Below are 57073 nucleotides of genomic sequence, written 5' to 3'. Positions count from 1 at the left end.
ACGCCTCCGAAGTTGGTGCGCGTACGATTGCGCTTACCTGCAATCCAAACTCCGTCATGTCCCGGCACGCAGAGATTTCCATCGCGCCGGTCGTCGGCCCGGAAGTCGTCACCGGTTCGACCCGTCTGAAGTCCGGCACTGCCCAGAAGATGGTGTTGAACATGCTGACGACTGCGGCGATGATCCGCATCGGAAAGACGTATCAGAACCTGATGGTCGATCTGTCGATATCAAACTCCAAACTGAAGACCCGCGCAGTCGGCATCCTGTCCGAAATAACAGGCGTCGAGCCCGAAGAGGCTGCCGATCTGCTGGCCGAGGCCGACAATGACGTAAAACTCGCAATTTGTATGAAACTTACCGGATTGAAACGGGATGTTGCCGCTGAAATCCTTAGGGAAAACGGCGGCGTATTGAGAAAAGCAATAGACAAGACGCGGGGAACAATCCGCGCAGGACTGACGGATTAGATTGCCTAATCCTTCCATTTAGGGAGATCGCATTATGTCTAAGATGATTACCAGGTCGCTCAAGACGATCGGCTTGGCTGTTGCATTGAGCACCACTGCGCTGGGCGGTGCGGCAATGGCTGAAAACCTCAAGGTTGCGTGGTCGCAGGACGCCACAGGCCTTGATCCGCACAAGCAAACGGCCTTCTCGTCGATCCGTTTCCTTGAGTTGATGTATGAACCGCTGGTGCGCCTGGACAAGGATGCGAAAATCGTTCCGGCGCTCGCCAGCTCGTGGGACTTCAACGACGAAGCCACGGTTCTGACAATGAAACTCGATGATGGCGCGAAGTTTCATGATGGATCGGCTGTCACCTCGGCCGACGTCAAGGCCAGCTTCGAACGTATTCTTGATGAGGAAATCGGTTCGGCGGCCCGCGCGAACTTCACCGCGATTACGTCAATCGACACGCCGGATGAAAAGACGGTCGTCTTCAATCTGGATGGCCCGAACGTACCGTTTCTGACCGCACTCGCTTCTGTGAACGCCGCTGTTGTGCAGGCCAGCGCTATTGATGCCGGAACCATCGGCACCGAAGTCGTCGGATCCGGTCCCTTCAAGTATGAAAGCTGGACACCGAACTCGAACGCCAAGCTCGTTGCCAATGAAGATTGGCATGGAGGAAAGGTGGCCATTGACGGGCTCGATATATCCGTGCTTCCCGACGAAACGGCAATCCTTGCTGCCTTGCGTTCAAAGCAAGTGGACTTTGCCCTGATCAACGATCCGTTTGTTGCAACCTTGATCCCGCAGGCGTCCGGTCTCAAGCTCGCAAAGGCACCGGTACTTTCCTACCACGTGCTGCAGCTGAACCCGTCACGTGGCCCGCTGACAGAGCAGAAAGTCCGCCAGGCGATTTCCTGTGCCGTGGATCGGCAGGATGTTCTCGATACCGCCCTTCTGGGTGAAGGCGCGGTGACCGGACCTCTGACCATGGCAGCTTACGCGACCCCGGTTGATGAGCTCTTCTGCTACACGCAGGATTTGGGCAAGGCCAAGGAACTGATGGCAGAAGCCGGGTATGCCGACGGTTTTGACATGAACATCATGGCGGCAACCGGAGAGCCGCCAACTGCTGCTTCCGAAGCACAGGTTCTGCAGTCACAACTCTCTGAGATCGGTATCAATCTGACGATTGAGATGAAGGAACTGAATGTCTATGTCGACCATTGGCTGAAGGCTGATTTCGACATGGCCGTGGCGTTGAACGGCGGTAAGCCGGATCCTTACACCATGTATAATCGGTACTGGACCAAGGACGGCAACCTGCAGCACGTTGCCAACTACATCGATGACGACCTCGATAGCCTGATGGCCCAGGGCCGTGAGGAAACCGATCCGGAAAAGCGGAAAGAGATCTTCCAGTCCTTCGAAAAACACCTCGCGGAAGTCTCGCCCTGGGTCTGGCTCTATACCGGATACTCCTATGCCGGGGCGCAGGACTATGTTGACGGTTTCGTTCCGACACCAACAGGTTCGCTGTTCGGCCTCGCTGATGTGAGCCTGAACAAGTAGGCCTCAAGTCGGAGATCAACATGTCCTACCCGATCAAGCGCCTACTGGTGTTCCCACTGGTGATGCTGGGCGTGTCGATCTTCGTCTTCATTGCTATCCGGTTGGTGCCGGGCGACGCGATCACCGCGATGCTCGGCACCGAGTCCGGCCTGCTGACACCGAAACAGCGAGAGGCCCTGACCGCTTATTTCGGCCTCGATCAGAACTGGTTTGTTCAATTCTGGCGTTGGTTCGCCGGTGTGCTGCAAGGCGATTTCGGAATTTCAACGACTTACGGCAAACCGGTCATGACGGTCATCCTGGAACACTTTCCCTTGACCCTCGAGCTGGCCGTCCTGTCGATGTTGATCGCGTTGGCGATTGGAATACCGGCCGGTATCTATGCCGCTACGCACAAGGACCGTCCGTCGGACCTGATCGTGCGTATGGTCGCTATGATCGGTCAGTCGACACCAAGTTTTGTCGTCGGATTGCTGCTGGTCTACATGCTCTCGGTCGGCTTCGGCGTTCTTCCCGAAATGGGGACCTTTGTTCCGATCACCGAAGATCCGATTGCCAATCTTGCTCAAATGATCCTGCCGGCGATTACGCTGGGAACAGCCTTCGCTGCCGCTGTCATTCGCATGTCCCGTTCCGCAATGCTGGACATCCTTCAGGAGGACTATGTCCGGACTGCACGTTCCAAGGGAATTCCGCGCCGCCGTGTGATCTGGCGTCACGCACTTCCCAATGCCTTGATCCCGGTGGTCACTCTTTCAGGGGTTGAGTTTGGATATCTGCTCGGGGGTGCTGTTCTGGTCGAACAGATATTCGCGCTGCCAGGCCTCGGCCGTACGGTGCTCGATGCAATCCTGCAGCGTGACTACGCACTGGTGCAGGGAGCCGTTCTTTTCATCGCCTTCAACTTCATGGTCGTGAACCTGATGGTGGATCTCGCCTACGCAGCTCTCGATCCGCGCATTCGGTTCGAAACCAAATGACAGCACTCCTAAAAGATGTCCTCCGGCACCCTTCCGGACGGATCGGCCTCACCCTGCTGACCGTTTTTCTGATTGCCGGAATTCTGGGCAAGGCCGGGATTACTCCTTACGACCCGCTCATGCAGGACCGTATCGCCCGTCTGCAGGGCCCCTCAAGCGCGCATTGGTTCGGCACCGACCTCTTCGGCCGCGATGTTCTCTCCCGTCTGATGGTGGGGATCGGCCAGAGTTTCATCATCTCGTTCTTTTCGGTGGGCATTGCTTCGCTTCTCGGCAGCGTGCTCGGTTTGACGGCGGCCTGGTTCTCCGGCCTGTGGGACGGGACCGTCATGCGTTTCATGGATGTGCTGCTGGCGTTCCCGGCAATTCTTCTGGCTCTTCTTATCATTACGATTTTCGGGCCTGGCACCTGGACATCGGTTCTGGCGATCGCGATCGTCTATACGCCTATCTTCACGCGGGTGACGCGCGGTCCCGCTCTGTCGCTCCGCCGCCGTGATTTTGTCGATGCCGCCCGCACTTTCGGCACGTCGCGCAGCTACATCATGACACGGCACTTGGCCTTGAACCTCGTTGCACCGTTGACGGTGCAGATTACGCTTGCGCTTGCCTGGGCGCTGGTGACCGAAGCCGGACTGAGCTTCCTGGGTCTTGGCACCCAACCGCCCAACGCATCGCTTGGTCTCATGCTGTCCGATGCCCGGAACCTCATGGAAATGGCTCCCTGGCTTCTTTGGGTGCCCGCCATTGCCCTCATGCTGGCCGTACTCAGCTTCAATCTTCTGGGGGATGCCTTGCGCGATATCCTTGATCCGAAGACCCGAAGGAGGTTGGCATGAACCTGCTTTCCGTTCGCGATCTCAAGGTAGGCTTCGGTCCGCGCCCTGAAGAAAATGAAGTCGTTCATGGGGTCAGTTTCGATCTTGCTCCAGGCGAAACGCTTGCCATCGTCGGAGAAACGGGATCTGGCAAATCGGTCACTTCCATGGCCGTAAACCGCCTCGTTGACTTTGGCGGCGGGAAAATCACCAACGGTTCTGTCAGCTACACCCGTTCCGACGGATCAAGTCTGGACCTTGCTGCTGCTGCCGAGAGCGAACTGGAACAGATCCGCGGCCGTGAGATCGGCATGATCTTTCAAGAGCCGATGACGTCGCTCAACCCGGTGATGACCGTTGGCGCACAGATCGAAGAGATCTTCCGTATCCAGCATGGCATGTCGAAATCAGCGGCCAGAGAAGCGGCGCGTGAGGCACTTGAGCGCGTGCGCATTCCGGATGCCGCCAGGCGTTTGGGGTATGCGCCGCATCAGTTATCCGGCGGCATGCTCCAGCGGGTGATGATCGCAATAGCGCTTGCCTCCAACCCACGTCTCCTGATCGCCGACGAGCCGACCACGGCACTCGACGTGACGATACAGGCCCAGATCATGGGACTGCTTTCCGAAATGAAGCTGGAAACCGGAACGGGGATGATCTTCATCACCCATGACATCGGTCTTGTCGCCGGGTTCGCAGATCGTGTGATGGTCATGCAGCATGGAAAAGTCGTGGAACAAGGACCCCTTGACGCTGTCCTGGATGATCCGCAGCACGCCTATACCAAGCATCTGCTGAGTGCGGTGCCGCATTTCTCGGATGGCAAGTCGGTGAGAGGAGACAAAGCTTTGGCACATCCGGCGCTAAAGGTTGAGAATCTGACCGTTCGCTTTCCGGTTCGCTCCGGCCTGTTCCGCAAACACACCGGCAATATCCATGCCGTGGAGGGGGTGTCATTTGAATTGAAGGCAGGCGAGACATTGGGAATTGTCGGCGAATCCGGATCCGGAAAGTCGACGACGGCCCGCGCGATTCTCGATCTGGTAACTCCCGCGGGCGGCACGATAAAGGCTGATCAAACGCAGTTGGGGGGGACCGACAAGCCGGTGCAAATGGTGTTTCAGAACCCCAACGCTTCTTTGAACCCGCGCCTTACCGTTCACAGCATCCTGGCAGAACCCCTGACCGCAGTCGGACAGAGCATTGATGCCGACGCCATTGTGCGAATGGAGATGCTGCTGAGCCGGGTCGGCTTGCCAACCGACAGCCTCACCCGGTACCCGCATGAATTTTCTGGTGGTCAACGGCAACGGATCTGCATTGCCAGGGCACTCATGCTGAAGCCTTCGGTGCTGGTTCTGGATGAGGCGGTTTCGGCGCTTGATGTATCGGTGCAGGCGAAGGTTCTCGACCTGCTGATTGACCTGCAGCAGGAATTCGGTCTGGCATACCTCTTCGTGACTCATGACATGGCGGTGGTCGAGCGCATCGCACACCGGATTGCCGTGGTCTATGCGGGCCGGATAGTCGAAATCGGCAATGCCCGCGACTTGCTGGCAAACCCCCGCCACAGCTACACCAGACAACTCATCGAGGCAGTGCCGTCGCTTGAACGCCGCCGTGCAGACTACAGCATCGACACGCGCGCGATACCTTCCCTGGTGCGTCCTATCGGCTTTGTGCCCGAGCAAGAGCCATGGTTGGCTGCGGGTGAGGATCACTCCTATCGGCAGGAGGGATGATCAGTGGATAGACACGCGAAATTTGATGCCGCATTCGCTCACCTCGAGACAGCCGTCGCCAATGGCAACATTCCGGGTGGCGTGCTCGGCCTGGTGTCGCAAGACGGCGGGACGATTGTCCGTGCTGCCGGTGAGGCTCAGAAGGTGCCGGTTACCCGACCAATGACGACAGACACCTGGTTTGATCTTGCTTCGGTTTCCAAGGTTGCCTTCACCACCGAGCGGATAATGGCTCATGCAAGGGACGGCCGCATCGAGCTTGACGCGCCGCTCACCGTTCTGATCCCGGATCTGCGCCAATATCACCCGGAGACGGCCTGGGAGCGGCAGCTGACGGTACGCCAGTGTCTTGGCCATCAGACGGGATTGCCAGCCGTTTTCCCGATCTACACCTATGGCGATGATCCCGACCGGCTTCGCGCCTTCGTGTTGCAACATGAATGGCCGCGTGGTGCCGCAGTCTATTCCTGCATCAACTTCATTCTTCTGGGCATCGCGTTGGAGCGGCTTGAAGGAAATCGGCTGCGCGACATTGATCCGGGTTTTGGCTTTGCATTTTCTGGCGACAGGGGCCTCACGGCAGCGACTGAACATTGCAACTGGCGCGACCGGATGCTGGTGGGCGAAGTTCATGACGAGAATTGTTTCGCCCTTGAAGGAGCAGGCAATGCGGGTCTCTTTGGCAATGTGAATTCGGTTCTTGGCTTCGCACAACATCTGCTGGAACTGGAAGCAGCTGGAGACAGTCACACGCGCCTGTTGCGCACGCAGATCGGCCCGACACGCGGTCATGGCTGGGAGCTGCCACATCCGGACTGGTCGGGCAGCATCTACTGTTCGGATCAGACAATCGGCCATACCGGATTTACCGGAACGGGGCTTTGGATCGACTTTGCCGAAGGGCATGCCTGGACTCTGCTGACTAATCGGGTGCACCCGAGCCGGTTCAGGGAAAGTGAAATCATCCCGCTGCGCCAGGCTGTTGCTGCGGCGCTTTACGGAAAGGATTGACGATGGAACCGATCTGGGCCGTTGGGCTGATGACCGGCACAGTTCTCGACGGCTATATTGATGTCGCCTTGCTCAAAACCGATGGTGAAACCGTTATCGAGTTTGGGGCCTACGAACTGGTGCCTTATCCGGATGAGACCAACCGGCTCCTGGAAAGAACGCTTTCTGAAGCTCGCGACTGGGCTTTTGAGGGACCGGAGCCGGACATCTTTGCCGAAGCGGAAGCGGCGATTTCACACGCCCAGTCCAACGCGGTGCGTAGTGTGGTTGAAGCTACGGGTCTTCAGATGGCTGACATCGGCATCGTCGGCTTCCATGGCCAGACTGTTCTGCACCGCGCTCCCGTGCCCGGTCGAATTGGCGCGACGCGCCAGCTGGGCGACGGTCGATTGATGGCCCGTCTTCTCGGGACGGATGTCGCCTATGACTTCCGCTCCGCAGATATTGCGGCCGGCGGCCAGGGCGCGCCACTATCAGCGATCTACCACAAGGCGCTGCTGGCAAGTGCGGGTTTTCCGAAAGACACTGCCGTCTTGAATCTCGGCGGTGTTGCCAACGTCACCTGGATTTCAGACGCCGACGAAATCGCAGCCTTCGACACTGGTCCTGCCAATGCACCAATCAACGACTTCGTCAAGTCGATGGGGGCAGGGGATATGGACCGCGACGGTGCATATGCCCTGGCTGGAAAGGTGGATGAGGAACGTTTGGCCCATCGACTGAAAATGGCATATCTCAGCCAGCCTTATCCAAAGTCCCTTGACCGGTTTGATTTCGGCTTCGACTGGGTGGACGGACTGTCGTTGGAGGACGGTGCGGCAACCCTGACGGCTTTTTCGGCCGCTGCGGTTGGTGCTGGTCTCAATATCCTTCCAAGCAGGCCAAAACGCCTTGTGGTTTGCGGTGGCGGTCGTTGGAACCCGGCGCTGATGCAGATGCTCGCAACCTACGCAAAGGTAGAGGTCGTCGCAGCAGACGATCATGGCTGGAGGGCAGATGCGGTGGAAGCCGAGTGTTTTGCACTGCTCGCCGTCAGAAGCTTGCGGGGACTTCCGATCTCCTTTCCGACAACCACGGACGTTGAGGCTCCCCTTTGTGGAGGGAGAATTGCGCGGGCAAAGCAGACTGGTGGTGTGAGCCTGACAATCACCGATGCACCGGTAAATCCTGAAGAGGAGATCCTCGGAGAACTTGCTGCTTTCAATGCAGCTTTTGTCGGCGAGCCCAACCGGTCCGAATTGCAGGTCACGCTGCATGATTCAGAGGGAAAGCTGATCGCAGGGGCTTTCGGCTTTACCATCTGGAACTATCTCTACATTCAATGGCTGTGGGTTGCCGAAAGCCATCGGAGGCAGGGTATGGCAAACCAACTGCTTTTGGCGGCAGAAGAACGCGCGCTGGAGCGTGGCTGTATAGGTGCCTGGATCGACACGTTCAGCGACGCCGGACTGGGGGCATATCTCAAATCCGGTTACGAAGTTTTTGGTGAATTGCCGAACTTTGCAGCCGGGCAGTCGCGGACCTTTCTTAGAAAGTCGCTGGATCCGGCAAAAAAAGGTTGAGAACGCATGGACAGGTTGCTCATCAGAGGAGGCAACAGACTGCGCGGAGTGGTCGATGTATCGGGCGCGAAGAACGCCGCGCTGCCTCAGATCGCTGCTGCGCTGTTGAGCCCTTATCCGGTTGAACTCACCAATTTGCCCGCGGTTCAGGACGTCGACACGATGTTGACGCTGGCTTCCTTTCACAATGCCGAGGTGGAGCGCAGCAGTGCAGGCGCGGTAATCACGACAAGGGACCTGTCACAGCAGGAAACCCCTTACGACACTGTGCGCAGAATGCGCGCGACCGTCCTGGTGCTGGCGCCGCTTCTTGCGCGCTGCGGTCAGGCCAGGGTTTCCCTGCCGGGGGGGTGTGCCATCGGAGCCCGGCCGGTCGACATGCATATTCGAGCGCTGGAAACCCTCGGGGCTGATATCGCGCTTGAGCGCGGAGCAATTGTAGCTTCTGCACCAAAGGGATTGCAGGGCGCGCGTATCGTGCTTCCGGGACCTTCGGTCGGTGCAACGGCGGCGACCATGATGGCCGGGACAACGGCAAGAGGCGAAACCGAGATCCTCAACGCCGCCCGGGAACCGGAGATTGCCGACCTTGCAGCGTGTCTGCGAGCCATGGGCGCGCGCATCGAAGGGGAAGGGACACATCGCATTCTCGTCAGTGGCGATACGAGCTGGCGGCCCGCTCGGCACCAGTGCATTCCTGACCGCATCGAGGCCGGTACTTATGCGGTGGCGGCGGCGATCACCGGTGGTGAACTGGAATTGCTCAACGCAAGGCTGGAGCATCTTGCCTCCGTCGTGCAGGTCCTGGAAAGCATGGGGGTCGACGTGTGGCCGAGCGATCGCGGCATGGTGGTTGCCCGCCGCGGTCCACTTACTGGCTCCGACATAACAACCGAGCCCTATCCGGGTTTTCCCACTGACCTTCAGGCGCAGTTCATGGTTCTGGCGGCATGCGCGGACGGCGCTTCCCTCATTCGCGAAACTGTGTTTGAGAACCGGTTTATGCATCTGCCGGAATTGTGTCGGCTGGGCGCCGAGATAAAGCTTCAGGGACCAAGTGCACTGGTTCGGGGCAAGCCGGAGCTGTTCGGAACGAGCGTCATGGCAACGGACCTGCGGGCCTCGGTTTCCCTGGTTCTGGCCGGTCTGGTCGCCGAAGGGGAAACTGTGGTCAACCGGATCTATCATCTGGATCGCGGCTACGAGCGTCTTGATGACAAGTTGAGGCGCTGCGGCGCCGACATCGAGCGGTTGTCGGCATGAGCAGTAGCCCTTTTTTCCTTGGTGTCGACGGTGGTGGAACCGGCTGTCGCGCGAGGGTTGAAGACGCTGATGGACAGGTTCTCGGGCAGGGCCTCGCCGGACCGGCAGCAACGCGGCTCGGGATTGAAAAAACGTGGGCGGCGATCTTGGCGGCGAGCGAGAGTGCTCTGAAAGAGGCCGGTCTCGGACAAGAGAGCCTTGAGCACATCAGGGTCGGAGTTGCGCTGGCCGGACTTGGTCGGAAAGGAGCGCTGGAGGCGCTCTCAGACTGCCCGCATGACTTTGCGAAGGTCGTATTCGTCAATGATGGAATGGGAGCGTGTCTTGGGGCCCATTCCGGCCAGGATGGGGCAATTGTCATTGCTGGAACGGGGTCGGTTGGCATCGGCATTGTCGGTACGACAGAGCTTCGAGTCGGCGGCTATGGTTTCCCGATCTCAGACGAAGGCAGTGGTGCCTCCCTCGGTTTGAACACCGTGCGTGCTGCCTTGCGCGCCCATGATGGCCGGGAGGACAAGACACCGCTTTTGACCGAAGTGATGAAAAAATTCGCGCATGACCCGATGGAAATCGTCAGATGGATGGATCGGGCGTCCGCGACGGATTATGCGGTTTTCGCCCCCGCTGTATTACGCCATGCGGAGCAAGGGGATCCGGCTGCCCGACAGATCGTCCAGGCAGCGGCAGGTGAGATTGATACCCTTGTGCGCGCACTGCTTGCCCAGGGCGCTCCCAAAGTCTCTCTACTCGGCGGGTTGGCGAGCCCGTTGGAGCCATGGCTAGCCCACGACGTGCGCATACGTCTGAAACCGGCGGACGGAGATGCGGTTTCAGGAGCGATCCTCCTCGCACGGCGAGCCTCCGAAACGTAGCAAAGAGGTGAAGTCGCGAGGTGACCTCACAGACGTGCTTCTGGCAACAGAAAGGCAGGTTCCCCGTTGGGTCACACCTCGTTTGGAATTATGTCCACTGGGCTTGAATATTCCCCGTTCTTGAAAAGTTCGTTCAGTCGCTGGCGTGCGAAATTTTCCGGGACAAAGGCAAGACCAGGCGGGAACTGCCTGTTGGTTTTGACCTGCAATGTCGTTTCCCCATGTGGCGATCGCAGAGTGACCAATTCACCTGTCTTCAACCCTAGCTCCTGACAAACCGTGTCTGCTATTTCGACATACGCTTGGGACGAGATCGAGCTTAGCGTGGCAGAATGTTCCGTGACATAACTTGCATGAAACCTGCTTTCGCCAGTTACCAGCGTCAGCTTGCCGTTGCTGTTCCAAGACCTGTCGACGCGGCTCGGCAGCGGTAATTCCTTGAATTGACCATCCTCGGTTTGCCCCTGTGACGTACAGAGGAGACCTTCATCGCCAATATCGGCCAGCGACATTCCCTCGAGCGAGGGAACCAGCTGTGCGATTTCGGCGAATGTGTCTTCGAGTTTTGATCCCGATAGCTTGTGTCCGAGAACTTCGGCGATCTGATTGAGAATGTCTGAATTTCGACGCGCGTTGCCAATGGGGGGACGGAACTCCCGGCTTAGCTGCATCCGGCCTTCATTGTTCGTCATCGTGCCGGTCTCTTCGCCGAAGGCAGCTCCTGGCAGAATGATATCGGCAAGTTGTGTCGTTTCAGAATGATGCGATGCCTGGGCAATCACGAACCCGGCAGACGACATTGCCTTTTCGACGAGAGACCGGTCCGGATAGGTCGAGACCGGGTCACTGCCCAGAAGATAGAGGCAGCTCGTGGTGCCATTGGCGCAGCGTTGCAGCATTTCGTGAACATCGACACCTGGCTCTGGCGGAAGCTGAGCCTGCCAAACCTCACTGACACGAACGTCTCCCGGTCTCCGCCAGCCAGGAAGGTGGTTCGGTTGGACGCCCATTTCCCAGGCACCAAATTGGTTGCAGCGATCAAACAGGAATTGCAATGAGACTTGCTTGCCTGCTTGTTGCAGGTTCCTGAGCAGCCGTTCGAGCCATTGCAGGGCCTGCCCGGCATTGGTCGCGCGCAATATTTCCATTCCGACCAACACGGAGACAGATGACGTATTGCTGGCCTTGAGTGTACTTGCGATTTTCCGGGTAAACTCGGCAAACGGTGCAGCTGCCGGGGGAGGTTCTTTCTCCGGTGAGGAGGAAACCATTTCGGCGACCGCCGAGATCATGATGGCTTCGTCGCCTGGAAGCAAACGCAAATGCGCCTGTGCGTCCGCGTCGAGCCGCGATGGCCGAACAGATGCCAGGAACAACTTGTTTCCATGTTGCCTGACCTTACTACGGAGCAGATAATCGGTGACCGGGTTGTCGTCGGTGATGTTGCTGCCGATCGCGAAGATCGCGTCTGCCGAAACGGTGTTTTCCAGAGATTGTCTGGTGTAAAGATCACCCACAAGGCCGGGCAAAACATCATAGACGCCGCTGACCCAGCGACTTGAACTGTCGATGTTGTTGGTTCGGAACACCGTGCGAAGCATCTTCTGGAACAGATAAAGTGTCTCGTTGGTCAAATGGGCGGACGCCAGACCGCCGATGCGATGGCCTTCGATTTGGTCAGGTTGGCCCAGTCGGTGACGCATCAACTCATAGGCTTCGTCCCATGAGACCGGCTCCAGTGCTCCGCTCCGGCGTGCCCATGGGGTTTCAATTCGGTTTTCGCTGTTGATGAAGTCGATGCCGAAACGTCCCTTGACGCACAGGGTCTCACCATTGACGCCGGTCTCGTACTTGGATTTCACGCGGGCCAGTTGACCTTCGCGCGTGCTGACCGTCAACTGGCAGCCGGTTCCGCAGAACGAGCAGGTGGTTTCGGTTTCCACAAGGTCCCAGGGACGTGCCTTGTAGCGGTAGGGCTGGCTCATGAGAGCGCCTACTGGACACACTTCGATGCAATTTCCGCAATGATCGCAACCGGTCAGGCTGTTCTCAAATCCGGTGATTTCGCTGTCCATTCCCTTCTCGATGGTTCCGAGGGCGACAGCACCGACCACATCCTCGCACATGCGTACGCAGCGCTGGCACTGGATGCAGCGATTGGCATTGAAGATGATCACCTGGTTGAGTGACAGGTCGCGGCTTCGGAACACGCGCTTCTCGTCGCGGAAGCGGCTTGTGCCTGCACCGTACTTGAAAACCATGTCCTGCAATTCGCATTCACCGCCCTTGTCACAGACAGGGCAGTCAAGCGGGTGATTGGCCAACAACAGCTCAAGCATGCTCTGACGGGTCTGGGCGACCTGTTCGCTCGCCGTGTGCACGACCATGCCGTCGGCGACCGGGGTTGCGCAGGCCGGTTGCATCTTGGGGCTGTTTTCGACTGATACCAGGCACATGCGGCAAGATGCGAGTGGCGCAAACCGCTTCTGATAGCAGAATGTCGGCACGTCGATATCCAGCGATCGTGCCGCTTCCAGGATCAACGTGCCATCCGGCACTTCAAGCTCGATACCATCGATCGTGATGTTGGCCATGTCGGTGTGGCCCTCCATTTCAGGCACGAATTAGTGGTACGGGCATTTCCCGTCATTTATGTGCCGCTCGAATTCATCGCGGAAATGTTTCAGAGCAGCCCCCAGCGACCAGGCTGCTGCATCTCCAAGTGCACAGAAGGAGTTGCCGAAAATTCCATCACAAAGGAAAGCAAGCTGATCGAGGTCTTCCCGTTGACCGCGACCGGCCTCCAATCTGCGAAGGACCTTCGCAGCCCAGGCGTTGCCTTCTCGGCAGGGCGTGCACTTGCCGCAGGATTCGTGGTTGAAAAATTCCATGATCCGCAATGCAACCCGCACGATGCAGGCCGTGTCATCGAGTACGATCACACCCGCGGACCCTAGCATGCTTCCGGCCGCGGCAAGGGAGTCGAAATCCATACCTATATCGATGTCGTTCGCCGGGATCATCGGAGCCGAAACACCTCCGGGAATGACGGCCTTCAATCGCCCCGAACGTGGACCGCCGGCGTGCTCGTCAAGCAACTCTCGCAGTGACGTTCCCATCGGCAATTCGTAGAGGCCCGGTTTCCTGACCAAACCGCTGACGCAGTAAAGTTTCGGACCGGGGCTGCGTTCCGGTCCGATGCTGTTGAACCAGTCGGCACCTCGCTCGACGATGTGTGGCAGACAACTGAGAGTTTCCACGTTGTTGATGACGGTCGGAAAACCATAAAGTCCGGACACGGCAGGAAAGGGTGGTTTGAACTTCGGCTGTGCTCTGCGCCCCTCGATGGACTCCAGAAGTGCGGTTTCCTCTCCGCAAATATACGCGCCCGCGCCGCGATGCACATGGACGTCGTGACTGAAACCGCTGTTCAGGATGTTCTCGCCAAGAAGGCCGTTCGAATAAGCTTCCGCGATTGCGGCTTCCATACGCTCGATGCTGACGGTGTACTCTCCGCGTATATAGACATAGGTCGTCGTTGCCCCGATTGCGTAGGCTGCGATCAAAATGCCCTCGATCACCATGTGGGGATCGTTTTCCATCAGCGCCCGGTCCTTGAATGTTCCGGGCTCTGCTTCGTCGGCATTGCAACACAGATAGACGGGTTTGCCGGAATCCCTGGGTACAAAGCCCCATTTGACACCGGTCGGAAACCCGGCGCCGCCGCGGCCTCTCAATCCGGCGGTTTTTACGAGTTCGATCAGTTCACCGGGAGTGAAATCGGCAAGTGCGGACGCAACAGAGCGGTAGCCTCCGGCAGTCTGATAGGCCGCCAGGTTATGTGATCCCGGGGTGTCGATGTTGCGCAGCAATACCTTTTCATTCATGGCGGCCTGTGCCTCTTCGTCAATGCTCCATTTGCTGTCTGAACTGAACGAGCAGGTCGTCTATGCGCTGTTCGTCCAGGTTTTCGTGGTAGTCCCGGTTCACCATCATGACCGGCGCCGTGTTGCAGGACCCAAGGCACTCCACGGTGGTCAGGGTGAACATTCCGTCCGGTGTCGTTCCGCCCCTGGAGATCTGCAGCTTCGTTTCCAGATGTTGTGCAAGCTGCTCCGCCTGAGCCAGCATGCAGGAGACGTTGGTGCACAGCTGAATATGAAACTTACCGACCGGTTCGGTGTGGAACATTTCGTAAAAGGTGGCGACCTCGAAGACCCAGATCTCGGGGACGTCGAGAAGATTGGCGACCTCCATCAGGATGTCGCCATGCAGGCTGTCGACGGTTTCCTGAACCAGGGCGAGCGCCGGCATGATGGCTGAGCGCCGTGTCCGGTACCGGCCGGCGATCTCATTTATCTGCTCCTTGACGTGTTCCTGCATTTCACCTCCTGAAATGCGTTTTACTTGTCCACTTCGGCAATGACCGGGTCCAGGCTGCCGAGCATTGCAATGACATCGGCGAGGTACTTCATATTGCTCACCTTGCCTTCCAGCGCCTGGAGATTGACGAATGACGGCGCGCGCACACGTAATCGGAACGGCTTTTCGCTGCCGTCGCTGATGACATAGTACCCGAGTTCACCTTTCGGTGCTTCGATGGCGGCATAGACTTCCCCCTTGGGCACCTTGAAGCCGTAAGCCGACAACTCGAAATGATGGATGTGGGTCTCCATCGACGTTTTCAGGAGTTCCTTGTCGACCGGAAAGGCGATGGTCGGCATGTCCACCTGGAAATCGCCTTCCGGCAACTGATCAAGGCACTGTTCAATGATGCGCACGCTTTCACGCATTTCATGGATGCGGCAGATCCAGCGCGCGTAACAATCGCAGGCGGTGTCTGTGATGACGTCAAAATCCAATCGGTCATAGACTTCGTAGGGGCAGTCCCGGCGAATGTCCCAGTCGACCCCGGACGCTCTCAGATTGGGGCCGCTCAAGCCCAGATCGATAGCGTCCTTGGGCTCAATAACACCGATATCCCTGGTTCGGTTCAGGAACACCCGATTGGACGCAATGAGGCGTTCGTAGTCCTTCAGGCGTTTTGGAAGAATCTGACAGAATTCGCGAATTCGCTCGGTCGCGCCTTCCGGCAGGTCTTCTCGCACACCGCCGACGCGGATGTAGGACGTGTGCATGCGCGCGCCGGTGATCATCTCCATCAGGTCCATGAGCATCTCGCGTTCGCGCATGGCGTAAAGCAGAGCGGTCATCGCTCCCAGATCCATCGGCAGGGCACCGGTGATCAGCAGATGACCCGAAATACGCGAAAGTTCGGCCATCATCACGCGAATGTACTGGGCGCGTTCGGGAACCTCGATGCCGAGAAGGTTTTCGACAGCGATGGCAAAGCCTAAATTGTTGGACGGCGGACAAACATAGTCCAGCCGGTCGGTCAGCGGGAAAATCTGCGTGTAGGTGAAAGTTTCCGCCAGCTTTTCGGTGCCGCGATGCAGATATCCGATATGGGGTTCGGTACGCTCGACGATCTCTCCATTGAGCTGAAGCACCAGTTGCAACACGCCATGGGTGCTGGGATGCTGCGGACCGAGATTGAGCAGGACCTCTTTCGTAACGCGGGCCTTGTCGTCGGTTTCGCTCAGGACGGTGACATTGGTCATTGCTCGCCCCGTTCTTTTCCGAAGGGATTGTATTCGTCCTTGTAGCCGCGCACCGGGAAGTCCTTACGCATCGGATAGCCGTCGAACTCGTCCCACATGTAAATGCGTTTGAGGTTGGGATGGCCTTCAAACACAATGCCGTACATGTCGAAAGCTTCGCGCTCGTGCCAGTTCGCCGTCGTCCAGATATCCGCAACCGTGGGCAGACGGGGCGGATCATCAAACCGGCACTTGAGCCGCAGGCGATGTTGGTGGGTGGTGGAATAAAGGTGGTAAACGACGGCGAAGCGAGGGTTGTCGGGCAGGAAGTCGACACCGCACAGATCGGACAGGAAGTCGAAGGACAGTTCTGGCGCCTGGAGAAGAAAGCGGCACAGCTCTTTCAGGTTTTCCGGTGCCACCTCGATATTGTGCATGTCGATCCCGGCGCCGCCATCGCTGACCCTGTCACCGAAGTGATCCATGATCCGGTCGCAAAACGCTGGTCGGCGGTCGGTCATGACTCCGACGCTGCCTGTTCCGGTTCTTTCCGCAGAACATGGGTGCGCATGATCTTTTCCTGCAGCAGCACCATGCCGTGCATCAGGGCCTCAGGCCTCGGCGGGCATCCGGGCACGAAGACGTCGACCGGAACAATCAGTTCCGACCCCTGGACGACGGCGTAAGTGTTGTAAACACCTCCGGAAATGGCGCAGGTGCCCATTGCAACGACCCAGCGGGGCTCCGGCATCTGGTCGTACAGTCGTCGCACGATCGGGGCGAATTTCTTCACCACCGTGCCGGCGATGATCATGACGTCCGATTGCCGCGGCGAGGGACGAAACACCATGCCGAACCGATCAAGGTCATATCGTGAGCATCCGGTGGAGATCATTTCGATGGCGCAACAGGCGATGCCGAATGTTTCCGGCCACAGCGAGGATTTCCGACTCCAGTTGATGATGGTGTCGGTGGTGCTGAAGAAGACGTTGTCCGGGAACTGGTTTTCTAAGACACCCATTCAAGCGCTCCTTTGATCCACGCGTAGGCGAACCCCACCAGCAGCAGGAAAATGAAGACGAACATCTCCAGGTAACCGACAAAGCCGATGTCCTGGAGAACAACGGCCCAGGGGAATAGGAACATCGCTTCGACGTCGAAAACGACGAATAATATTGCCACCACGAAGTACTGTACGTGGAACAACCCGCCGGCTGCTTCGCCGACATGATCGACACCGCACTCGTAAGGCCGGTTTTTTTCCGGATAGGGGTTGTGAGGTCTGAACAGCGATCCCAGGGTCAGGATAAACAGGCACAGACCGATAGCCACGGCCACCATCAGGAATATCGGCATGTAATCCAGAAGCATTTCGTTGCTCCTCCCGTGAAGAGCCGGCTCCGAATATGCCAATTTGCCGTCATCCCGGCGGCGCACGGAACCTCTTCAACTATATATGGTCTCAGCGCAATAAGCCAATTATCGACGCCTGTTGCGTGCCGAAGGCGGCGTTTTGCGCCTGATCCAGGAACCATCCCGGCACAATGCCAATGGCAACCGTTCCGGTCACTGCAACGATCAGCGAAACGCGCAGCATGGGGGTCAGCGCCAGATCAAAATGACGTGAGGGTGCTTTCATGTACATGACCATCACGATGCGGATGTAGAAATAGGCCGCCACCGCGTTCATGAGGACCGCAATGACAGCCAGTGCCACGTAACCTTGATCGATCAACGCGACGAGGATGTAGAACTTGGCGAAGAAGCCTGCGGTCGGGGGAATACCAGCCAGAGAGAACAGGAAAATCAAGGTCAAAAGCGCCCAGACCGGATGACTTGTCGCGAGGCCCGTATAGTCGTCTATCTCGTCTCCCCTGACAGCGCCGTTGCGCATCATGATGATGACGGCGAACATGCCGACATTCATGAACGTATAGATCAGCAGGTAAAGCATGACGCTTGAAACGCCGTCCTGACCACCGGCAACAACACCCAAGAGGGCAAAGCCGGCGTGCGCGATGCTGGAATAAGCCAGCATGCGCTTGATATTGGTTTGGACCAGCGCGACGAAACTCCCGACTGCCATCGTCAGCACGGCAATAATGATCACCGCGTCGATCCAGATATTTTCGACCTGGATCACGCTTTCCAGGAAAATACGCAACACGATGGCAAAGGCGGCAGCCTTCGACGCGACCGACAGATAGGCAGTAATCGGCGTCGGCGCGCCTTCATAGACATCCGGAACCCACATGTGGAAGGGAACCGCGCCGAGTTTGAACAAAAGTCCGGTGATCAGAAACAGGATGGCCAGGATCAAGGCCGGTCCAGGTTGCTCTTCTGCCGACAGCGACGCGGCGATCCCCATGAGATCTGTCGTTCCGGCCAGACCGTAAACGAGTGAAAGGCCGTAAAGGAATATACCGGACGAAACCGCGCCCAGGATCACGTATTTGAGGGCCGCTTCGGTGGATTTGGCATCGCGCCGCTGGTAGCCGACAAGCACATAGAATGCCAGCGCCTGCAGTTCCAGTCCCATGTAGATTACCAGCAAATCGCGGCCCGAGGCCATGATCATCATGCCGGCAAGGGCAAACAGGATCAGCGCGTAATATTCGCCTTCCGCGATGTTCTCTTCCACCACGTAGCGTCTTGAGATGAGCAATGTCAGTGCGGTCGCCAGGAAGAAAATCGCCTTGAAGAAAAGAGCCAGTCCATCAACCACGAATGTACCGCCATAGGCCAGCAGCGGGGGACCTGCGAGCCCACTGGTCGCACCTGCGGCAAGCGCCACGAAGATCAGGGATAGACCGGTCAGAATGTTCAGAAGCTGCTTGCTTCTCATGAGGCCGGCAAACAGAACCACACAGGCGCCGAAGATCACGATGATTTCCGGAGTGCTGATGATGATCGAGCGGATAATTGCCTGCTGGTCCATCGTCCATCTCCCTCAGCGGCCGACAACCTGCATAAGCAGGTGGTTCAGGGACGGATCCAGGATGTTCAGGAACGGCATTGGATAAAAGCCGATCCAGATGACGAATATTGCAAGCGGCAGGATGGCGACCATTTCCCGCCTGTCGAGGTCCCAGAGTGGCTCCGGATTGCCAAAGGCGGTTGGCCCGAGGCTTACGCGGCGGATCAGCCGCAGCATGTAAGCGGCACTCAGCATGGCGCCGGCAATGGCAACTGCGCCTGTTGCCTTGCCCCAGGCGAAGGCTCCGGACAGAACCAGCAACTCACCGATGAAACCGTTGGTACCCGGAACTGCCATTGATGCCAGGCTGAAGAAACCCAGAAGCAGCGTGTAGATCGGGACGATCTTCATCAGGCCGCCATAATCCGCGATTTGCCGCGTGTGAGTTCGTTCGTAAATTATGCCGACGAACAGAAACAGTGCTCCTGTGACGATGCCATGGTTGAACATCTGCAACACAGCGCCGTTCAGACCGTTGGTGTTGAAGGTGAAGAGGCCGAGTGTGACGAAGCCCATATGACTGACGCTGGAATAGGCGATCAGTTTCTTCAGGTCGTCCTGAGCGAGGGCTAGGAAGCCGCCATAAACAATGGCGATTGCAGAAAGCGCAATGACAAGGGGGGCGAAATACTGCGAGGCGTCCGGAAGCATCGGCAGCGAAAAGCGCAGGAAACCATAGGCTCCCATCTTCAGAAGGACACCAGCCAGGATAATGCTGCCGGCGGTTGGGGCCTGGACGTGCGCATCGGGCAACCAGGTGTGTACCGGCACCATGGGAACCTTCACCGCAAAGGCAACCAGGAAAGCAAGAAACACCCAGGTCTGGATGCTGAATGGAATTTCAGCTTCCATCAGCGCCAGAATGTCGAAGGTCCGGCCGCTGACAAAATACAAGACCACAATGCCGACCAGGAACAGAAGGCTTCCGGCCAGCGTATACAGGAAAAACTTGATTGCTGCGTAGATCCGGTTATCGCCGCCCCAAACGCCGATGATCACGTACATCGGGATCAGCATGGCTTCCCAGAACACATAGAACAGGAACAGGTCGAGGGCACAAAAGACGCCGAGCATGAAGGTCTGCATGACCAGAAGGTTGATCATGAATGTCTTCACATTGACGTCTATGGCCTTCCAGGAGGCAAGGACGCAGATCCAGCCGAGCAAAGCTGTCAGGAACACGAAAAGCACGCTGATACCGTCGACGCCGACAGCATAGGATATGCCGAGTGCCGCGACCCAGACTGTCCGTTCCTGAAACTGCATGACCGGTGTGACCGGGTCGAAAGCAAGCACAAGCCACGTCGCGAGCAGAAAGTCGATGACCAGGATCGCCAAAGCCGCCCACCTGACCGCTTCATCGTCCTTCAGGAGCAACAGCAGCGGTATGCCGGCAACCGGAAGGAAGATGATGACGCTGAGGAGAGGGAAACCGGCCATCGTCGTCACCCGGTCCACAGAGCTACATAGAGAGCGATGCAGGCCAGGACACCGCCGATCATCGCGCCGGCGTAGTGGCTGACGACCCCGGACTGCACTTTGCGCATTGCGGCCCCGCAACGAAGAGCGGTCCGGGCGACACCATTGACAATCGCGTCGACAACCTTCAAGTCGCTGACGAGACTGACATTTGCTGTGAAATTGAGCGACCGCCAGATAACCGTGTCGGAAATGCCCGAAATCATCTGTTCCCATCGGGCGATCGGTCTGCTCGCAATCCACATGAACAGTCCGGCGCCCCTGCGGTAGAACCAGTCGGTGTCCAGCGAAATCGTCCGCTCGGGATCCAGGTATTTGAGGAACAGGAAGAAGCCGAGCGCGGTGAACATCAACAGGCTGAGGCTCTCGGTGATATGGTAACCGGAATAGGGATGGTAATCGACGGGATATGGCAGCAGCCCGTAAAGTACGCCGGGCAGGACACCGATGCCGATGCAAAGGATTGCAGCGATGCTCATGGCGGCCAGCATATTGGCCGGTGGTTCCGAAGGTCGTAGTCCGCAGTCCTTGCCGAAGAACATGTAATAGGGAAGCTTCAGCCCGGTGTGCAGGAAGGTTCCCGAAGAGGCGATGGTGAGCATCAGGACGATTGCGGCGCGATGATCGCCACCGGCGGCGGCAACGACCATGGACTTCGTCACAAACCCGCTGAAGAGCGGGAAGGCGGAAATTGCGAAGGCGCCGATCATGTAGAGAACGACGGTTAGCGGCATCGTTCGGTAGAGGCCGCCGAGTTCGGTCAGCTTGCGGCGCCCGGTCATGTGAATGACCGCACCTGCCCCCATGAAAAGCAAGCCCTTGTAGATGATGTGCGCGAAGGCGTGCGAGGCTGATCCATTGAGGGCCATCTCGGTCCCGATCCCGACACCGGCGACCATATAGCCGACCTGACTGACGATATGATAGGCGAGCAGCCTGCGGCAGTCGTTTTCAAGGACTGCGTAGATGACGCCGTAAAGGGCCATCACCGCACCCAGCCAGACCAGCAATTCCGTGCCTGGATAGGCCCTGATGAGAACGTAGATCGCGGTCTTGGTGGTAAAGGCACTGAGGAAGACCGCACCGGTCACCGTTGCCTCCGGATAGGCATCCGTCAGCCAGGCGTTGAGCGGCGGTACTGCCGCGTTGATGATGAATGCGATCAGGATCAGTGTGTAGGCGAGACCTCCAGTCTCGCCGATCGGACCGAACAGATAGGAACCGGTTTCCTGGCCATGCAGGATAATGCCGCCCAATAGAAGCACGCCGCCGGTGATGTGAACCATGAGGTAGCGCATGCCGGCTCGCGTTGCAGAGACAGTGTTGGCCGCGAATACGAGATAGGCGGAGGCAAAAGCCATGATCTCCCAGCCAACCAGAAGCGTGAACCAGTCGCCGGCAAACACAACGGTGAGAGCACTGCCGATGTAAAGGAAAGCGCCGATATGCTGAGCGGTATTCCGGACATGAAGGCTGTAGACCAAACCGATCACGGCCATGATGGTGAACACCCAGGCAAACACCAGCGCCAGCTTGTCGACCTTGCCGATTAGCAAATTCTGACCGATGAATGTGAAAGCGCCGTAGTCTCCTTCCGTCATGGTTGCGACGCTGGCCAGCGCCGCAAGCGGCACGACAAGCAGCCAGATCTGCTGCGAACGCCCCTTGAGCGCTGGTAGAACCAGAGCTCCGACAAGGAAGATCAGGCCAGGGTGGATCCAGTCAATCATAGTAGTCCTCGTCGCGCATGATGCCGCCCTGATGGCCGATGAACTTGCTGACGAAGATGATGGCGGTGCAGGCCAGGAAGCCGAAAGCTGCTCCCCAACCGGGGAAGTCGTCAAAGAAGAACGCGCCGTGACCGCGCTTGACGAGGAAATCGGCGACCACGATGACGAAGAGGACCGCAATGAAAACTCGCCATCTCAGACGTGCATGGGAACCGTCCCCGAAAAACTGAACAATCCGGGCGATCATGGCACCACCCCGCGCGCAAGGGCGAGGAAGTAGTCGGGATAAAGACCCATGATGACCGAAAAAATGGCCGTTGCGACGAGCGGCACGGTAACGAGCGGAATTTCACGGATCTCTTCGACCGCCACCGGCATTGTTCGGTCGGGGTTCGCCTTGACGAAAAAGGCGGTATAGGAAACCGGAAGAAAATAGGCCGCGTTGAGAACAGCGCTTGCGAGCAGAACGATAAGGAAGACAATGTCCTGTGCTTCCACTGTGCCGAGTACCAGATACCATTTGCTTATGAAGCCGCCTGACGGGGGGATCCCGATCATACCGAGGGAACCGACGAAGAAGGCGGCCATGGTCCAGGGTAGTCGCCAGCCGATGCCTGCCATGTCGCTGATTTTCCGAAGCCGTGCGGCGCAGTAGATGGAGCCGGCGCAAAAGAAAAGCGTGATCTTGGAAAGTGCGTGCGCGGGAATATGTGCAACTCCGCCGACGATTCCGGATGGCGACAACAGAGCTGCTCCAAGGATGATGTAGGACAGCTGGCTGACCGTCGAATAGGCAAGCCGGGCCTTCAGATCGTCGCGCGTCAAGGCATAGATGGAGGCCATGATGATCGTGAACGAGACCAGATAGGCTGTGGCGGTCCCGAGACCCAATTCGTGCATCAGGCGCAGACCCATGACATCGAAAATGACGCGAAGGACGCAGAAGACACCCATCGTGACGACGGCAACCGCATGCAGAAGAGCGCTGACCGGTGTCGGGGCGACCATCGCGGCGGGCAACCAGGCATGAAACGGCATGATCGCCGCCTTGGCGAAGCCGGCGAGGTAACAAAGATAGATGGCAATGAGCAGTCCGCTCGAAAGACCGGTGTCATTGAAGAGGCCTCCCGGCTTGAAGTCCAATGTCCCGGCAAACTGATAGGTCATGGCCAGGGCGGCCAGCAGGAAGGTCTTTGAAGCGCCCATGAGATAGACCATGTAGCGGCGCGAGCCGAACCAGGCCTCGTCGTCTTCGTGATGATAGACCAGCGGGTAGGTGATCAGGCTCAGCACTTCATAGAAAATCACCAGCGTGAACAGATTGGCAGCAAAGGCGCCGCCGGCAGCCGCTGAAAGGCTGATGGAAAAACAGATGAAAAAGCGGGTCTGGGCGTGCTCGTCCAGACTGCGCATGTAGCCGATGGAGTAGACTGCGGCGGAAATCCACAAGAGCGAGGCGATTGTCGCAAAGACCATTGCCAGCGGGTCGGCGCGGAACGCGAAATCGATACCGGGCAGCACGGTGAAGAGCGTGATACCGGCGGTGCTGCCGGAAAGCACCGTTGGAGCAAGGGAGATGACGACGGCAAACTGCGCCACCGCAGCCACAACGGATATTGCGTCACGCATTGCGACGTGACGGCGAAATCCCAGTATGGCTCCGGCTGCCCCCAGGGGGATAACGATGGACAGGACCGGGAGTAGAGAAAAGTCGGTGTCCATGCGGTGGGTTCCTACCCTTTCAGTGTCGTGACTTCGTCAACCTCCAGAGTTGCTTTATTGCGCATCAAAACCACCAGAATGCCGAGGGCAATCGCTACTTCCGCAGCTGTGACGGTTATGACGAAAATGGCAATGATCTGGCCTCGAAAGCCCTCCAGCATGTTGGAGAAGGCCACCAGGTTGATGTTGACCGAGTTGAGCATCAGTTCCAGCGACAGCAAGACGATCAGGACGTTTCGCCGGAGCAGAACGCCGGCGATGCCGATGACGAACAACACGGCACCGAGGGCCAGATACCAGGAAAGGGGAACCATCAGCCGGTCTCCTTTCGGGTGAGAATGATCGCGCCGACCAGAGCCACCAGCAAGATGACCGATGCGACTTCAAAGGGAAAAAGAAATTCTGTGAAGAGAGACGTACCAACTTCGCGCACGGAGCTCATTTGTCCGGAACTGAGCTCCTGAGAAGGCGCTTGCCACTGCCCGCCCAAAAGCAGCAGGGCGAACATTTCCAGAGCCAGCACGGCGACGATCACGACCGCGAATGCCGACCATCGTTTGACGAAGGGCATGCGGGCTTGCTTGCGTACATCCAGCATCATGATGACGAACAGGAACAGAATGATCACCGCGCCCACGTAGACGAACATCTGGATGACAGCCAGAAGCGGCGCGCGCAGCAGCAGAAACACAGCCGCGACCTGAACGAAACAGACCATGAGCGCCAGCGCGCTGTGAATGGGATTTCGCGCCAGAACCACAGCCAGACCCGAGGCCGTGGCTACCACCGCAACAAACAAAAAAAAGGCCTGCTCCATGAAAGTGCCTTTCTCGTGATGCGTTTATTTCGTCTGCGATTCCGTTTCCACCCAACGGAGAGGGATTTGCAAGCGAACCAACTTTGCCTGCAAGAATATATGCTTACGTAATCCTGTCAGCCGTATCCCGGGTTGGCAACCCGTTGTGCAAATCCGGGCACGTGATTGTGAACTGATATGCTTGTCCCGGCACACACATCTCTTGTGCGGGCAGGCATGCGCCTGACCGTTGCTGAATCTGCAGTTCAAATGCTGCGCAGCTCACCTCAGCTGCGTCTTATGTTACGCCACCAGTCCCTGTCTTCGCCATCGGTTTCTTCACTGATCGGGACGCTTCCTGACCTGTTCAATCTTGCTTTGACAACCTTGCCACCATGCTCGGCCTTGCGGGGTGCGGCGATCAGTGCATCGCGTCCGACAACCAGAGTGCTACTGTTTTCGGCTGAAAATTCATAATGTTGACCAAGTTTGATCGCGTCTGCCGGACAGGCGTCCTCGCACAGACCGCAATAAAGGCACCTGGCCATGTCGATGTTGAACACCAAAGGCCGGCGATAGCCGTTTTCGTCCTCGTACGGAACGACTTCCATGCAATTGCAGGGGCAGATCTTGGCGCATAGCTCGCAACCGACGCATTTGACTTCACCGTTTTCGTCGGTGTTCAGGAAGTGATGCCCCCGGTAGCGTTCGTAAGGAATCCATTTTTCCTTGTCCGGGTAATGCTCTGTTATCGTTTTTGAAAACATGTAGCTCAGCGTCAAAGACAGACCTTTGAAGATATCGGCAAAGAAAACCCAGCCGATCCATCGTGATATCTGTTTGTTAGCCGTTGCCATGTCTTGTCCGCCTTGGATTGCTTGTTCCGATCAGGCCAGGATCATGCCGGTTATCAGTATATTGGCCAGCGACAGAGGCAGCAACACCTTCCACCCGATCGACATCAGCTGGTCATAGCGATAACGCGGGAAAGTGAAGCGGAACCACATGAACAGCCACACAAAGAACGAGACCTTCAGGACGAACCAGAGCAACGGCGGCAGCGGCAGGAACAAGGGGTTCCAACCGCCGAAGAACAGGACCACATTGAGGGCTGCCAACAGGACCACGACCAGGTACTCGCTGATCATGAAAAACGAAAACCGCATGCCGCTGTATTCAGTGTGGTAACCGGCCCCCAAGTCGCCTTCGGCCTCAGGAAGGTCAAAGGGAATACGCTGTGCCTCAGCCAGACCGGCTATGAAAAAGACAACAAAACCAATGGGCTGATAGACAATATTCCACAAGCCCGATTGTGCTTCGACAATGGCAACCAGGCTCATTGACTGAGCCAGCATCACCACGCCGACAACGGCAAATCCCATCGGGATCTCATAGGAGATCAGCTGCGCGCAGGTGCGCAACGCACCCAGTACCGCGTATTTGCTGTTCGACGCCCAGCCACCGATGATCACGCCGAACACGTCCAGGCCGGCAATGGCGAGAACATACATCAGGGCGACATTCATATCGGTGAGATACAAGGTGATCTCGGTGCCGTAGATCGTAATCGGTTCTCCGAAGGGGATGGCGACAAACACCGCAAATGTCGCGACCAGCGTGATCATCGGTGCCAGCGTGAAAAGGAACCTGTCGGCATCATCCGGAATATGGTCTTCCTTGCTCAGAAGCTTGATGCCATCGGCAAATGGCTGCAAAAGCCCATGCCATCCGACACGCATCGGGCCAGGCCGCTGCTGAATATGCGCCGCGATCTTCCGCTCCAGCCAGGTCAAGGGCAGCGGGAGCAGCAACAGCACCGCGACGACGACGGCCAGTTTCAGAAACATCACTAGAACGACAATCAATTCGTCCATGGCTCATACCGCCTTCCGAGAACGATACCTGGAACTTGCTGATTAAGTGCACGGCAGCCCAAGACCGCAGTCACGTGCCGGATCGTCCCGTCTTGTGGGCGACAAGAAGTCTGTCCGGGTGCTGCAACCCACAATGCTTTCTCGTCGCGGTTGTCCTTGCCAGCAGGGTTTCATTCTACCACAAAAGCCGAAGCTGAAGCACGAGGCGTTGATTTCGATGGAATTTTTCGTTTCGTCTGTAACCGAATGGGCGTACAATGACGTTTGGGTAAGTTGTCAGTTCGGTCCCTGAAATAGGCGGAGAAGATGACGATCATCAAGCAAATTCTCGGTACAAACAGGCGAAGAATACTGTCCATTGCGCCTGACGATAGTGTCTACAACGCAATCAAGATGATGGCGGACAACAACGTTGGATCGCTCGTGGTCATGGAAGGTGGCAAACTGGTTGGCATCATCACGGAGCGGGATTACTCGCGAAAGGTGATCCTGAAAGGAAAATCGTCGCCGAAAACCATGGTCAAGGAGATCATGTCCACGCATGTTATCTGCGTACACCCTGATGAAACGGTCAAGGAATGCATGGCCATCATGACCGACAAGAGAATCCGGCATCTTCCCGTGATCGTGGACGATGAAGTGATAGGTGTCGTCTCGATCGGTGACCTGGTGAAAAGCATCATCAGCGACCAGCAGTTCGTCATCGAACAGCTCGAACATTATATCGCCGGCTAAATTGCAGAAATATCGCCTGAATTCGCCAGCCGATGGGGGAGAACGGGCCTAGGCATGACAGGTCTTTCCGAATTGCGCAGATAGCTCCTCCTGAAGATATTCGGCTAGGCGGTTGGCTGAAGTCGATAGTGTGCCGGTGCTGCGTGATACAAGATGGAAGGACCAACGCAGCGCAGGTTCGAATTCGAGAACCCGTATCCCTTCAACTGCCCTGGCGGCAACAATCTGATCGACAATCCCGATACCGATGCCGCTGGCAACAAATCCCGCAATCGCGCTTTGGGTTCGCACATGCGCGCGAACATTCAGGCCCAGACCGGCTCGTGCCAAGTGCTGATCGAGCGCATAGCGAAAAGGGCTTCCCTTGTTCAGGGCAATGAATGGCTCCGATTGGATGGATGCAAGTTCAATCGGAGACGCACTTTCGGCACGCCAGTCTATTGGTGCGATCAGGACCGAACGAGTCGGGATATCAGCATGCAATTCATGGCCTTTGCCATGAACGCCCGAAATGAGAGCAAGGTCGACAGTGCCGGCTTCCAGAAGGGTTAGCGACCGCTGGGTGTCAGCAACCTCCAATGTGATTTCGACAAACGGGTTGTCACGCATGAACCGGCCCAGCATGGCAGGCAGAAGATACTCCGAGACCACCGGAATGGCGACGATCCGCACGTGACCGCGTTTGGCATTGCGAATGGCTTCGGCGGATTCCTGCAGATTGGAAATGATCGGCAGAGCCGAGGCAACATCACCAAAAAAGACCTGTCCATCGTCCGTCAGTTCCAGACGACGGCCTGTCTTTCGAAACAGCGTCAGGCCCGTCCATTCCTCCAAAGACTTCAATAGATGGCTGATTGCGGGCTGCGTGACGTTTAGATGCTCGGCAGCCGCAGCGACCGATCCAAGGGTGACGACTGCATGGAATGCGTGAATGGCGCGCAGACTGAGACGATCATTTATCATTACATTAGGTTTCTTAATGTAACAGGTAGAAAAAAGTCAATTGTTTTAACATATGACTGCCTTAGGCTAGAGGCATGTGGACTTCATTATTGACAGACTGGCCTGCCACGGAACTCGGACTTGCCTTCGGTCTGGTGCTGCTTGGAGCCTCCCTGCAGGTGGCGACCGGCGTCGGGCTTGGACTTATCGCCGGCCCCGCGCTGCTTTTCTTTCTGGACGGCGCTACGGCCATTCAGACCGCCATTATTCTCAACCTGGTTCTGACGGCTTGTCTGTTGCCTGCGGAACTGCGCGATGTCGCCGGACGGCCTTTGGTGCATTTGTGTCTCTGGGCTTGCCTGGGAATTCCGGTGGGAACAGTGCTTTTGCTGGTTGCCAATTCTACGGGGCTCAAGATCGCAAGCGGTGTTGTCGTTCTGCTTGCCGTCGCGCAGATGCGCTTTCTCCCGGCATCGCGGCCCGCCCACGCCGGGTCATCGTCATGGGTCGTGCGCGCAGGTGGCACGGTGTCCGGCGGTATGACCGGCGCGCTGGCAATTCCCGGTCCCATCGCGCTCTGGACCCTTTTGAACGGAGGCCTGAAACCGGCAGCGGTGCGCGCGACATTGCGCGCATATTTTCTGGTCGCTTACACGGTGGCGCTCTTGATCCATGTGTTGCTGACGCCGCGTGGAGAAGACAGCTTGAGCCTTTCAGTGGTTCTGCTGCCTGCCGTCGGCCTGGGGATCGGGCTCGGTCTTTTTGGGCGCAACGCCATAGGTTCGGACCGCCTGCGTCAGTTCCTGGAGCTGGTTCTGGTGGTCATGGGAATATCGCTCTTAAGCAGAGGACTCTGGGATGCTTTCTAACCGTCTCGCCGATATTGATTTGCTTCCGGAACTGGACCGGCACCCCCGCGTCGATCTCGGGTTGATCCGTTCCAACCTGGATCCCCTGGAGCGATTGGGTCGTGAGCTCGGCATAACGCTTTATGCCAAGCGCGATGATGCGCAGCCGCTGGCAATGGGAGGCAACAAGACTCGCCAGCTGGAATTCTACCTGGGCCTGGCTGCGGAACAGGATAGCGATACGGTTCTCATTACCGGCGCCGTCCAATCCAATTTCGTCCGTTCCTGTGCGGCTGCGGCCCGCAAGTTGGGGTGGCACGCGATTGTCCAGTTGGAAGATCGTGTTCCGAAAAACGATCCGATCTACGCCTCGTCAGGCAATGTGCTGCTCGACCGATTGCTCGGCGCCGAAATTCACTATTTTCCCGAGGGAGAAAACGAGGCGGCCGCCGACGCCAATCTGGATCGTATGGCAGAAGAGTGCGCCCGGCGTGGCAAGAAACCGTATGTCATTCACCTGGGGGCGGACAGCCCGCCGATCGGCGGGCTCGGCTATGCCTATGCAGCTGCAGAAACCTGGCGGCAGTTCCGGGAACTCGGGGTCATTCCAGACCATGTGGTCATTCCGTCCGGCAGCGGTCTGACCCATGCCGGATTTCTGGTGGGCGCGCGCGCGATTGGCTGGGAAGTCCCTGTTCATGGAATTTGCGTGCGCAGGGCAGCGGAGCTGCAAGTTCCCCGAATTGCGCGGCGGGCGGAAGAACTTAATGCAATGCTGGAAAACCGGGCAAATTTGACGCAGCGGGACATCTTGGTGGATGATACGACGCTGGCGCCCGGATATGGCCGGATGAACGAGGCGGTTTTCTCGGCAATCAGCCGTACCGCCCAAGATGAGGCGTTGTTGCTCGATCCGGTTTATAGCGGCCGTACCATGGCTGGGTTGATATCCCTGGTAGAGCGTGGTGTGATTGCAACTGGATCCACCGTAGCCTTCATTCACACCGGCGGCCTGCCGGCGATTTTCGCATATCAAAATGATCTGGCGCCAGCGCCAGGAGAAGCAGTGCGTGCGCACTCAGGAGGTGCGGCTGCGATCTGAAGCCTCTTGGCTGATGAAAATGGGAGGAAATAAGTGAAAATGTCTATCTATAATCATATCGGAAGTGCGATTTTTGCCGGAAGCTTGCTGTTTGCTGGCTCTGTCTCGGCGGAAGAACCAAAATTCGTGTCGATCGGAACCGGTGGCGTCACCGGCGTCTACTACCCGACTGGCGGCGCCATCTGCCGACTGGTCAACAAGAACTACAAAGACCACGGTATCCGGTGCTCGGCTGAATCAACCGGCGGATCGATCTACAACATCAACACGATCCGGGCTGGTGAGCTGGAATTCGGCGTAGCCCAATCGGATTGGCAGTATCACGCCTATAACGGGACCTCGAAGTTCGAGGACCAGGGCAAATTCGACAAGTTGCGCGCGATCTTCTCGGTGCATCCGGAGCCGGTGACGGTGATTGCGCATGACAATACGGGCGCGAAGAACATCACCGATCTCAAGGGAATGCGCCTGAACATCGGCAACCCGGGATCGGGAACGCGCGGTACCTGGGAAGTCCTGGAAGAAGCACTCGGTTGGGACCGGAGCGATCTGAAACTGGCAGCTGAAATGAAATCGGCAGAGACTGGCCAGGCGGTGTGTGACGGCAAGATCGATGCGTATTTCTGGCTGGTCGGTCATCCGTCTGCCTTGACGCAGGAGTCGCTTGCCACCTGTGATGCGCATCTGGTCAACGTGACCGGTGAGGCCATCGACAAGCTGGTCGCGGACAATCCTTACTACCGCAAGGCAACGATCCCGGCAGGCATGTACAACAATGCCGACGACATCGAAACATTCGGCGTCGGGGCCACATTCGTCACCAGCTCGGATGTTCCGGAAGAAGCGGTCTACACGGTGGTCAAGGCTGTGTTCGACAATTTCGACCAGTTCAAGAAATTGCACCCGGCCTTCGCCAACCTGAGCGAAGAGGAAATGATCACCGACAGTCTGTCAGCACCCCTGCATGAAGGTGCGGTCAAGTACTACAAGGAACGCGGCTGGATGTAACCGACTGTCCTTGTCAGGGCTAATGAGCGTTTCGCGGCGGCCCACCCAACAGGCCGCCGCGATGTCATGGGGGAATAAATGACAGACAAGCAAGCCGCGATGAATGAGGCAGATGTCCTCGTTGAAGAGGTTGATACCGGAGCAAGGCATCCAGCCCACTGGCAGCGCCACCTGATCCCGGTCACCGCATTCGTATGGGCCTTGTTCCAACTTTACTACGCGTCCAACCTTCCGTTTTATCTGACCGATGTCACCGGGATTAACGTCATTGTGACGAGTTCGAATGCCCGGCTCATTCACCTGGCATTCGCCATGTTCCTGGCCGCAATGGCATTCCCGTTGTTCAGGCATTCGTCTCGCCGGCGCATTCCCTACTACGACTGGTTGCTCGGGCTGCTGGGGGTGGTTGCCTGTCTTTACATCATGGTTTTCCGAAACGAGATTGCCAATCGCGCAGGACTGCCGACAACGGCGGACCTGGTGATGTCCACCATCGGTATGATCGTGTTGGGTATTTCTGTTTACCGGGCGCTTGGCTTGCCGCTCGTCATCGTCGCCTCTGCGTTTATCTGTTATGTGTTCTTCGGACACAGCGAATTCCTGCCGGATGTGGTTCAGTGGAAGGGCGCATCCTTCGGCAAGGCCATGTGGCACTACTGGATGCAGAACGAGGGCGTGTTCGGCGTGGCGCTGGGCGTCTCGGCATCGCTGATTTTCCTGTTTGTTCTCTTCGGGTCGATCCTGGAGAAGGCGGGAGCCGGCAACTACTTCATCAAGATTGCTTTTGCGCTCCTCGGGCACCTGAGCGGTGGTCCTGCCAAGGCGGCCGTGGTGGCTTCGGCTCTGAGCGGTCTTTATTCCGGTTCGTCGATTGCCAACACCGTGACAACCGGTACGTTCACCATTCCACTTATGAAGCGCACCGGCTTCCCCCCTGAAAAGGCGGGAGCCGTCGAGGTGGCGTCTTCGACCAACGGCCAGCTCACACCGCCGGTGATGGGGGCCGCTGCCTTTCTGATCTCCGAGTTCACCGGCGTCAGCTACACCGAGATCATCAAACATGCACTGGTGCCGGCGTTGGTGTCCTACATTGCGCTGTTTTATATCGTGCATCTTGAGGCGCAGAAGTTGGATCTCAAGGGACTGCAGAAGCCACCTTCTTCCCTGACCTTCGCCGGAAAACTGATGGGGCTTCTCGCCGGTTTCATCGGTATGGCTGCACTTGGCGCTGTAGTCTATTACGGTCTTGGCTGGATCAAGATCGCCATTCCCGGAGCAGCGTTTCCTGTGGTTGTGGTGGGTTGCGCCGCAGCCTATCTGATCCTGTTGTGGTTCGCGTCCAGATACCCCGACCTTGAAATTGACCCGCCGGACGCACCGATCACAGAGTTGCCGCGCGCCGGTGCCACGGCTGTCACGGGGCTCTATTACATTCTGCCGATCGTGATTCTGATCTGGTGCATCATGATCGAACGGCTGTCACCTTCATTGTCTGCCTTCTGGGCGACAATTGCGATGATCACGGTTGCACTGACCCAGCATCCGATCAAGGCACTGATGCGTGGAAACACCGACATCGGTGGAGCGGCCAGGCGCGGTGTGTCGGAATGGATCAACGGCATGATTTCCGGTTCCCGCAACATGATCGGTATTGCGGTCGCGACAGGTGCCGCGGGTGTCATTGTCGGCACGATTTCCCTGACCGGCGCACATCAGGTTGTCGGCGAATTCGTCGAATTCCTGTCCGGTGGCAATCTCCTGCTGATGCTGATCCTTGTGGCCATCATGAGCCTCATTCTCGGCATGGGACTGCCAACGACCGCGAACTATATTGTTGTTTCGTCTCTCATGGCCCCGGTGATCGTTGCACTTGGAGCCAAGAGCGGGCTCATCGTTCCACTGATCGCTGTGCATCTGTTCGTGTTCTATTTCGGCATTCTGGCCGACGACACGCCCCCAGTTGGGCTCGCCGCTTTCGCCGCCGCGGCCATTTCGCGGGCCGATCCGATCAAGACGGGTATTCAGGGCTTTGCCTATGACATCCGAACCGCGCTGCTGCCGTTCCTGTTCATCTTCAACACGGAACTTCTGCTGATCGACGTATCGCCGCTCAAGGGCGTCTTCGTCTTCTTTTCTGCGGTGATTGCGATGCTGCTCTTTGCGGCGGCAACACAAGGATATTTCCTGGTCCGCAACCGGATCTGGGAAACCGTTGCGCTGCTCGTCGTGGCCTTCACGCTTTTCCGGCCGGGCTTCTGGCTGGATCAGGTCGACCCGCCTTACATCGACTGGCCGGGAACCGATATCTATCAGGTTGCAGAAGCGCAACCTGCGGATTCCCTCCTGCGTGTTTCTGTTGCCGGGCCGAGTTTCAGCGATGCCGACGAGATCATCAAAACCACGATCCTTGTGCCGCTTGGAGAAACGGGAAGCGGAGAAGCGCGTCTTGAAAAGAGCGGTATCCTGGTCATGGTCGATGGTGGTCAGGCCGCGTTGGAGGAACCTTTTCCCGGCACGCCGTTTGAAAGTCTCGGCCGGGAATTCGACTTTTATGGGGGCGATCCCGTGACAGTCAGCATGGTACAGGTCGCCAAGCAGCGTCTTCCCAAGGAAGTGTTTTATGTTCCTGCGTTGCTGGTGCTGGCCCTCGTCGTCTTCATGCAGCGAGCACGCGTTTCACGCACAAGACAGTGAGGTGTTGAGGTCCACCTGGCGGCAGAGGGGAGGTGCGATGGCAGCTCCCCCAATCAACGTCGCTCGTCTGAATCAAGACGGAATTCAGAACGCCTCCTTGACCCTTCTGGGCGCCTCGGAAACTGCCGCTTGGATGAAACCCTTGTTGAAAGCAACTACTCGACAAAAGCCGGGGGAGGCGTAGAATGAAGGGCACATCCAGAGGGCCGGGCGATGACGGAACAAACAGTTCACGTCTTGCTGGTCGAGGATAACTCTCTTCATCTTCGACTGATACAAAAGCTCCTCGCTGGCGAGACGCAACTAAATTATCAGGTTGAAGCCGTCGGGACACTGACGGATGCGCTTGCGTGTCTGGAAAATCGCCCGATCGATCTGATTTTGCTCGACCTGATCCTACCGGACAGCCAGGAGCTGGAAACGCTTTTCAAGGTGCGGTCCGCTGCGCCGGAGGTGCCGGTTGTTGTTTTGACGAGCCTTGACGACGTTTCGCTCGCAGCGCGAGCGGTGGAAGCTGGTGCAAGTGACTTTCTGTTAAAGACCAGATTGAGCGGCATCACCTTGGGCCGCGCCATCCGCTACACCCTCGCGCGGGTGCGGGCTCACGGTGCTGAGTGGGACTCCCCCATGCTTCGCCTTGCGCAGCAGCAGTTTCTCAAGGCCGCACAGATCATGGGGCTGGACGACAATATCCGGCAGAGGCTTTTGTTCCCGCAGCGTACGCAGGTCGTCTCGTTCCCCTTCTTCAGGGATGATCGGTCCCAGGTCGAAACGGTTTTCGGTTATCGGGTTCAACATGTGCTCACTATGGGGCCGACAAAGGGCGGGATCCGATACCACGAAGATGTGGACCTCGGCGAAGTCGCGGCCCTTGCGACCTGGATGACGTGGAAATGTGCGTTGATGGGACTGCCTTTCGGCGGCGCCAAGGGTGGAGTGCGCGTCGACCCGACAACGCTCAGCAAGAAGGAGCTGCAAAGGCTCACGCGGCGCTACACGGCGGAAATCATCGACATAATCGGTCCGGACAAGGACATACCGGCGCCGGATATGGGAACGAATGAAGAAGTGATGGCCTGGCTCATGGACACTTACAGCCAACAGATGGGGTATGCGGTTCCGGCCGTCGTTACCGGCAAACCCGTCGTTCTTGGCGGTTCTCTGGGTCGCCGTGAGGCCACGGGACGCGGCCTTGTCTACATGATCGAGGCAGCGGCCAGTCATATAGGTATCGACCTGCAGGGAGCCTCGGCGGTTGTGCAGGGCTTTGGCAATGTCGGCAGCTACGCGGCGCGTTTCCTGGAGGAAGCGGGCGCAAGGATCATTGCCGTAAGTGATGTATCCACCGGGCTCTACAACCCGAACGGTTTGTCTGTCAGCGCCTTGAACCAGCACGTGGCTGAAAATCATGTCCTTCAGGGATTTCCGGAAGCCGAGACGATTTCCAACGCGGAGCTGCTGGAACTTGAATGTGACGTGCTTGCGCTCGCCGCGTTGCAAAACCAGGTCACCGTGAACAATGCAGGCCGGATCAATTGCCGTTTGTTGGCCGAAGGTGCCAACGGGCCGACCACTCTGGAGGCCGATGAAATCCTGAACGAAAGAGGAGTTCTGATCCTGCCTGATGTGCTTGGAAACGCAGGCGGTGTCACGGTTTCTTATTTTGAATGGGTGCAGGGCATGCAGAACCTCACGTGGACTCACGATGAGGTAAATGAACGGCTGAAATCCATTTTGCTGAATGCGTTCGAACGCACTTTGCAACGTGCCACCCGTGACAGCCAGGATCTGCGCACTGCGGCTCTGATCGAGGGCGTGGCAAGGGTCACGGAAGCCAAGCTCCTCAGAGGCGTTTTCCCGTAGTCCAGCTGCCTTGCACACCGGAAAGTGCAACGACAATGAAACAAAGAAACCATCAGAACGAGCTAGAAGCGCTGAGGGACAGTCAGCGTCAACTGCAAACACTGCTCTCCAATCTGCCCGGCGTTGTTTATCGAGGAGAAAACGACACGGACTGGACGATGACGTTCCTGTCCGAAGGGTGCAGGGAGTTGACCGGTTATGCTCCGGCAGACCTTCTGGCAGGCGGTGAGAGGACCTTTGTCAGCATTGTGCATCCCGAAGACCGCGAAGGGGTCTGGGAAAAGGTGCAGGCAGCGCTGGAAGAGCATACCCCCTTTCGCATCACCTATCGGATCCGAGCGGAAGACGGTGCTGAAAAGTGGGTCTGGGAACAAGGTTGCGGGGTTTACGATCCAGCAGGCGAGCTGAAATTCATCGAAGGCTTCATCACCGACATAACCGAATTGCGTGAGGCAGAAGAAGCATTGGAGCAGCAAGTTGAGTGCATCACGCGTGCGCAGGAGCAGGCAGAGTTCGCCCGCAGCCAGCTTGTCGACGCGATTGAATCCTCTTCTGAAGGATTTGCCATCTACGACAGTGATGACCGTCTGGTGATCTTCAACGAGCCTTACATCGATTTGTTCAAGCATATCGAGGGTGAAAACATCGCAGTCGGGACTTCGTTCGAGACCCTGGCGCATCTGGTATCGCAAGAAAATGCCGCCTCCGTCGGCAAGACACCCGAGGAGTGGTTGGCGTGGCGCCTGGAAAAGCATCGCAACCCGAGCGGGCCCTTTCGGATGAAACGTCGGGACGGCCGGATCCTGTGGGTGAGGGAGGTTCGAACAAAGGGTGGTGGCCTGGTTGGTGTCTACTCCGACCTGACGGAAATCGAAATGTACAAGAACCGCTTGGAAGAGCTGGTATCGGAGCGGACCGCCAAACTTGAAAAACGCACAAGGCAGCTTCGCAAGGCGCAGGAGGAAATGGAAAACGCACGTGATCAGGCAGAACAGGCGAACCGTGCCAAATCGGAGTTTCTTGCCAATATGAGCCACGAAATCCGCACGCCCATGAACGGCGTTGTGGGCATGGCCGAACTGCTTGCTGCGACCAATCTGACGGCACAGCAAAAGGAATACACATCGATTATCCTGAGGTCGGCCGATGCCCTGCTCGATCTGATCAACGACATTCTCGATTTTTCCAAGATCGAGGCAAAGAAGATGGAGCTGGAAAATACGCCGTTCAAATTGCGCGATACTTTGGGGGACGCTTTGCAGGCCCTGGCGGCACGCGCTGCGGAAAAGGGGTTGGAACTCGCATTGCACATTCCGCCCGATGCCCCGGATAATCTTTGTGGCGACCCCTCAAGGCTGCGCCAGATCATCGTCAACCTGATAGGCAATGCCATCAAATTTACCGAAAGCGGTGAAGTTGTTGTCGACATTGAAACCATACGTCGGTCCGATGCTTCCGTTCGACTGAATTTCAAGATCCGGGACACAGGGATCGGTATTTCCGAAGATCAGCGCAGGAGGATATTCGAGGCCTTCGGACAGGCGGACACATCCGTCACCCGCGAATATGGTGGTACCGGATTGGGGCTGGCCATATCGGCGCAGCTAGCGCAAATGATGGGTGGCAAGATGCAGGTCGAGAGCGAAGTTGATGTCGGGAGCGTCTTTTCGTTTCAGGCGGACTTCGAAATCGCCAAGTCGAGCGGTATCCAGCTCGCCCGGCAGGAACGCCTGGAGGGCAAGCGCGTCCTGGTGGTTGACGACAATGAAACCAACAGGCGCATACTCGAAGAGATCGTCGTGGCCTGGGGAATGCGGCCGATCCTTGCCGAAAACGCCGCAGCCGCGCTTGATCTCCTTGAAAACGCAGCTGAACTCGCAGCAGTTCCCGATCTTGCCATTCTCGATGTAATGATGCCCGGGATCGACGGGTTCGAACTGACCCGGCGCATAAGGCAGCAACCCGCTTTTGCCGTTATGAGAATCCTCATGATGTCCTCCGCCGGCAATCTGTCGGCAGCCCGCAGATCCGACGAACTTGATATCCATCGCGTCATGCTGAAACCCGTCAAGCAGTCCGAGCTGCTTAATGCGGTCACTGATGCTCTTGGGGTGGCGATGCTTGATGTGTCTCTGAGAGACCAACAGACAACCGCCAGGAAACCGTCCGTCCAGCCCATGCGCATTCTTCTCGCCGAAGATGGGGTCATCAACCAGCGTGTCGCGACAGGGCTTTTAAGCAAGGAAGGGCATCAGATCGAGGTTGTCGAAAACGGACAGGAGGCGGTGAATGCAACAAGAAACGGCGACTTTGACCTTGTTCTGATGGACATCCATATGCCGGTCATGGACGGTTTGAGCGCAACCCGTTCGATCCGCGACCTGGAAGCCGGGCGGGACCGCCACCTTCCCATCATTGCCCTGACCGCGAGTGCGACCAAGACAGATCGCGAACGTTGCATGAATGCCGGAATGGACGCCTACATCACCAAACCTTTCAGGTCTGAAGAACTTCTGGCCGCAATCGCGAAGTTTTCAAAGTCAGCGGGGGAAGGCCTGAGCCCTGAAGACAATCCGATCAGTCAGTTGCAAGAAGATTTGAAGGTGTCGGACGAACCGGTCGTCGACTGGTCGAGCGCGCTACAGAACCTGGGAGACAGTGGTCTTTTGCAGGAACTGGCTGAATTGTTCCTGGAAGAGTATCCGCAACTCCTCAAAGAGGCGGCACAGGCTTGCGAAAATGGCGACGCAATGGAGCTCAGGCGACTTGCCCATACCATCAAGGGATCTGCGAATGTGGTCGGGGCAATCGCGGCTGCATCGACCGCCAGCCGACTTGAAATTTTGGCGGCAAGAAGCGAGCTCGCTCAGGCAAGTTCCGTTCTCTTGCTCCTGAATGACGAACTGGAGAGGTTGCACGGCCCCTTGCAACGAAAACTTACTGAACAGGCGTCTTAACGAGCGTTTCCAAGTAACTGCAATATCGCCGTTTATTTGCATGTTTTCTCCGCGGCATCCGGAAAATTCTGCCAATTGAAGAATTCACCGTTCAGTAGAGCTCCCGGATGATGAGCACGACGCCGGAAACAAACATGAGGATGACAAGCAAGTGACGGAAGGTCGCGTCGTCCAGTCTCTTGAAAACGCTAATGCCGACCTGTGCTGAGATCATGGCGACAGGAAGCGCGATTGCCAGAAACAGGAGGTTCTCGCCGCTGTAGAAACCCTTGAAAAAGAATGTGATGGCAGCAAGGCCCAGCACGGCGACGTTGAAGGGCTGCAGCACAGCACGGGTCTCGGATTTGGTCCATGTCTGCAGGGCGCACCACATCGTGGGCAAAGCGCCGGAAAGCGATGCCGCTCCCCCAAGAACGCCACCCCAAAATCCAACAAACGCGTCAACGAGTGGTGCCGGGCCTTCCAGCCGTGGAAAATTCCTGCGAAACGTGAAAAAGCCGCCGTAAGCGATCAGAAATCCGGCGATCACCAATCGCAACATTCCAGGCTCGAGAAAGCTGAGGCTGAAAATCCCCAAGGGAATGCCGAAGAGGGCAGGGATCAAAAAGCGCATCAAGCGGCGGGGCTGATCCAGAATCGAGGTTCGGACCAGCCAGAGCCCCTGCAGACCACTGACCACCGACAGGACGACGACAATCGCCACCGCCCTCGCAGGCTCCATGAACTGGAGCCAGAACCCCAAGGCGAAAAGGGCTGTGCCAAACCCTGCCAGGCCATTGATGAACCCTCCGGCCAAGGCGCCGGTGACAAGCAGGGCAATCTCCCAGTTCATCATTCCGGACTTTCTCCTTGGTTGGGCGTTCGGGAAGAAACGGCGGGAAAAACACCGATTCCGATCGCTTCCCTCAGTGCAATGGCGACTTCAGCAACAACTCTCGACTTGGCACTGTCGCGCCGCCACAGGAGGCCAAGGCTTCTCTTTGGGCCATCTTCACCCAACTGCATCCACTTCAGTGTCGGATGGGAATGGGAGGCAACGCATAACTTGGGCACCAGAGACACACCGAGATTGGCGAGGACCATGCTTGTGATCGCTTCCAGCCCTTCCAGTTCCATGCTCTCCCGGACGTGGAGTTTTTCTCTCTGAAGCCAGGCTTCGATGATTTCACCGACGACAGCGTCCCGGGTAAAGCGGATAAAAGGCTCGTTTTCGAGGAGATACCTGGGGTCGTCAGAGGCGATTTCCTGTGACGCCACAAGTTGAATTTCTTCGACGGCGATTTCTTCGTATTCCATGTCCCGTGGAATGACCGTCGGACGTGAAATGATCGAAACGTCGATCTTGCCGCGTACCGTCTCGGCTATCAGCTTGGTCGTCAGACCAGGTTGAACCGCAATGTGCAGGTTCTTGTACCTGCCCCTCAACCGCGAGATCGCCAGGGGAACAAGCCCTGTCAGGCAGGTCGGGATCGCTCCAATGAGCAGTTCTCCGGTCAACCCGTTTTCTATCGTGACCGATGGAATGAGGTTCTCATACGCAGAAATAACTTCTCTTGCTTTGGCGACGACAGCACGGCCGAGCGGCGTCAATTCCGGCGAACGCTTGCTGCGGTCGAAGATCTGCAGCCCCCACTCGTCTTCCAAAGCCTTCATTTGCTGGCTCACGGCCGCGTGCGTAACGCAAACCGCATCTGCGGCGGACGTAAAGGTGCCGTGGTCTTCTATAGCCACCAGGGTCTTGAGCATGCGGATCGACATACTGTCCTCTTTAAGTAAGTTAAACTTACATAAATTGAAAGAAATACTGCATATATTTTAGTCTATCTTTCAGTTAGTGTCTGTTCAAGGGTTTTGACGCTTTGGAGGAAGAGGCCGAACCCTGATGTTGCTGAGGGAGGACACTTGATGAAATACAAATCATTCATTTTGGGGATCGTGGGCTCTGTTTCACTGATAAGCGCCGCATCCGCCGAATATCCGACACGGCCGATCAACATGGTGATCCCCTATGGGGCTGGTGGTGCCACAGATATTTCGGCACGCACGATCGCCGAGCCGCTGGGAGATGCGGTGGGTAAACCTCTGGTCATGACCAATGTGACCGGCGCCGGTGGCGCAACCGGTTCGGTTGTGGTGCAAAATGCCGAGGCTGACGGTTACTCGATGCTGTTTGCGCGTGTCGGATCTCACTCCGTCAGCCCGGCTATGAAAGCCACGTTGCCTTATACGCTCGATGATTTCCGGTTTGTCGCCGTCTATGAAATCAATCCGGTAGCCTGCGCTGTGTCGCCATCATCCGGTATCAGTACCATGGATGACCTGGTTGCACGGGTGAAAGAGGGAGGCGTCAGCTACTCTTCGTCAGGGGTAGGAACACTTCTTCATCTGGCGGCCGTGATGGTGCTGGACGAGTTCGGTGTTGAAAACCCGACCGAGACAGCAATTCATATCCCGCAGCGCGGAGGTGGTGCGGCTGCGACAGCTGTCCTGAATGGAACCGCCACTTTCTTATGCACGAACTCCTCGTCACTGGCGAATTTCGTTGCCAATGGTCAGCTGCATCCGTTGATGGTGACCACGGCCGAGCCCGTTGAAGGATTTGAAGCGCCGACATCCGTGGATCTTGGTCACCCGGACCTGCAAAAACTTGTTGGCTGGACCGGAATTGCCGGACCGGCCGACCTGCCGGACGATGTCGCCGAAAAGTGGGGAACATGGATGTCCAGTGCGACTGCCGATGCCACTTTCGTTGAGGCTATGGAAAAACGTGGATCGGTCATCCAGCTGATGGACCCGGCGGAATCGAACGCCTTTATCGAAGAGCAGTACAACACATTCCGAGCCCTCGTGGATGAGTTGGGAATGCGGATCGAGGGATAACTTCAAGTCCTAGCGACCTCTTTTAGTGGTGCGCCATTGCCCTGCAAGGGAACGGCGCACCTCAATGGAAAGGCCAGGTATGTCCGAAAGATCGATCCAGCTCCGACTTGGGGTCGCGGCAATCGCGGCTGCCGTGTTTCTGTACTTTTACGCGATTCCGGCTTGGGTGGCGTCTCCGGGGCAGGTTCCCGTTGCTGTCATGTCGCCCCTGTTCTGGCCAAACGTGCTTGCGGGCATGACGGGGATCATAGGCCTGGCTCTGGTCGCCAAATCGCGGAATTCAACCGCAGAGGCGCTCAAGCAGGACGCGGAAAACAGGCGCCCGGCTTTGCTGCGGTTGGCGGCAATGGCAATCGTCATGGTAGCGGTCATGTATCTCATTCCACGGCTCGGAATGGTCTGGACCTGCATGATCGCATTCGCGATTTCCGCTTTCATCATGAATACGCGTCATCGAGGGGCAGCGCTGATAAGTGCAGTGATCATTCCGCTCGTGCTTTACTTTTTCTTTGCCCACATCGCGGGTGTTGCGGTCCCTCAAGGTAATTTTGTGTGGCTTCCATGAGCATTGTCGACAATCTGATGGCGGGTCTGACACTCGTCGGGAACCTTGAAAACTTCCTGGCCCTGGCGATTGGCGTCGCTGTTGGTGTCGTGTGCGGGGCGATCCCCGGCATGTCCGCTACCATGGCCGTTGCGTTGACGTTGCCGTTCACCTTTTCCATGCAACCGATCACCGGCATTCTGCTTCTGCTCGGTGTCTACAAGGGCGGCATTTTCGGCGGATCGATCCCGGCAATCCTGATCAAGACCCCTGGGACGCCGGCATCCTCGGCAACAGTTCTGGACGGCTATCCAATGGCCGAAAAGGGGGAGGCCGGCCGGGCCTTGGGTATGGCGCTTTGGGCTTCATGCACCGCAGACCTGATTTCCAATCTCTCGTTGATCCTCTTTGCAGGTTGGCTGGCTTCCTTTGCCTTGAGTTTCCGTCCGCCGGAATTCTTCACCCTGATCCTGTTCTCGCTCACCATCATTGCCGGTGTTTCCGGGGCAAGCCTTCTGCGTGGTGCCTTATCCGCTCTGCTCGGGCTGCTGCTCGCAACCATCGGACTGGATCTGATCTATGGCACGAACCGTTTTACTTTCGGCGATCCCAATTTGATGGGGGGATTGAACTTCATCGCGGTTCTGATCGGCCTCTTTGCCATTCCGGAAATTCTGTCGATGGTCTGGGACCCTCGTTCCCAGGACGGGAGCACGAGGTCTCTTGGCCGCAACTGGGTCAGTTTCGCCGACTATCGCAAGAGCTTTAAGTCGATCGTGCGTGGAAGCCTGATCGGCGTCCTCCTCGGCTCGATCCCGGGCATCGGTGCTGCGCCTTCGGCTTTCCTGTCCTATTCGGAGGCCCGCAGAAAGTCGAAGGACAAGGAGAACTTCGGTAAAGGTGAGGTCGAAGGCGTCGCAGCAGCTGAAGCCGGCAATAACGGTGTTGCAGGCGCCACGCTCATTCCACTGCTCGCACTCGGTGTGCCCGGTGACGTGATCACAGCGATTATCGTCGGCGCGTTCATGATCCACGGTTTGCAGCCCGGACCCATGATGTTCGTCACCAATGTGAACATCATCTATGGCCTCTTCGTCGGCCTTATCGTGAGTTCGGTATTCCTGTTCTTTATCGGATCTGCCGCCATCCGTGGCTTTCGTCTGGTCGCCGACATTCCCCGAGGGGTTCTGTTCCCGGCGGTTCTCATCCTGTGCATCTATGGCGTTTACGCGGTCAACAACAATGTGTTCGATGTCGGTGTGATGTTCGCAATGGGTTGGGTCGGGTACCTGATGATGCGCTTTGACGTGCCTGCGGCTCCGTTTTTGATCGCCTTCATTCTCGGTCCGCTGCTGGAAGACAATTTCCGCCAAGCCATGCTGATGTCCGGCGGTTCTCCTGAAATCTTCTTCAGCAGTCCGATCACGTGGTTCTTCTGGCTCCTGACCGCAATCACGGTAACCGCGATCCTGCGTGCCGGGATCAAGGCGGCCACGAATTCGCGCAAAGTCGAAACAAAGGCAGCCGACTGAGGATTGGCATATCCGGATTGTAAGGAATGCTTACGAACTTGCTGAAAACAGAGTGAATTTTGTCAGAAAAACCTTCTGTGTTGAACATGGAAACAAGCACAAGTCAGAGGTCAGCGCGTGGCTGAAGAACATAAAAAACTGGAAGTCTCTATCTGGCGAGGAGATGCGCAGCAGGGCCGCTTTGAAACCTATGAGGTGCCTGCGCAGGACAACCAGACCATCCTTGATGTCGTGTCCTGGGTTCAGCAGAACGCAGACCCGACCCTGTCATACCGTTTCGCCTGTCGAGTCGGCATGTGCGGTTCCTGCGCCATGATGGTCAACGGCAAGCCTCGCTGGACGTGCCGAACCCATGTCAAGAAAGTTCTCGACGGAAACAAGGTTGCGGTTTCACCTTTGCGGAACATGCCCGTCATCAAGGATCTCGCTGTCGACATGGATCCGTTTTTCGACAAATGGGTAAAAGCGGAAGGCCGGCATCATGCGACTTCAACGCGGCATGATCCCATGCCTGAAATCAGGCCGGATGACCCCAGACGGGCAATCGCAAACAAAGCGATTGAATGCATCAATTGCGCGGTTTGCTACTCTTCCTGTGACACCGTTGCCGGAAACCCCGACTATCTGGGACCTGCTGCGCTCCAACGGGCCTGGACGCTGTTCAATGATGCCAAGGACGCCGACAGACAATCGATCCTTGACGCTGTGTCGGGCGCGGGCGGTTGCCACAACTGTCACTCGCAAGGCAGCTGTACGCACTATTGCCCCAACGAACTGGATCCGCTGAGCGCAATTCTCGGCCTCAAAAGGGCGACGGCCAGAGCGTTTTTCAAAGGAGGCAGCTGATCATGCTGAATATGCATCTCTATATGGCGCAACGCCTGACCGCGATGTTGATGGCCCCTTTGGTGCTCGGTCATATCGCGGTGATGATCTATGCCATTCAGGGAGGATTGTCGGCAGAAGAGATCCTTTCGCGAACACAAGGATCCGTCGCCTGGTTCCTGTTTTACGGTCTGTTTGTGATTGCGGTGTCCGTGCACGGAGCGATCGGCCTGCGCGTCATAACTCATGAAATGACAGGACTGCGCGGTTGGGGACTGTGGGCTCTGACCTGGGGTTTCGGTCTCACCCTGATGTTCATGGGAGCGCGTGCCGTGATGGCCGTGACAGGGCTATGATGAAACCGCATCGCAATCACCCGCTCTGGTTCGCCTATGCCTTGCACAGGATCTCGGGCCTTGCCCTCGCGCTTTTCCTGCCCGCTCATTTTTACGTGCTTTCGCTGGCACTGACGCAGCCCGAACGTCTGGATGCATTTCTGCACTGGTCGGACAGTCCTCTGGTGAAACTGGCCGAATTCGGACTGGTCTTTCTGTTGGCGGTGCACATGTTCGGCGGCCTGCGTCTGTTGGCTCTTGAGTTTCTGCCGTGGTCCGGACGGCAGAAGTCCATGGCAGCTGGGGCCCTCGCAGCCGCGTTTCTCGTCTCCGGTGCTTTCTTTCTCAATGCGGTGTAATCCATGCCTTTAAAAGCTGACATCGATCGTCACGATACGGACATCTTGATCCTGGGAACCGGTGGAGCGGGCCTTTTTGCAGCATTGCACGCCCAGCAATCCGCGCCGCCTGGCACAAAGATCACCATTGCGGTGAAGGGGCTTGTGGGCAAATGCGGCTGCACGCGCATGGTGCAGGGTGGCTACAACGTTGCGCTTGGCAATGGCGACACTGTCGAGCGGCACTTCATGGACACGATCCATGGCGGCAAGTGGTTGCCGAACCAGGATATGGCCTGGAAACTGTGCAAGGAGGCCGTCACCCGCATTCATGAGCTGGAAAATGAGATCGGGTGCTTCTTCGACCGCAATCCGGACGGTACGGTCCACCAGAAGGCCTTTGCCGGGCAGACCGCCGACCGAACGGTTCACAAGGGCGACCTGACGGGCATTGAAATCATCAGCCGCCTGATGGAGCAGGTTCTCGCCCGCCCGATAGAAAGGCTTCAGGAACACCGGGCCATCGGACTGATCCCGACAAAGGACGGTGCTGCGGTCGCGGGGGTTTTGTTCATCGACATGCGAACCGGAAAGTTCCGGTTTGTCCGTGCAAAGACCGTCATGATGGGAACGGGTGGTGGTCCGACCATGTACAAATACCACACGCCTTCCGGCGACAAGACCATGGACGGGTTGGCGATGGCGCTCCGCATCGGTCTGCCGCTGCGCGACATGGAGATGGTCCAGTTCCATCCAACCGGTCTTTTGGCGGGCGATCATACCCGCATGACCGGCACTGTTCTGGAAGAAGGCCTGCGTGGAGCCGGAGGTCAGTTGCTGAACCATCAGGGCCAGCGCTTCATGTTCGATTACGACCGGTTGGGCGAGCGTGCGACGCGGGACGTAGTGAGCCGGGGGATCTATGCGGAGATGCGCAAGAACAATGATCCCGATCAGGTCGGCATGTTCATCTCGATGAGCCACCTTGGCCCGGACAACGTGCGCAAGAAGTTCACCGGTATGGTCAAGAGATGTGCCGACAGCGGTTTCGATCTGGCCGGAGGCAAGGTCGAAGTCGTACCGACTGCCCACTACTTCATGGGCGGCGTCATCGTTGACCCCGATACGCGGACCGAGATCGAAGGTCTTTATGTTGCCGGCGAGGACGCGGGCGGTGCGCATGGCTCGAACCGGCTTGGCGGCAACGGTGTTGCCAATTCCACGGTTTATGGTGGGGTCGCAGGCGACACGATGGGAAGGGATCTGCGCAAACCCGGAATGGTCCTGCGTGATCCTGATGAAACGGTGCTTGCCGCTGAGATCGAACGTGCCCAGAGGCCTTTTTCGAAGGATCCGGGAAACGTGCAGGCCCTTCGCCACAAGTTGCAGGAGGCCATGTGGGAAGATGTCGGCGTCATGCGGACGGGAACCGGCATGCGCCGTGGTCTGAAACGCGTTGCAGAGATTTCGGAAGAGCTGCTCCAGACCGGTGTCGATTCCTCGAACCTGGCCTTCAATTTGACCTGGCACGACTGGTTGAACCTGGCGTCCCTGACCGAGGTGTCGGAAGTTGTCGCAAAGGCGGGATTGGCCCGTGAAAATTCGCGCGGAGCGCATTTCCGAGAAGATTATCCGGAGCCTGGCGAATTCGAGACGTCTTACTTCACTGTCGCCCGCAAGAACGGGGATGACGTCGAAGTCGACCGCGAGCAGGTTCAATTCACCATCGTACGTCCGGGCGAGACCATCCTTCCCGAAGGCGAACCCGAAACACTCGTGGGAGCAAGCTGATGATCAAGATAGATCAGATCCAGAATACGGCCGAAACCCTGATGGACAAGGCTGCAATCGAGATCCCCGAAGATTACCTCGATGGTCTGAAAGCTGCAGCGAAGACGGAGGACGGTGAACTGTCTTCCTTTGTGCTGCAGGCCATGCTGGAAAACTACGAGGCCGCCAAACAGGACCGCCGTGCCATGTGCGGCGATACAGGCACGCCGCGCTGGTACGTCAAAATGTCGAACGAGGCGCAGATCGAGGGTGGTCCGATCGCCCTTGAGACAGCCCTGCGCCGGGCGACGGCCAATCGTACCAACGGTGTACCGCTGCGCCCGAACCGGGTGCATCCGTTGTGGCGAACCGACCACAACAACAACGTGGGCATCGGCGCGCCGGAGATCGAATACGGGTTCGAGCCCACTCCCGATGGTGAATGGATTGACCTGATCACTGTCCATAAGGGAGGGCTGTTCGGCACCGATTACAGGATGTTGTTTCCTTCGGACGGGATTGAAGGGATCAAGCGGTTCTATCTGGATTGTCTGGTGGCTTTCGGTAAACGAGGACTTGCCTGCCAGCCGGCGATCATCGGCATTGGCCTTGGAGGTTGCAAGGATACCTGCATGGTATTGGGCAAGCGGGCTGCCTGCCTGCGAACCGTCGGGAGCCGGAACTCCGATCCGCGCATTGCCGCCCTGGAAGACGAGTTCAAGGAGCTCGGGAATTCCATCGGCATGGGCGCCATGGGCTTTGTCGGCAAGAACATGGTGATCGATTGCAATATCGAGGTCGGTTACTGTCACACCGGCGGCATGCAGATGTCCGTGCATGCCTTCTGCCTGTCGTCGCGTCGCGCAGTCGCACGGATCTTTTCCGACGGGCGCGTGGAATACCGCACCGATCCCGATTGGTTTACCGACTATCAGCGCCGCGAAACGGTGGAGTGGGAGATGCAAGGACTGGAGGCTGCAGTATGAAACCGCGTGAGATCGTGCTGAGCACCACTCCGACCCCGGAAGAAATCGCGCAACTGCGATTGGGAGACATCGTCTATCTGAACGGCCTCATGTATACGGCACGCGAGGGTGTCTACATGCGTGCTTTGGAGGCAAAGGCCAACATTCCGATGGAACTCCCGTCGGAATCGGCGACGAATTTCCACTGTTCTCCAGCTGCCACGATCCGCGAAGACGGCAGCTTTGACATGGGCGCGGTTACTGCCACAGCCTCGTTTCGCTTCGCCAAATGGCTGCCTGAATGGATGGCCAAGACCGGTGCCAGGCTCATCATCGGCAAGGGAGGCATGTCGTCGAAGGACTACAAGGAATACTTCGTGCCGAATGGCGCGGTGTACCTGTCCACCGTGGGCTATGGCACCGGAGCGCTGCTCGGGCGCGGCGTCGAGAATGTCGAGGCTGTGCACTGGAATGAGGAACTCGGCCTCGCACAGGCCATGTGGGTCATTCGTTGCAAGCGCATGGGACCGTTCATCGTCGCCTCCGATCTGAAGGGGCGATGTCTTTTCGAACGCGAAAACGAACGTATCAGCCAGAACCTGGAACAGGTCTATGCGGGTACGAAGCCGGCCGTTCTGAAGCGGTTTGGCGAGACCGACGACCGCAGCGATGAACTGATCGGTTAAAGCCACAAAAACGCGTTCTTTTTCAACCCGCTGCGGCGGGACACGCTCAAGCTATGTGAAATGGCAGAACAAACTCATGACGACGCTCGCCGCGATCCTTCCAATTCAAAGTGCCCGTACCCTCTTTCCCGGAGTGTTGATCTCGGTAACCATCGGCCTGGCCGCAAAGTTTCTGTCGGATCATTATGACGCTCCGGTCATGTTGTTGGCACTGTTGCTCGGAATGGCATTCAATTTTCTGACGGAAGATGACGGACGCTGCGTGGCAGGCATTGAGTTTGCGTCCAAGTCCCTGCTGCGGTTCGGTGTCGCCTTGCTGGGGCTGGGGATCACGCTCCAACAGATCGCGGCGACGGGAATGGAGGTTCTCACGATCACGCTGACCGGGGTGGCGCTGACGATTGCGCTCGGGCTGATATTGAGCCGGGGATTGGGGCGCAAGACCCGGTTCGGCCTGCTCACCGGCGGAGCGGTGGCCATTTGCGGCGCCTCGGCAGCTCTCGCGATTTCCTCCGTGCTTCCGAAGAATGAAAATCTGGAACGGGACACGGTGTTCACGGTTATCGCGGTCACGGCGCTTTCGACAGTCGCCATGATCGCCTATCCGATTGTTGCGAATTTTCTGGGCATGTCTGAAATCGCCACAGGTGTGTTTCTGGGGGCGACAATCCATGATGTTGCGCAGGTCGTCGGTGCAGGATACTCCGTTTCGGATCTCACAGGAGAAACCGCGACATTCGTCAAGCTTTTGCGCGTCGCCCTGCTGGTGCCGATCGTCATTACCCTGTCCTTCATTTTTGCTTCTGACCAGAACGACCGATCCCGCACGAAACTGCCCATTCCATTGTTCGTGCTGGGATTCGCCGCGCTCGTCGTGGTCGGCTCCCATCAGCTGGTCCCGGAGGCCGCCAAAGAGCTTCTGTTGTCCTTGTCTCGCTGGTGCCTTGTCACGGCGATCGCAGCTCTGGGCATGAAAACCTCTCTCAAGAAGCTCGGAGATGTCGGCGGAAGCGCAATCGTGCTGGTCTGTGCGCTGACCGTGCTATTGGCGGCTTTCGCGCTCGGCGCTCTTCAACTCACCTCGCTCTAAAGGAACTGGCGAATGTTTGTCGATCAACGCACCTACACGCTCAAGAACGGAAATGTCGGGAAGTTCCTCCGGTTGTATGAGGAGGAGGGCATGGAAGTTCAGGTCCGCATCCTTGGGAAAATGGTCGGATATTACTTCACGGATATCGGTCCGCTGAACCAGGTCGTTCACATGTGGGGGTATGAAAGCATGGACGACCGCTGGGAACGGCGAGAAGCCCTCCAGGCCAGTGATGAGTGGCAAGCCTATGCCGTCCAGATGCGCCCGCTGGTCGATCACATTGAAAACAAAATTCTGGTTCCCGCCCCCTTCTTCAAGGTGCCTTGAAGTGATGCGGAGAAGTCTACGTCGAACGATGCCGAAACTTTCGGCAGGAATGAAAAAGACGATCTTCAAGTCCACAGCGTGGTCGGATTGTCAGCGAACAGGAGAAGTGTCGATGCGAGGTGCAGATCTGTTGATCCAGTCGCTGGTAGAGGCGGGGATAACCCGCATCTTTTCGTTGTCCGGCAATCAGATCATGCCTGTCTATGACGCTTGTCTGGCGGCCGGTGTCGAGATCGTCCATACCCGGCACGAGGCGGCCGCGGTGTATATGGCGGAAGCCTATGCGCAATTGACAGGGCAGGTCGGTGTTGCATTGGTAACGGCAGGTGCCGGCGCCACCAACGCCGTTGGTCCGCTGTTCAGTGCGAGCGAGAGCGAAACACCGCTTCTGCTGCTGACCGGCGACAGCCCCGTTGCGCAGGACGGAATGGGCGCATTTCAGGAAATGGCGCAGTTGCCGGTGATCGAACCACTGGTCAAACTGTCGCTTCGACCACGCAAAGCCAGCGGTCTGAGCAGCGACTTTGCTCAGGCACTCCAAGCTGCCCGAAGCGGCCGGCAGGGACCAGTTCACATCGCATTGCCTTTCGACATTGTCGAAGAAATCGTGCCAGAAAACTCGCTTTCCATTTCAGCGGCTTCCTTTCAGCGCGACCATTCGGTTCCAGGAGCGCAAGACATATCCTCGATTTTGCGCGCGCTCGAAGAAGCTCAACGGCCTGTCGTCCTGTGCGGTCCGAGCCTCAATGCCACCCGTTTTCCTGCCTTGGCGGAACTCGCTGAAGCGATTGACGCACCGGTAATACCTATGGAAAGTCCAAGAGGCCTGAAAGACCCTGCGCTTGGCGGTGTTCAGCGGGTTCTGCGTCGGGCTGACCTCATCTTGAACCTCGGCAAAAGGGTCGATTTTACGCTCAACTTTGGCAACGATACCCCCTTTCACGCCGACGCAACGTGGATTGTCGTTCAGCCTTGCAAAGTTGAGCGTGACCGCGCTCATCGCAACCTCGGGGCGCGGTTAACGCATAGTATTGACGCCGAGGCGCGGGACACGGCACAGGCATTGATCAAGGCCGGCCTGCGCGGCAGTTCGCACCAAGGCTGGCGAGCGGAAGTTGCGGACCTTCTGGCTCAGCGCAACCGTGCCGATGCCGGAGAGGTCAAGATTACCCCGGCTCAACTTTGCGCTGCCGTACAACGCCAGATCCATAAGGCCGACGAGGCAGTGCTGGTCTGTGATGGCGGTGAATTCGGGCAATGGGCGCAGGCGATGCTTACAGCTCCGGCCCGTATCATCAACGGGATCTCGGGTGCGATCGGTGGCGGGCTTTGTTATGGCATTGCGGCACGGTTCGCCCGAAAAAATGCGACGGTTTTCTCTTTGATGGGAGATGGCACCGTGGGCTTTCACTTCGCCGAATTCGAAACCGCGGCACGCGAGGGTGTTCCCAATGTTGTGGTGATCGGTAACGATCAGCGCTGGAATGCCGAGCATCAAATTCAGATGCGAGATTATGGGGCGGACCGTCTCATAGGCTGTCAGCTCAGCCAGGCCCGATACGACCTTGCAGCTCAGGCGCTTGGTGGACATGGGGAATTTGTCACTGAACTCGGTCAACTGGATGCGGCCTTGGACCGTGCTGTGGCCAGTGGCAAGCCGGCATGTGTCAATGTAATGATCGAAGGACTTCCAGCACCGAGTTTTTCCTAGCAGAACGGGAACGTTTTTGAGCATCTGAAAAAGTCAGCATGCAGATGGCTGTCTGCCATCTATCGGCTGCTGACTGCTCTTTCTTCTTGCCGACCGGGGGGCATAGGACGCCGTTCCGCGCCAGGTTGGCGCGAAACATCTTGAATTTCCGTCGTGTGGGGCCTTTTGCTCGTAACCTGGATGCACCAGAAAATCGAAGTTGAAAGACGCTGATTTGCTACTTGGCCTGCAGCGCGCTGGATATGAGATGTGTTGCACGCAACAGCTGGGTGGAGATGCGCTCTTCCAGTTCGTTGGTGACATCCTGCTGGTCGATGATGATCGAAACGACCACTGTCGCCATGGGGGTGTTGTCCCGGTCAAAAACGGGCGCCGCGAAATTGAGTTCACCCGGCAGGAATTCGCCATATTGTCTGGCATATCCGAGGTCCCGGGCTTCCGGGAATGTTTTCAGGATCTCGTCTACATTTGTAAGGGTGAGGCGGGTGATTGAGCGCCTGTCAGAGCGTTCGAGGATGTCGCGTGCCTGATCGTCGGACAGGAATGCAAGAATTGAACGGCCGGCCGCCGTGCAATAGGCCGGTTGGCGTTCGCCGAAGTAGGCAGACGGGTTCAGAACTTCAATCGTGCCAGACGTTTCCATGTAGCTGCGGCGGGGAATTCGATGCACGCAGATCAACTCCAGATCATCATGAAGACAGCAGGTGACACCCGCATTGACCGAATCGCCGAGGGCAACCAGATGCGGCCTTGCCGCATCCACCAGCGGATGACCGTTCTGGAAGTTGAATGCGAGATCTAGCACGCGGCCGGCAAGCCGGTAGCGCTTTGTTTTTTCGTCCTTTTCCAGATAGCCGACCACGTGCAGTGTGTTTAAGAGCCTTTGAACCTGACTTCGTTCAAAGCCGGTCACCTGGCTGGCTTCCTTGATGCTTAATTCGCGATGGGTGCCGGCGAAAATCTCCAATATCGACAAACCCTTGGCAAGAGATCCGACAAACAGCGGACCTGATTGCTGCAAATGCGGACGGTCATTTGGACCTGCATGACCTTGACTCATGTTCGGACCTTTGCAAAGATTATTTAATAATCACTAATAATTAAATAATAATTATAAGAAAGTCAAGAGCCTTCTGGGCGATCTGGAAAAGGGAACGAAACGATGAACACAAAAGGTGCCGGAAACTGGAAATTGACTCGCAGAGCCGTGCTGGGTCACATGGCTGGAGCAGGGTCACTGCTGGCAATGCCATCGATTGTGCGTGCGAGCGAAAAGCTGGGTGGAGAACTCTATTTCGAAACCTTCGGCGGTGCTTACGCCGAAGCTGTCAAAACATACATCATCGATCCCTTCGAAGAACGGTATGGTGTGAAGGTTCGCGTGACCAACTTTGGTTCCGGCGGTGAACAGCTGGCCAAAGTGCAGGCATCAAACGATCGGATCGATGTCACATCGTTGAACGGCAGCCGGATTTACGCCGCGATCAAGAATGGTTCGCTTCTGCCCCTCGACCTTGTCCAAATCCCGAACTTCGCGGATCAGCATCCCAATTTCCAGAAACCGGCCTACGAGGTCGGCGACGGAAACAACTACTCATCCGCGCTGGTGTGGGGCGACACGGCCATCGCCTACAACACGGATTTCGTGAAGGAGATGCCGACAAGCTGGGACGACTTCATGCGCCCCGAGGTGAAGGGACGGACCGCATTGTTTTCGTCCGCCATGTCGCTCGTTCATCTGGGCGCGTTGATGACCGGACAGAACATCAACGACATTCAGGATCTGGCTGCGGTTGAGAGCAAACTGATGGAGTTGAAACCTCAGCTGTTGAAGTTCTGGAGCAGCGGTTCGGAAAATACGCAGCTGTTTGCGACCGGCGAAATCTGGCTAGCGAATTTCTGGCGCGGCCGGGTCAACAAGCTCAGGGAAGAAGGTCATCCCATTCAATACACCGTTCCCAAGGAAGGTGCGGTCGCCTGGGTCGATTGCATGGTGATCCCCAAGACCTGCCAGAACAAACAGGCTGCCGAAGCGTTCATCAACATGACGCTGGACCCTGAAATTCAGAAGAACTTCGTCACCGAGGGCATTACCTATGCACCTTCGAATGTTGAAGTGAAACTGACCCCTGAAGAACAGCAGAAGCTGGGAGCTTCGCCGGAAATCTTCGAAACGGCGAAATTTGTCGATTCAGCCTATGTGGCCGCAAATCAGGACCAGTGGAACCTGTTGGCCAATCGCGTCAAGGCGTCCTGATCCCTCAGGCTGAAATTCTCTCAAGGAACTGCCGGATGACCGAAGCAGTCATCCGGCACTTCAAGGATCCGGCTCCGGAACGGAACGCCGGCGTTCGCTCCTTTGCCATAAGAACGGAAGACAGACATGCTCCAGCCTGATGTTGAACTGACCGGCATCACCAAGCATTTCGGCAGTGTCGTTGCGGTCGACAATGTTTCATTTGCCATCCCGCGCGGCGATTTCTTTTCCCTGCTTGGGCCGAGCGGATGCGGAAAGACCACGATCATGCGCATGATCTCCGGATTCGAGCAGCCGACCCGCGGAACCATCGAAATCGCCGGCCAGAACATGTCCGGCAAGAAGCCGTATGAACGTCCCACGAACCTCGTCTTCCAGCACCTGTCGCTGTTTCCGCACATGAGCGTTGCGCAGAACATCGCCTTCGGTCTGGAAATGAAGCGCACCTCGCGGACCGAGACCGACCGGCAGGTTGCCCGCATGTTGGAGCTGGTTCACCTGGCCGATTACGGCCAACGCAAGATCAGCCAACTTTCGGGCGGCCAGAAACAGCGCGTTGCCATTGCCCGCGCGCTTGTCAACGCACCTGCCGTTCTCCTGCTCGACGAACCCCTCGGAGCCCTGGACCTGAAGCTGCGCGAGCAGATGCAGCTGGAGCTGAAACGTATTCAGCGGGAAGTGGGAACCACCTTCATCTACGTCACGCACGACCAGAAGGAAGCCATCACCATGTCCGACAAGATTGCGGTCGTGAATCATGGTCGCATTGAGCAGATGGACAGTGCGGTGGAAATTTACGAGAATCCCAAAACTGCGTTTGTCGCCAACTTCATCGGCGAAACAAATCTGTTGGAAGGCAATCTTTCTCTCGTAAACGGCAGTGCGGCCACTGTCAGTCTTCCCGGCGTCGATATACGGGCAGCTTTGAACTTCAAGGCGGCAAAGGGCACAGGGGTTTCCCTGTCGGTTCGACCTGAAAGTCTTGTCATGGGCCAGGGGGCGACTTCCGCAACCAACCGCCTGAACACCCGGATCGAGGACATTGTCTACCTCGGCTCCATGGCGCATTACCGACTCGTCTCTCAGGAAGGTCTTCGGTTTACGGCGGAAGTCACTCAAAAAGCCATGGCGGAATTGCCGGTGCGCGGAGAGACGGTTCTCATCGGTTGGGAACCCGAAGACGGACGCTTGTTTGAAACACGGCAGGCAGCCGCATGACCATGTCCTCGATTTCCAGCCTGAACAACTCTCAGTACATCGGCGACGACGAACAGCTTGCCGAAAAGCGGCAACGGCGCCAGCTTGTCGGACTGTTGACACCTGGGGCTGTCTGGCTCTTCGCCTTTCTGCTCCTGCCCATGTTCGTACTGCTGGCCATGAGCTTCAACAGCTACATCGATGCCCAGATCATCAACGAATTCACCCTTGAGAATTACCGGCGTATTTTCACCGAACCGGTATATGGCAAGGTCGTGTTGCGCAGTTTCACGATTGCAATAACCGTCACCGCGGTGACGCTGCTTCTTGGGTATCCAGTCGCGCATTTCATCGCGAGAAAAACCAGCAAATACAAGGATCTCCTGTTCCTGGCGCTGATCATCCCCTTCTGGACGAGCATTGTGATCCGCACCTATGCCTGGAAGATCCTCCTGGGCAACTCGGGCATGGTGAATTATCTGCTGCGCGAAGCGGGGCTGATAGACCTGCCGGTCCAGTTCCTGTTTTCGACCTCTGCAGTCGTTGTCGGTCTGGTGCATGTGTTCCTGCCGTTCATGATCATGCCGCTCTACGCGTCGCTCGACAAACTGGACCCTTCGCTCGAGGAAGCTGCATCGGATCTCGGGGCCAACAGGATACGCACCTTTCTGCGCGTGACCCTGCCGTTGACGCTTCCGGGTGTGGCGATGGGCAGCCTGCTCGTGTTCATTCTCGCGCTCGGGTCATTCCTGACGCCCGATCTGCTGGGTGGCACCAACACGCTCATGATCTCCAACGTCATTCAGGCGGAGTTTCTGGAAAGCGGCAACTGGCCCTTCGGGGGCGCCATGGCAGTCAGCTTCCTGTGCCTCTCGCTCGTTTTCATTTTCAGCTACAACCGGCTGTTCCGGTTCGATCAGTAGAGAGCCGACATGACACGTGATCTTCCACAACGACTGCTGACCACTCTGGTCTACGTCTTTCTGTTCATGCCCATCATCATGGTGGTGGTCATGTCATTGAACGCGTCGCGCTATTCCGTCTTTCCAGTGCCTGAATGGTCGTTCGTCTGGTACGAGAAGGCTCTGGAGGACGAAACGATCGGCGCAGCGCTTAAGAACAGCCTTGTCATCGCTCTCGTATCGGCGGTTCTCGCCACCATTATCGGCACGACGGTCTCCATCGCGCTGGTCCGCTTCAGGTTCCGTTTCCAGAATCTCGTGCGCTCGGCATTCATGTCGCCATTGATTTTCCCGGAAATGATCCTGGCGGTGATGCTTCTGATCCTTTCCGCATCCCTCAATCTGCAGGGCGGGTTCTGGATCGTCGTCGCCGGTCATGTTCTGGTCGGGTTGCCGTTTGTCATCACTGTCGTCAGCGCCAGGCTGCATGGATTCGATTCTTCACTGGAGGAGGCGGCTCAGGACCTGGGGGCGAATGAGTGGGCAACCTTCCGCAGGATAACAATGCCTCTGGCATTGCCCGGTATCATTGGCGGTGGTCTGCTGGCGTTCACGACGTCCTTCGACAACTTCATCATCACCTACCTGGTGGCCGGTTCAGACGTCGTGACCATACCGATCAAGATCTATTCAATGATCCGGCTCGAATTCAGTCCGAAGCTGCATGCCTTTTCGACGGCCATCGTCTTCATGACACTGTGCCTGTTGTTCCTCTACCGCATGGTGCTGCGCCGACAGGCCAGTTACTGAGCCCGCTTTCAACCGCAACTGCGGACATTCCTTTTCAACTCGGACCACTACGGAGAACCGGGCCCATGATGTTGCCTGAATTTGATCAATTGGACGCTATCGACATGGCCAGAATGGTCCGTGAGCGCGAGGTGTCGCCCTCGGAACTGCTCGAGGCGGCGATCGAGCGTACCGAAGCCCGGAATCCTGCCTTAAATGCCGTCGTGCACACGATGTATGACGAGGGCCGCAAGCAAATTGATCGGGGATTGGCGGAAGGTCCGTTCAAGGGGGTGCCCTTTCTGATCAAGGACATAGGGCTGGA

Annotated in this window: 53 protein-coding genes and 1 pseudogene (2 of these 54 cut by a window edge); 34 read left to right on the top strand and 20 right to left on the bottom strand. The window is 57.3% G+C overall.

Translation table 11 applies throughout. The features are described from left to right. From murQ to ABLQ08_RS25170, 10 genes and pseudogenes are all read left to right on the top strand, one after another. A protein-coding gene (murQ, locus tag ABLQ08_RS25215; RefSeq protein ID WP_352948071.1) for an N-acetylmuramic acid 6-phosphate etherase crosses the window boundary here: on the top strand, positions 1–470 show its 3' portion. It extends 478 nt beyond the left edge of the window; 470 of the gene's 948 nt are visible here — the last part of the coding sequence; its start codon lies off the left edge, out of view; it ends in the stop codon at positions 468–470. A gap of 34 nt (positions 471–504) precedes the next feature. Continuing rightward, positions 505–2025: an ABC transporter substrate-binding protein gene (locus tag ABLQ08_RS25210; protein ID WP_352948069.1), complete on the top strand. Its 1521-nt coding sequence runs from the start codon at positions 505–507 to the stop codon at positions 2023–2025. Between the two features lie 20 nt (positions 2026–2045). Next, the gene (locus ABLQ08_RS25205) at positions 2046–3005 is read left to right on the top strand and encodes an ABC transporter permease (protein WP_352948066.1); all 960 of its coding nucleotides are present in this window, start codon (positions 2046–2048) and stop codon (positions 3003–3005) included. After that, positions 3002–3844, top strand: coding sequence for an ABC transporter permease (locus ABLQ08_RS25200; RefSeq protein WP_352948063.1), 843 nt, complete (start codon positions 3002–3004; stop codon positions 3842–3844). The genes ABLQ08_RS25205 and ABLQ08_RS25200 overlap by 4 nt, the downstream gene beginning before the upstream one ends. Further along, positions 3841–5565 carry an ABC transporter ATP-binding protein gene (locus ABLQ08_RS25195; protein WP_352948061.1) on the top strand — a complete coding sequence of 575 codons (1725 nt, stop codon included), beginning with the start codon at positions 3841–3843 and terminating at the stop codon, positions 5563–5565. Before ABLQ08_RS25200 ends, ABLQ08_RS25195 begins: the two co-directional genes overlap by 4 nt. A gap of 3 nt (positions 5566–5568) precedes the next feature. Further along, positions 5569–6576, top strand: a complete 1008-nt coding sequence (locus ABLQ08_RS25190) for a serine hydrolase domain-containing protein (RefSeq protein WP_352948059.1) — start codon at positions 5569–5571, stop codon at positions 6574–6576. A gap of 2 nt (positions 6577–6578) precedes the next feature. Beyond that, positions 6579–7688, top strand: a pseudogene (locus ABLQ08_RS25185) (anhydro-N-acetylmuramic acid kinase); the annotation flags it as partial. A 21-nt stretch (positions 7689–7709) separates the two neighbouring features. Then, positions 7710–8138 (top strand): GNAT family N-acetyltransferase, encoded by a 429-nt coding sequence (locus tag ABLQ08_RS25180; RefSeq protein WP_352948357.1) that lies wholly within the window; start codon positions 7710–7712, stop codon positions 8136–8138. A 6-nt stretch (positions 8139–8144) separates the two neighbouring features. Then, positions 8145–9401, top strand: a complete 1257-nt coding sequence (gene murA / locus ABLQ08_RS25175; RefSeq protein WP_352948057.1) for a UDP-N-acetylglucosamine 1-carboxyvinyltransferase — start codon at positions 8145–8147, stop codon at positions 9399–9401. After that, positions 9398–10273 carry an N-acetylglucosamine kinase gene (locus tag ABLQ08_RS25170; RefSeq protein WP_352948055.1) on the top strand — a complete coding sequence of 292 codons (876 nt, stop codon included), beginning with the start codon at positions 9398–9400 and terminating at the stop codon, positions 10271–10273. The genes murA and ABLQ08_RS25170 overlap by 4 nt, the downstream gene beginning before the upstream one ends. 71 nt (positions 10274–10344) lie before the next feature. Here the strand turns inward: ABLQ08_RS25170 and nuoG are convergent, their stop codons facing one another. From nuoG to nuoH, 16 genes are all read right to left on the bottom strand, one after another. Beyond that, positions 10345–12867 carry an NADH-quinone oxidoreductase subunit NuoG gene (gene nuoG, locus ABLQ08_RS25165; RefSeq protein ID WP_352948053.1) on the bottom strand — a complete coding sequence of 841 codons (2523 nt, stop codon included), beginning with the start codon at positions 12865–12867 and terminating at the stop codon, positions 10345–10347. 30 nt (positions 12868–12897) lie between these two features. After that, positions 12898–14160: an NADH-quinone oxidoreductase subunit NuoF gene (gene nuoF / locus ABLQ08_RS25160; protein ID WP_352948050.1), complete on the bottom strand. Its 1263-nt coding sequence runs from the start codon at positions 14158–14160 to the stop codon at positions 12898–12900. A 19-nt stretch (positions 14161–14179) separates the two neighbouring features. After that, positions 14180–14656, bottom strand: a complete 477-nt coding sequence (nuoE, locus tag ABLQ08_RS25155) for an NADH-quinone oxidoreductase subunit NuoE (RefSeq protein ID WP_352948048.1) — start codon at positions 14654–14656, stop codon at positions 14180–14182. Positions 14657–14676: 20 nt separating this feature from the next. Further along, positions 14677–15894 carry an NADH dehydrogenase (quinone) subunit D gene (nuoD, locus tag ABLQ08_RS25150; RefSeq protein ID WP_352948045.1) on the bottom strand — a complete coding sequence of 406 codons (1218 nt, stop codon included), beginning with the start codon at positions 15892–15894 and terminating at the stop codon, positions 14677–14679. Next, positions 15891–16394: an NADH-quinone oxidoreductase subunit C gene (locus ABLQ08_RS25145; protein WP_417714952.1), complete on the bottom strand. Its 504-nt coding sequence runs from the start codon at positions 16392–16394 to the stop codon at positions 15891–15893. Before ABLQ08_RS25145 ends, nuoD begins: the two co-directional genes overlap by 4 nt. Then, on the bottom strand, positions 16391–16894 hold the full coding sequence (locus tag ABLQ08_RS25140) for a NuoB/complex I 20 kDa subunit family protein (protein ID WP_352948042.1): 504 nt from the start codon (positions 16892–16894) through the stop codon (positions 16391–16393). The genes ABLQ08_RS25145 and ABLQ08_RS25140 overlap by 4 nt, the downstream gene beginning before the upstream one ends. Continuing rightward, positions 16882–17214 carry an NADH-quinone oxidoreductase subunit A gene (locus tag ABLQ08_RS25135; RefSeq protein ID WP_417714956.1) on the bottom strand — a complete coding sequence of 111 codons (333 nt, stop codon included), beginning with the start codon at positions 17212–17214 and terminating at the stop codon, positions 16882–16884. The genes ABLQ08_RS25140 and ABLQ08_RS25135 overlap by 13 nt, the downstream gene beginning before the upstream one ends. 121 nt (positions 17215–17335) lie before the next feature. Next, positions 17336–18811, bottom strand: coding sequence for an NADH-quinone oxidoreductase subunit N (locus ABLQ08_RS25130; RefSeq protein ID WP_352948036.1), 1476 nt, complete (start codon positions 18809–18811; stop codon positions 17336–17338). A 12-nt stretch (positions 18812–18823) separates the two neighbouring features. Further along, entirely contained in the window at positions 18824–20290 is a 1467-nt protein-coding gene (locus ABLQ08_RS25125) for an NADH-quinone oxidoreductase subunit M (RefSeq protein ID WP_352948033.1), read from the bottom strand. Positions 20291–20295: 5 nt separating this feature from the next. Next, positions 20296–22059, bottom strand: a complete 1764-nt coding sequence (locus tag ABLQ08_RS25120) for a Na(+)/H(+) antiporter subunit D (RefSeq protein WP_352948030.1) — start codon at positions 22057–22059, stop codon at positions 20296–20298. Further along, positions 22052–22306 (bottom strand): hypothetical protein, encoded by a 255-nt coding sequence (locus tag ABLQ08_RS25115; RefSeq protein WP_352948027.1) that lies wholly within the window; start codon positions 22304–22306, stop codon positions 22052–22054. The genes ABLQ08_RS25120 and ABLQ08_RS25115 overlap by 8 nt, the downstream gene beginning before the upstream one ends. Continuing rightward, entirely contained in the window at positions 22303–23781 is a 1479-nt protein-coding gene (locus tag ABLQ08_RS25110) for a monovalent cation/H+ antiporter subunit D family protein (RefSeq protein WP_352948025.1), read from the bottom strand. Before ABLQ08_RS25110 ends, ABLQ08_RS25115 begins: the two co-directional genes overlap by 4 nt. 11 nt (positions 23782–23792) lie before the next feature. Continuing rightward, the gene (gene nuoK, locus ABLQ08_RS25105; protein ID WP_352948023.1) at positions 23793–24095 is read right to left on the bottom strand and encodes an NADH-quinone oxidoreductase subunit NuoK; all 303 of its coding nucleotides are present in this window, start codon (positions 24093–24095) and stop codon (positions 23793–23795) included. Beyond that, positions 24095–24598 carry an NADH-quinone oxidoreductase subunit J family protein gene (locus tag ABLQ08_RS25100; RefSeq protein WP_352948020.1) on the bottom strand — a complete coding sequence of 168 codons (504 nt, stop codon included), beginning with the start codon at positions 24596–24598 and terminating at the stop codon, positions 24095–24097. Before ABLQ08_RS25100 ends, nuoK begins: the two co-directional genes overlap by 1 nt. A gap of 266 nt (positions 24599–24864) precedes the next feature. Then, positions 24865–25434, bottom strand: a complete 570-nt coding sequence (locus tag ABLQ08_RS25095; RefSeq protein ID WP_352948017.1) for an NADH-quinone oxidoreductase subunit I — start codon at positions 25432–25434, stop codon at positions 24865–24867. A 30-nt stretch (positions 25435–25464) separates the two neighbouring features. Beyond that, positions 25465–26451, bottom strand: a complete 987-nt coding sequence (nuoH, locus tag ABLQ08_RS25090; protein ID WP_352948015.1) for an NADH-quinone oxidoreductase subunit NuoH — start codon at positions 26449–26451, stop codon at positions 25465–25467. Between the two features lie 306 nt (positions 26452–26757). Between nuoH and ABLQ08_RS25085 the strand changes: the two genes are divergently transcribed. After that, positions 26758–27186 (top strand): CBS domain-containing protein, encoded by a 429-nt coding sequence (locus ABLQ08_RS25085; protein ID WP_352948012.1) that lies wholly within the window; start codon positions 26758–26760, stop codon positions 27184–27186. Positions 27187–27234: 48 nt separating this feature from the next. Here the strand turns inward: ABLQ08_RS25085 and ABLQ08_RS25080 are convergent, their stop codons facing one another. Beyond that, positions 27235–28149 carry a LysR family transcriptional regulator gene (locus ABLQ08_RS25080; RefSeq protein WP_352948009.1) on the bottom strand — a complete coding sequence of 305 codons (915 nt, stop codon included), beginning with the start codon at positions 28147–28149 and terminating at the stop codon, positions 27235–27237. Between the two features lie 89 nt (positions 28150–28238). Between ABLQ08_RS25080 and ABLQ08_RS25075 the strand changes: the two genes are divergently transcribed. From ABLQ08_RS25075 to ABLQ08_RS25050, 6 genes are all read left to right on the top strand, one after another. Continuing rightward, on the top strand, positions 28239–28997 hold the full coding sequence (locus tag ABLQ08_RS25075) for a sulfite exporter TauE/SafE family protein (protein ID WP_352948006.1): 759 nt from the start codon (positions 28239–28241) through the stop codon (positions 28995–28997). Beyond that, entirely contained in the window at positions 28987–30078 is a 1092-nt protein-coding gene (locus ABLQ08_RS25070; protein WP_352948003.1) for a D-cysteine desulfhydrase family protein, read from the top strand. Before ABLQ08_RS25075 ends, ABLQ08_RS25070 begins: the two co-directional genes overlap by 11 nt. A gap of 39 nt (positions 30079–30117) precedes the next feature. Continuing rightward, positions 30118–31086 carry a TAXI family TRAP transporter solute-binding subunit gene (locus tag ABLQ08_RS25065; RefSeq protein WP_352948000.1) on the top strand — a complete coding sequence of 323 codons (969 nt, stop codon included), beginning with the start codon at positions 30118–30120 and terminating at the stop codon, positions 31084–31086. 78 nt (positions 31087–31164) lie between these two features. Further along, the gene (locus ABLQ08_RS25060) at positions 31165–33780 is read left to right on the top strand and encodes a TRAP transporter permease (protein WP_352947997.1); all 2616 of its coding nucleotides are present in this window, start codon (positions 31165–31167) and stop codon (positions 33778–33780) included. 213 nt (positions 33781–33993) lie between these two features. Then, positions 33994–35643 (top strand): Glu/Leu/Phe/Val dehydrogenase dimerization domain-containing protein, encoded by a 1650-nt coding sequence (locus ABLQ08_RS25055; RefSeq protein ID WP_352947994.1) that lies wholly within the window; start codon positions 33994–33996, stop codon positions 35641–35643. A 35-nt stretch (positions 35644–35678) separates the two neighbouring features. Next, entirely contained in the window at positions 35679–38600 is a 2922-nt protein-coding gene (locus ABLQ08_RS25050; protein ID WP_352947992.1) for a response regulator, read from the top strand. A 91-nt stretch (positions 38601–38691) separates the two neighbouring features. Here ABLQ08_RS25050 and ABLQ08_RS25045 read toward each other — a convergent pair whose 3' ends face one another. Together ABLQ08_RS25045 and ABLQ08_RS25040 are read right to left on the bottom strand one after the other, a co-directional pair. Further along, positions 38692–39435 (bottom strand): sulfite exporter TauE/SafE family protein, encoded by a 744-nt coding sequence (locus ABLQ08_RS25045; RefSeq protein ID WP_352947989.1) that lies wholly within the window; start codon positions 39433–39435, stop codon positions 38692–38694. Continuing rightward, on the bottom strand, positions 39432–40358 hold the full coding sequence (locus tag ABLQ08_RS25040; RefSeq protein ID WP_352947986.1) for a LysR family transcriptional regulator: 927 nt from the start codon (positions 40356–40358) through the stop codon (positions 39432–39434). The genes ABLQ08_RS25045 and ABLQ08_RS25040 overlap by 4 nt, the downstream gene beginning before the upstream one ends. A 147-nt stretch (positions 40359–40505) precedes the next feature. On the opposite strand from ABLQ08_RS25040, the gene ABLQ08_RS25035 reads away from it, so the two are divergent. From ABLQ08_RS25035 to ABLQ08_RS24980, 12 genes are all read left to right on the top strand, one after another. Then, complete coding sequence (locus tag ABLQ08_RS25035) at positions 40506–41480, top strand: Bug family tripartite tricarboxylate transporter substrate binding protein (RefSeq protein WP_352947983.1); 975 nt, start codon at positions 40506–40508, stop codon at positions 41478–41480. Positions 41481–41559: 79 nt separating this feature from the next. Next, positions 41560–42045, top strand: a complete 486-nt coding sequence (locus tag ABLQ08_RS25030) for a tripartite tricarboxylate transporter TctB family protein (protein ID WP_352947980.1) — start codon at positions 41560–41562, stop codon at positions 42043–42045. Further along, a complete protein-coding gene (locus tag ABLQ08_RS25025) occupies positions 42042–43556 on the top strand; it encodes a tripartite tricarboxylate transporter permease (protein ID WP_352947977.1) in 1515 nt (504 codons plus the stop codon). The genes ABLQ08_RS25030 and ABLQ08_RS25025 overlap by 4 nt, the downstream gene beginning before the upstream one ends. A gap of 117 nt (positions 43557–43673) precedes the next feature. Beyond that, the gene (locus ABLQ08_RS25020; RefSeq protein WP_352947974.1) at positions 43674–44402 is read left to right on the top strand and encodes a succinate dehydrogenase/fumarate reductase iron-sulfur subunit; all 729 of its coding nucleotides are present in this window, start codon (positions 43674–43676) and stop codon (positions 44400–44402) included. Between the two features lie 2 nt (positions 44403–44404). Continuing rightward, positions 44405–44737 carry a succinate dehydrogenase gene (locus ABLQ08_RS25015; RefSeq protein ID WP_352947971.1) on the top strand — a complete coding sequence of 111 codons (333 nt, stop codon included), beginning with the start codon at positions 44405–44407 and terminating at the stop codon, positions 44735–44737. After that, positions 44734–45075, top strand: coding sequence for a succinate dehydrogenase, cytochrome b556 subunit (gene sdhC, locus ABLQ08_RS25010; protein ID WP_352947969.1), 342 nt, complete (start codon positions 44734–44736; stop codon positions 45073–45075). The genes ABLQ08_RS25015 and sdhC overlap by 4 nt, the downstream gene beginning before the upstream one ends. 3 nt (positions 45076–45078) lie before the next feature. Then, positions 45079–46845, top strand: coding sequence for an L-aspartate oxidase (locus ABLQ08_RS25005; RefSeq protein ID WP_352947966.1), 1767 nt, complete (start codon positions 45079–45081; stop codon positions 46843–46845). Further along, the gene (locus ABLQ08_RS25000) at positions 46845–47810 is read left to right on the top strand and encodes a fumarate hydratase (RefSeq protein ID WP_352947963.1); all 966 of its coding nucleotides are present in this window, start codon (positions 46845–46847) and stop codon (positions 47808–47810) included. Before ABLQ08_RS25005 ends, ABLQ08_RS25000 begins: the two co-directional genes overlap by 1 nt. Further along, positions 47807–48475 carry a fumarate hydratase C-terminal domain-containing protein gene (locus tag ABLQ08_RS24995; protein ID WP_352947961.1) on the top strand — a complete coding sequence of 223 codons (669 nt, stop codon included), beginning with the start codon at positions 47807–47809 and terminating at the stop codon, positions 48473–48475. Before ABLQ08_RS25000 ends, ABLQ08_RS24995 begins: the two co-directional genes overlap by 4 nt. Positions 48476–48551: 76 nt before the next feature. Then, positions 48552–49565: a YeiH family protein gene (locus tag ABLQ08_RS24990; protein ID WP_352947958.1), complete on the top strand. Its 1014-nt coding sequence runs from the start codon at positions 48552–48554 to the stop codon at positions 49563–49565. 12 nt (positions 49566–49577) lie between these two features. Continuing rightward, entirely contained in the window at positions 49578–49892 is a 315-nt protein-coding gene (locus tag ABLQ08_RS24985) for an NIPSNAP family protein (protein WP_352947955.1), read from the top strand. A gap of 112 nt (positions 49893–50004) precedes the next feature. Further along, on the top strand, positions 50005–51603 hold the full coding sequence (locus ABLQ08_RS24980) for a thiamine pyrophosphate-binding protein (RefSeq protein WP_352947952.1): 1599 nt from the start codon (positions 50005–50007) through the stop codon (positions 51601–51603). A gap of 217 nt (positions 51604–51820) precedes the next feature. On the opposite strand, the gene ABLQ08_RS24975 is transcribed toward ABLQ08_RS24980, so the two are convergent. Continuing rightward, positions 51821–52663, bottom strand: a complete 843-nt coding sequence (locus tag ABLQ08_RS24975; RefSeq protein WP_352947951.1) for an IclR family transcriptional regulator — start codon at positions 52661–52663, stop codon at positions 51821–51823. A 102-nt stretch (positions 52664–52765) separates the two neighbouring features. Here ABLQ08_RS24975 and ABLQ08_RS24970 point away from each other — a divergent pair, with 102 nt between their 5' ends. From ABLQ08_RS24970 to ABLQ08_RS24950, 5 genes are all read left to right on the top strand, one after another. Continuing rightward, positions 52766–53860 (top strand): ABC transporter substrate-binding protein, encoded by a 1095-nt coding sequence (locus ABLQ08_RS24970; RefSeq protein WP_352947948.1) that lies wholly within the window; start codon positions 52766–52768, stop codon positions 53858–53860. A gap of 126 nt (positions 53861–53986) precedes the next feature. Continuing rightward, entirely contained in the window at positions 53987–55078 is a 1092-nt protein-coding gene (locus tag ABLQ08_RS24965; protein WP_352947945.1) for an ABC transporter ATP-binding protein, read from the top strand. Next, positions 55075–55980, top strand: a complete 906-nt coding sequence (locus ABLQ08_RS24960; RefSeq protein ID WP_352947942.1) for an ABC transporter permease — start codon at positions 55075–55077, stop codon at positions 55978–55980. Before ABLQ08_RS24965 ends, ABLQ08_RS24960 begins: the two co-directional genes overlap by 4 nt. Before the next feature lie 9 nt (positions 55981–55989). After that, complete coding sequence (locus tag ABLQ08_RS24955) at positions 55990–56769, top strand: ABC transporter permease (RefSeq protein WP_352947939.1); 780 nt, start codon at positions 55990–55992, stop codon at positions 56767–56769. A gap of 65 nt (positions 56770–56834) precedes the next feature. Continuing rightward, positions 56835–57073, top strand: partial view of an amidase gene (locus tag ABLQ08_RS24950; RefSeq protein ID WP_352947936.1) — the 5' end (the start) only. It continues 1231 nt past the right edge of the window; 239 of the gene's 1470 nt are visible here — the first part of the coding sequence; it begins with the start codon at positions 56835–56837; its stop codon lies beyond the right edge, outside the window.

Source organism: Roseibium sp. SCP14 (assembly GCF_040329475.1).
In the GTDB taxonomy this organism is placed as follows: Bacteria; Pseudomonadota; Alphaproteobacteria; order Rhizobiales; family Stappiaceae; genus Roseibium.
The sequence above is the reverse complement of the archived record's forward strand: the minus strand, read 5'-3'. Positions and strand labels throughout refer to the sequence as shown.

Excerpts from the sequence above, each read along its gene's own strand:
- ABLQ08_RS25210 (WP_352948069.1), top strand. The coding sequence starts at position 505 with ATGTCTAAGATGATTACCAGGTCGCTCAAGACGATCGGCTTGGCTGTT.
- ABLQ08_RS25205 (WP_352948066.1), top strand. The coding sequence starts at position 2,046 with ATGTCCTACCCGATCAAGCGCCTACTGGTGTTCCCACTGGTGATGCTG.
- ABLQ08_RS25200 (WP_352948063.1), top strand. The coding sequence starts at position 3,002 with ATGACAGCACTCCTAAAAGATGTCCTCCGGCACCCTTCCGGACGGATC.
- ABLQ08_RS25195 (WP_352948061.1), top strand. The coding sequence starts at position 3,841 with ATGAACCTGCTTTCCGTTCGCGATCTCAAGGTAGGCTTCGGTCCGCGC.
- murA (WP_352948057.1), top strand. The coding sequence starts at position 8,145 with ATGGACAGGTTGCTCATCAGAGGAGGCAACAGACTGCGCGGAGTGGTC.
- ABLQ08_RS25170 (WP_352948055.1), top strand. The coding sequence starts at position 9,398 with ATGAGCAGTAGCCCTTTTTTCCTTGGTGTCGACGGTGGTGGAACCGGC.
- nuoG (WP_352948053.1), bottom strand. The coding sequence starts at position 12,867 with ATGGCCAACATCACGATCGATGGTATCGAGCTTGAAGTGCCGGATGGC.
- nuoF (WP_352948050.1), bottom strand. The coding sequence starts at position 14,160 with ATGAATGAAAAGGTATTGCTGCGCAACATCGACACCCCGGGATCACAT.
- nuoE (WP_352948048.1), bottom strand. The coding sequence starts at position 14,656 with ATGCAGGAACACGTCAAGGAGCAGATAAATGAGATCGCCGGCCGGTAC.
- nuoD (WP_352948045.1), bottom strand. The coding sequence starts at position 15,894 with ATGACCAATGTCACCGTCCTGAGCGAAACCGACGACAAGGCCCGCGTT.
- ABLQ08_RS25145 (WP_417714952.1), bottom strand. The coding sequence starts at position 16,394 with ATGACCGACCGCCGACCAGCGTTTTGCGACCGGATCATGGATCACTTC.
- ABLQ08_RS25140 (WP_352948042.1), bottom strand. The coding sequence starts at position 16,894 with ATGGGTGTCTTAGAAAACCAGTTCCCGGACAACGTCTTCTTCAGCACC.
- ABLQ08_RS25135 (WP_417714956.1), bottom strand. The coding sequence starts at position 17,214 with ATGGTGGCCGTGGCTATCGGTCTGTGCCTGTTTATCCTGACCCTGGGA.
- ABLQ08_RS25130 (WP_352948036.1), bottom strand. The coding sequence starts at position 18,811 with ATGGACCAGCAGGCAATTATCCGCTCGATCATCATCAGCACTCCGGAA.
- ABLQ08_RS25125 (WP_352948033.1), bottom strand. The coding sequence starts at position 20,290 with ATGGCCGGTTTCCCTCTCCTCAGCGTCATCATCTTCCTTCCGGTTGCC.
- ABLQ08_RS25120 (WP_352948030.1), bottom strand. The coding sequence starts at position 22,059 with ATGATTGACTGGATCCACCCTGGCCTGATCTTCCTTGTCGGAGCTCTG.
- ABLQ08_RS25115 (WP_352948027.1), bottom strand. The coding sequence starts at position 22,306 with ATGATCGCCCGGATTGTTCAGTTTTTCGGGGACGGTTCCCATGCACGT.
- ABLQ08_RS25110 (WP_352948025.1), bottom strand. The coding sequence starts at position 23,781 with ATGGACACCGACTTTTCTCTACTCCCGGTCCTGTCCATCGTTATCCCC.
- nuoK (WP_352948023.1), bottom strand. The coding sequence starts at position 24,095 with ATGGTTCCCCTTTCCTGGTATCTGGCCCTCGGTGCCGTGTTGTTCGTC.
- ABLQ08_RS25100 (WP_352948020.1), bottom strand. The coding sequence starts at position 24,598 with ATGGAGCAGGCCTTTTTTTTGTTTGTTGCGGTGGTAGCCACGGCCTCG.
- ABLQ08_RS25095 (WP_352948017.1), bottom strand. The coding sequence starts at position 25,434 with ATGGCAACGGCTAACAAACAGATATCACGATGGATCGGCTGGGTTTTC.
- nuoH (WP_352948015.1), bottom strand. The coding sequence starts at position 26,451 with ATGGACGAATTGATTGTCGTTCTAGTGATGTTTCTGAAACTGGCCGTC.
- ABLQ08_RS25085 (WP_352948012.1), top strand. The coding sequence starts at position 26,758 with ATGACGATCATCAAGCAAATTCTCGGTACAAACAGGCGAAGAATACTG.
- ABLQ08_RS25080 (WP_352948009.1), bottom strand. The coding sequence starts at position 28,149 with ATGATAAATGATCGTCTCAGTCTGCGCGCCATTCACGCATTCCATGCA.
- ABLQ08_RS25070 (WP_352948003.1), top strand. The coding sequence starts at position 28,987 with ATGCTTTCTAACCGTCTCGCCGATATTGATTTGCTTCCGGAACTGGAC.
- ABLQ08_RS25065 (WP_352948000.1), top strand. The coding sequence starts at position 30,118 with ATGTCTATCTATAATCATATCGGAAGTGCGATTTTTGCCGGAAGCTTG.
- ABLQ08_RS25060 (WP_352947997.1), top strand. The coding sequence starts at position 31,165 with ATGACAGACAAGCAAGCCGCGATGAATGAGGCAGATGTCCTCGTTGAA.
- ABLQ08_RS25055 (WP_352947994.1), top strand. The coding sequence starts at position 33,994 with ATGACGGAACAAACAGTTCACGTCTTGCTGGTCGAGGATAACTCTCTT.
- ABLQ08_RS25050 (WP_352947992.1), top strand. The coding sequence starts at position 35,679 with ATGAAACAAAGAAACCATCAGAACGAGCTAGAAGCGCTGAGGGACAGT.
- ABLQ08_RS25045 (WP_352947989.1), bottom strand. The coding sequence starts at position 39,435 with ATGATGAACTGGGAGATTGCCCTGCTTGTCACCGGCGCCTTGGCCGGA.
- ABLQ08_RS25040 (WP_352947986.1), bottom strand. The coding sequence starts at position 40,358 with ATGTCGATCCGCATGCTCAAGACCCTGGTGGCTATAGAAGACCACGGC.
- ABLQ08_RS25035 (WP_352947983.1), top strand. The coding sequence starts at position 40,506 with ATGAAATACAAATCATTCATTTTGGGGATCGTGGGCTCTGTTTCACTG.
- ABLQ08_RS25030 (WP_352947980.1), top strand. The coding sequence starts at position 41,560 with ATGTCCGAAAGATCGATCCAGCTCCGACTTGGGGTCGCGGCAATCGCG.
- ABLQ08_RS25025 (WP_352947977.1), top strand. The coding sequence starts at position 42,042 with ATGAGCATTGTCGACAATCTGATGGCGGGTCTGACACTCGTCGGGAAC.
- ABLQ08_RS25015 (WP_352947971.1), top strand. The coding sequence starts at position 44,405 with ATGCTGAATATGCATCTCTATATGGCGCAACGCCTGACCGCGATGTTG.
- sdhC (WP_352947969.1), top strand. The coding sequence starts at position 44,734 with ATGATGAAACCGCATCGCAATCACCCGCTCTGGTTCGCCTATGCCTTG.
- ABLQ08_RS25005 (WP_352947966.1), top strand. The coding sequence starts at position 45,079 with ATGCCTTTAAAAGCTGACATCGATCGTCACGATACGGACATCTTGATC.
- ABLQ08_RS25000 (WP_352947963.1), top strand. The coding sequence starts at position 46,845 with ATGATCAAGATAGATCAGATCCAGAATACGGCCGAAACCCTGATGGAC.
- ABLQ08_RS24995 (WP_352947961.1), top strand. The coding sequence starts at position 47,807 with ATGAAACCGCGTGAGATCGTGCTGAGCACCACTCCGACCCCGGAAGAA.
- ABLQ08_RS24990 (WP_352947958.1), top strand. The coding sequence starts at position 48,552 with ATGACGACGCTCGCCGCGATCCTTCCAATTCAAAGTGCCCGTACCCTC.
- ABLQ08_RS24985 (WP_352947955.1), top strand. The coding sequence starts at position 49,578 with ATGTTTGTCGATCAACGCACCTACACGCTCAAGAACGGAAATGTCGGG.
- ABLQ08_RS24980 (WP_352947952.1), top strand. The coding sequence starts at position 50,005 with ATGCGAGGTGCAGATCTGTTGATCCAGTCGCTGGTAGAGGCGGGGATA.
- ABLQ08_RS24975 (WP_352947951.1), bottom strand. The coding sequence starts at position 52,663 with ATGAGTCAAGGTCATGCAGGTCCAAATGACCGTCCGCATTTGCAGCAA.
- ABLQ08_RS24970 (WP_352947948.1), top strand. The coding sequence starts at position 52,766 with ATGAACACAAAAGGTGCCGGAAACTGGAAATTGACTCGCAGAGCCGTG.
- ABLQ08_RS24965 (WP_352947945.1), top strand. The coding sequence starts at position 53,987 with ATGCTCCAGCCTGATGTTGAACTGACCGGCATCACCAAGCATTTCGGC.
- ABLQ08_RS24960 (WP_352947942.1), top strand. The coding sequence starts at position 55,075 with ATGACCATGTCCTCGATTTCCAGCCTGAACAACTCTCAGTACATCGGC.
- ABLQ08_RS24955 (WP_352947939.1), top strand. The coding sequence starts at position 55,990 with ATGACACGTGATCTTCCACAACGACTGCTGACCACTCTGGTCTACGTC.